Below are 57082 nucleotides of genomic sequence, written 5' to 3'. Positions count from 1 at the left end.
GGGACCAAGCACCGTCGAGAGGACAGGGAACAGAAACTCCTGCATGAGAGGTCTCGTGAACACATTGTTGCTCAGCCGCTCAGGCTGCCGCTCGGCGATGGACGCCAGTTCTCGGGAACTGAGCGAGACGAGTCCCTTGCGATCCTCGAAACGGTCGCCTCTGCGGTGGAGAAGCACCCTCTCTTCGGCGCCGGCTTCCCCATCTTGGTGGAAGAGGAACAGGTTGGCGCCTCCTTCCGCAAGGTCGGCCTGCGGCTTGTATCCAAGCTCTTCCACACTGGCGGTGCCCGCAAGGAATGCCTGCTCGAGCTGGGCGTTGCGCGATACGAGCTCGGAGAACATCGGCCCCTCCAGGCTGCGCAGTCCCGGATCGTCGGCATCGACGAGGAGCAGTCCCTTCTCTCCGAACAAGGCGTTCAGCATCAAGGCGAACAGTTCCGTCAGCGTCCTGCAGCTCTCCGAGCCATGCCGCAGCTCGGCGCACAGCGCAAGCTTATGCGGGCTGTCGGGCAGAGCCGCTTCGAGCTGGGCGAGCGCCTCCCCAAGCATCCCGGGATCGAGCTGCGTCCGGCTGACGGAAGAGCGGCCGCTGCCCGGTCTTGGCGTGGACAGCTTGCGGGTACCCGTCCCTCCGGCATCGGGCACGAAAGTCTGGCTGGCCTCGTCCCAGTCGTGATCCTCGCCGGCGATCCAAAACACCGGCACGACGGTCTCGCCAAGCAGGCGTGATGCCCATTCGGCGGTCTGCAGGATCGTCACCGCCTTATGTATGATCATCAAGGGACCGGTCCACAGTACGGCCTGCTGGCCGCCGACGACGACGGGCGACCCTTGCTCCAGCAATTCCAGATTGGAGCGGACCTGTTCGGATAGTCCGAACGGCTCTTGGTACTTCTTCACTGCGGCAGCCACGCTTCGGCTGTCGGCACGCAAGCCTTCATGATTTCTGAGCCGGCGCAGCCGCGTCTTCCAATGTTCCTCATCTGCGGCATGATAGCCGAGCAGCGGCTCAAGCGCCTCGCGCTTGCGGCCGATGTAATCATCGGCAAGCGGCTGGCCAAAAGGCAGGCAAATCGTCTCCATATTCATCGGGTAACCTGCAACCCCCCAGCTGTAAATGCGAAGCTTTCGCTACGATTGTACACCTTGAGCGGGTACCCGTCAAAACCGTAACCGAAATTAGTACAGATTCTGCTACACCCGGAACATATGCTGGGCGATGCCGGCCGCCATGAGAACGATGTACATGATTCCCATGGCGAAAAAACCGAGCCGCCAAATCGCGCGGAATATTTTGCGGACATCGACCTGCCCGCGCTTGCGGAATTGAAGGTTGCCGAGCAGGCCGCCGCCGATGAGCATGACGAGCAGAATGCCGTACAGGCCGAACGAATTGGAGAAAATCCGGTTGAACAGCACCGCGACGCATCCGATCAGCAGAGCGGTCGTAATATCCATCGCCAGCCGCAGCGATCGCTTGCGGTCCCCGGTAACAGCCCGGGCAGTGAAAAAAATGAGCGCAAAGGGTATAAAAGGTATCATCGCGAGCAGTGCGTAAGCTGTTTTCAAGCTTTCCCAAACGAACACGGACATCGCCCTTTCCTACGGTTCCAGCGCCTTTACCATCGCTGCGGCGGCTTGGTTGAGCGGAGCGTCCACACCGAGCGTTCCGGCCAGAGAAGCAACCGCCCCGTTGATGCTGTCGACCTCGCTTCTGCGGCCTGCCCTTATATCCGCCAGCATGGAAGAGACGTTGCCGGCGGTCAGCCGGCATACTTCCAGCAGGCGTGCCCGCTCGCTGCCGTCGAGCGCCAATCCGGCACGGGCGAGAATGGCCGCCGTCTCCTCATGCAGCGCTTCCATCAGCTTGCCGGCCTGCGGATGGGACGGAAGCTCTCCGTTGCGGATTCCGTACAGCGCGGTAAGCGGATTGATCACGGCATTGAGCAGCAGCTTGCGGTAAATGCGGTTTTCCATATCGTTCGACAAAAAAGCGGCGATTCCTGCCTTGTCCGCGGCCTTCTGCCACATCCCTCGCAGCTTCGCCGCGCGGCTGGCGGACGCCGCTTCGTTCGCCGCGCCGTAATGAAGCTCCCCGAGACCGGTATGGATCACCGTCCGGGCGTCTTCCCTCATCGCTCCTTCGCTCGTCACGCCCGCATAGAGAGCGACATCGGGAAGAGACTGATTCAGGCGCTCCATATGTCCGATTCCGTTCTGAAGGCACAGCATGGCGTCCTGCGGGCCGGCCAGCAGGGCCAGCCGGCCAAGCAGCGGCGCGTCAAGCGCCGTCTGCTTGACGCTGAGGATGAACCAGCGGGGCTCCATAGCATTTCCGCGGCCGCTGCCGTTGCCGGCATCCTCCAGCGCTGCCGCTTCGATGGGGACGGCGAATTCCCCTTCATGCGTCTTGAGCATGATTCCGTCCTCCCGCAGCGCCTCGGCATGCCGCCTCGTGCGGACGAGCGCGCCCACATCCTCTCCCGCCAGCGACAAGCGCGCCGCGTAGAGAAGTCCGATCGAGCCTGCTCCTATGACCGTTATTTTCATGGCTTCATTCCTCCTTCGGCGATTGTACCAGACCCGGATGGCGCAAGCATCCGCGGCAGCAAAAAAACGGCCCTTCCGGTTGATCGGAAGAACCGTTCGCATGGCATCACTCAATGCGCTCCAGGTTGCCGTTGGCATCCATCTTGAATCGCGGCTTCAGCTCGTCGTCCTCGTTCAGCACCGTGAGGCGCCTCGCGCGGTCCATGATCTGAAGCAAAGTCTTGTAGTCGTCGTTGACGGACTGATAGTCCAGCTGGACATGGTTCGCTTCCCGGGACAGACGGTCGTTGATCTCCCTGAGGCTGCTCAGCTCCTCGTTGCGGCTGGACAGCTCTCTCTCCAGGCGCTTGACATGCCGCTGCAGGTCGGAGAAGGTTGTTTTCCATTGCTTCAAATACCGGATGACGGCTTCGACCGCGATCGCATCGTCGCCGTATGCCGAATCGAGCAAGGCTGCAGGCTCGGCAGCCGGTTCCGCCAAGGCGGAAACATGGGAGGCAGCCGGCGCCTGTTTCTTCAAATAATTCCGTTTCTGCCGCTGCTGCTTGGCGAGCTGAATCGCTTCCTCATACCGCTTGCGTACGCAGCTGTTCCATCTGAACCCGCAGGCCGCGGGCGTTCTGGCAATCTTCTCCCCCACCTCTTCGAATGCTCCGAGCTGGGTACCGCCATCGCGGATATGTCTTAGTGTCACCTCGGCGAGAATCAGATCGTCGTCCGGGCTCCATGCATCTTGCCTGACTGCTGTCATGCTCGCTACAACCTCCTAACGTAAACGCACTTTCTTTATCCCTATGCCCTTGGTAGAGTTCATAGAATCTATCGTTACTAAATTGTATTTCCAATTTTGCAGAGGCTCATACATATTCGTCCTTTATGGGGGCAATCCTAGAAGCGGCAGGCGGCGGACAAGCAAAAAAGGCTTCGAGGAACCTGCGAAAGCGGTTTACAGTGATTGCCTGAAACGCTATAATGTTCTTTAGCATGCAACACGAGATGGAGAGGGGGATTACCTCATGGCGCGCATGTTTCGCGTACTTGGCTTTTGGTGTCTTGTGATCGCCCTCATGGCCTTCGCTGGAGATATGACGGAGTTTTCGCTTCTGTTCTTCTTCCAAGCCATCGCCTTCTTCTTCTTGGGCTACCTGAACTTTACGGAGCGCACCTACATACTGATGTTCTGGGCCTATATGATTCTCACCTTCCTGGGCTTCAGCTATTGGACCGTCTTCAAGATGGGATTGCCGTTCTGATTCAGCCCCAAGGCCTTCACGCACAAGAACCGCCCGGACTTCTGTCCGGGCGGTTCTTTGCATCTGAGGGCTCAAGACGGCATAAGGTAAGAAGGAACCCGATGGACAAGAAGGCCGATGAAAAACAAGCGAAAGTCGCGGAATCGTTCTGGAGAAACGTTTGTCACCGGATTTCGACCGCAAAAACGGCAGGAATCAGAGAAATACGGGGACAACAGCGATCGGAAGAATGATCCGCGAACGCAGCGACAACTTTTTCAATGGCCTCGGACAAGAAGGAGGGGATCTTCCGAAGACGCCATGAAAACAAGACTCCCTGGCCGGATCCTTCTCTCCCTGCTGGCAGTCCTCCTTCTCAGCCCGCTGCCTGGGGCGTTCCCCTTCTCCGGACCGATCGGCGCGGACCAGGCCTATGCGCAAGCCGTACCCGTCCCTTCCTCGGACGATGACCGCCAGCTGATGGAGAAAAGCCTCGCCGTCCTGGAGCTGGACCGGGATTTGGAGCGGATCGCCAGCCGCAAGGACGCGCTGCAAAAGCGGCTCGACGCTTCCACCCTCCAGCTGAAGCAGCAGGAGGAGCAGCTTCGCGAACGCAAGCAAAGAGCGGGAGAAGCGCTGAGCCGCTATTACACCGGCCGCAAGGACATGCTATGGAACGCTTTGTTTCAAGTCCGCAATCTCGGGGATTTGTTCCGTATCGTGGACATGATGGATTTGCTGATGGACGGGGACAGGAAGGCGATCGCGGAATACCGGGCCGAATCCGAGGAGCTGAGGTCAAGCCAAGCGGAGCTTCAGCGGCAAAAAGCAGAGCTTGACGCAGCCGAGCAGAATCTGCTGCAGCAAAAAGCCCGCGCCGAGGAGCTGGATCGCCAGCTCCAGGAAGGCATCGGAGGCAGCAGCGATCCGGAAGCCGCGAAACGGCAGATCGCCCAGCTGGGCGAAATATGGCAGAACAGCGGACGGGCCGAAGTCCAGGCCTACTTCCGCTTGATGTCCAAGGCGATGAACAAGCTGCCCGCCTGGCTCGAGAACCATCCCGATTATGTCAAGCTGGAAAGCGGCGGCTACACGCTCCGGCTGCCGGATGATGCGCTGAATTCCTTCCTCGCCGAGCAGGATGACAGCCTCAAGGGCTTCCAGTTCCGGTTCGGGGACGGCAAGGTCCAGGCGGGAGGAAGCGACGGGTCCATGAGCGTGGAGGCTTCCGGCATTTATGAAGTCGTGGATACACCCAAAAACGGCATCAAGTTCCGGATGGATGAGCTCGTCTTCAACGGCTACAAGCTGCCCCGGGAGACGATGGATGAGTTATTGCGGACTTTCGACGTCGGCTTTTATCCCGGCAAGTTCATTTCCTTCCTCAAAGTGACCTCCGTCCAGGTCGAGGAGCATGAGCTTGTCATCCGGTTCGGCTTCTCATTGTGAATATAAAGCATCGCCGAATGGCGGCCCTCATTTTACGGAGGGCCGCTTTTCGATGGCTTGAAGCCAGGAAGACGCCAGCTGCTCCGGCGACATTCCGCCCCCGGCGTTCCAATAAGATTTCCAGAGCGGTGCCAGCAAGTCGGCCCCGTGTAGCCGAAGCCGCCCCTCCTTGCCCTGGAACAGCTGCGGCTGCCAGTCTGCCGGAAAGCCGCCATCTCCGGATGAGTCTCCGGCGTACAGGCTCTGCTTCGGCAGTAGCCTGTACGCCTCATCTGCAGACTCCTTCCCGGCAGCCGTCTCCGTCACTCCCGCGATCCAGGCCGCAGCGGCGTCGGGATTTGCGCTCGTGGCCATGATTCCATAACTCCGCATTCGCAGCGAGGCGGTATCGAGTGCCAGGCGGTAATCGGGCGTAAAACCTTCTCCAGGATTCCATCGCCTGTATTCGGACCACGGAAGGATGGCGGAAAATGCTTTTCCCGCTGCCAGAGCCGCCTCCGCTTCCTCATAGGAGGAGTAAGCCTGCATCCTGCCGCCATCCCCTCTGCCCGACAGCGCCTGCTTGAGGCGCTCCGGCAGCTGCTCGGCCCCGGCTTCCGGCTTCCATCCGGCAACCCATGCTGCGGCTGCTCCCGCATCGTCTCTTCCGATCAGGACGGTGGCGACGCCGGGATGGCCGCCGGCAGCCAGCTGCAACTCTTCCCATGCCGACGGAGGCCGCGTCAGAGCTGCCTCCATCAGCTTGCTGTCCTTCCATACCAGCACATCCGGGTCCGCATCCCGGGGCACTCCCCATAAGTAGCCGTTCCAGTAAAGCGGCTCCCAGAATGCCCCGCTTCCTCCGAAGCCGGCGCTGCCCCCCATCAGCTTGTCCAGCGGCAGAAGGACGCCGGCTGCAGCTAGAGGGATGATCTCCGAGCTCGGCAGGAGCACGATGTCTCCCGCCTCTCCAAGCAGCGCCCGGCGCCTCCACTCGCCTGTTCCCGTCTCTGCCGGGGGAGAATTCACCAGCTGGATATCCCAGCCGGGATGCTTCTGCGACCACAGGCGGCTTCGTTCCGACAGAGCGGCGTATTCCTGTTCATCCAGGGAAACGCTTACAGTCAGCCGTTCGCGCTGCTCGGCTTTTTCACCGCCGCCGGCAGGAGGCTCGTCCCAGACGGCGGAAGGCTGAGCGCCGCCCGGAGGATCCTCGGCGGGATGCTCCTGCTGAACGAGCAGCAGAGCGGCGGCGAGAGCGGCTCCCGGCAGCAGCAGGTATTTTTTTCGCGCCATCGACGCCGCCCTCCTTTCGGACCTGTCTTCCTTCATCCTATCAAAGTTTCCGGTATCTGTCTGCCCGGCCGGGCAAAAAAATAGGCCGGATGCTCCTTGCAGCAATTCCCTTCCGCATAGGTTGGGGCCGAGAGACTAGGACTTCAAAAGCCTCTTGAAAGGAGGACCAGCGTGCAGGCGGGAACAGCATGCAGGCAGCCGAGCACCGCGCAAGAAAGCGGAGGCCGACGACAGACAGCGGCATGGCCGCTCCCTCATTTCCCGCTTTGGCCGAATGCCCGGCATCGGTCAGACGACAAAAAAAGGCCTCCCGCAATGCAGGAGGCGTATTCCCTCATCTCTAAAGCAGGTCGGCCGCAAGCTGAGCCAGCTTGGAGCGCTCTCCCTTTTCCAGGTTGATATGCCCGCTCAGCCCTTCCTGCTTGAAGCTTTCGACGATATGGGTCAGACCGTTGCTCATGGAATCCAGATACGGATGGTCGATCTGCTCGGGATCGCCCATCAGCACGATCTTGCTCCCCTCGCCGACGCGGGAGACAATGGTCTTCACCTCATGCCGGCTGAGATTCTGCGCCTCGTCGATGATGATGAACTGGCCCGGGATGGAGCGACCGCGGATATAGGTCAGCGCCTCGACCTGAATGCTGCCGAGTCCCATCAGAATCTTGTCGATATCGCCGGACTTCTTGGTATCGAAGAGGAATTCCAGGTTGTCGTAGATCGGCTGCATCCATGGGCGCAGCTTCTCGTCCTTCTCTCCCGGGAGGTAGCCGATATCCTTGCCCATCGGGACGACGGGACGCGCGATCAGCAGCTTCTTGTATTTATGCTCATCCTCGATCTTGAGCAGACCGGCCGCGAGAGCAAGCAGCGTCTTGCCTGTGCCCGCCTTGCCGGTCAGCGTCACGAGCGGTATATCGTCGTTCAGGAGCAGCTCCAGCGCCATCCGCTGCTGGGCGTTGCGGGCGGTGATGCCCCAGACGGGATCATTGCTCAGGTACAGCGGCTCCAGCCTCGCCCCATCCTGGCTTACCTTCAGCAGGGCGCTCTTGGAAGTGCCGAGCTCATCCCTCAGAATGATGAATTCGTTGGGATGGAGCCTGGAGGACAGCTGCAGGCTCTTGATGCTCAGGAACCGGTAGGAATAAAATTCATCGATGATGGACGGATGGACGAACAAGGTCGCCGTCCCCGTGTACACATCCGACGGCTCCACAGCCCGATCGGACAAATAATCTTCGGCTTGCAGGCCGAGCACATCGGCCTTGATCCGCACCAGCACATCCTTGCTGACGAGCACGACGTCGCGGCCCGCTCCATCCTCTTCTTCCTCCATATGGTAATTCAGGGCGACAGCCAGAATGCGGTTGTCATTGGACATCTCCCCGAACATTTCCTGCACCCGTACATAGCTGCGGTGGTTCAGCTCCACCTTGAGCAGTCCGCCCCTCGGGAGCGGAATGCCTTCATGCAGCCTGCCCTCTTCCCTCATTCCGTCAAGCAGCCGCGACACATGGCGCGCATTGCGCCCCAGCTCGTCGGCCAGCCGTTTTTTGGAATCGATCTCCTCCAGCACGACAGCCGGAATGATGACTTCGTTGTCGTCGAAAGCGTAGAGAGCCTGCGGATCATGAAGCAGCACATTTGTATCCAGTACGAAGATTTTGGTCACGAAGCAACCCCTCCTGGCGCCTTATAATTCCGGTCCACATGCGATGGTTACATAGCCCTACCGGAACAGGGACAAACTAGGTTCGGTTCTACGATCAAGCATCGACGGAAAGGTCAGGTGTCCCTAACATGAAAAAATGGCTGTCGGCAGCTTTGATTCTATGCCTGACGGCGACCGGCTGCGGCACGGTCGCCCATAAGGGCGATTCTCCTTCCCCTGCTGAAGACCAGCGTATTCGTACGAAGCAAACCGATCCAGAGCCGGAAAAAACGGTCGGCTCGGCCCAGGCGGCCAAGCACCTGGAGGAACTCGCCTCCCGGGTGGAGGGCGTGCGCAAAGCCCATGCGGTCGTGGCCGGCAACACAGCCGTCGTCGGCATCGATGTCGACGGCAGCGTCGACCGCTCCCGTGTCGGAACGATCAAGTATGCCGTCGCCCAAGCGCTTCGCAATGACCCGGTCGGCGTCCGAGCCATCGTGACGGCGGACATGGACGTCAACCAGCGGCTGTCGGAGCTGGGCGCCGACATCCGCCGCGGACGCCCGATTCAAGGCTTCGCGGAGGAAATGGCCGACATCGTCGGCCGCATCGTGCCGCAGCTGCCTCGCAATACGGCTCCGGAAAACCGGAATGCCGCATCGCCAGCTCCAATGGACGGCATGCACAAAGCCGCCGCGCCGGCTGCACATCGCTGAGCGGCGCCAAAGCGCAAAAAGCCTAGTGACAGGTCACTAGGCTTTTTTGGTTTTGGAGGAACGGCGAGTTCCCATGGCCAAGCCGCAGAGGACGGGCCTCTGCCATGAAGGCGCGTGCCGGATGCCGATGCACGGCCTACGGAAATCATGATGCCGCCATGCGCAAGGAGCTCCGCCATTCGCCCTGCCTCCCGGAATTAGAATCGGATCCTGATGTCGGCTTCGTAGTTGTAGTATAACATACGTATGCGCCGTCCACGACGGTCATTCATCCAGTTTGGACTGGAGCGCCTTGCTCGCCTTCGCAACGACGGCCTCGTCCAGATACACATAGGGGCTTCTCCACTCTCCGGTCAAAGGAATGAACGTAATATCCTCCTTGGAGATGCCGAAGTATACCCTCATCATTTCCCGAATATCCGATGCGGGCATATCCGTCTTCACATTGCCTCCGACGGCTCCAAATACATTGCCCAGGCGCAGCAGGCCCGGCACCGACATCATCCGGTCCGTAATCGCCCCGACGACCTGCTCCTGGCGCTCGTTGCGCTCGAAGTCGCTCGACATGTTCTTGCCGTCGTTGGATTTGCGGTAGCGCACAAATCCAAGCGCATCCTCGCCGCCGAGCTTCTGCTCGCCCTTGCGCAGATGGATGCTTGTGCCGCCGGGCTGGCCGGCATGGTCGTCGTAGTCCATATCCATGTCCACGTTGACGTTCACGCCTCCGAGCGCATCCACCACGTCGGCGAAGCCCTGGAAGTTGACGTTCGCCGAATAGGCGATCGGAATGCCGAGAAAACGGCCAATGGCCTCCTTCATCCCCTTGGCTGCGGCATGCTCCGCGCTCTCTTGGGAGATGCCCTTCCCTTCACTCTTGGCATTGCGCAGAAAAGCGGAATAATAGCTGTTGACCTTGCGGGTTTTGTAGCCTTTGACCTCTATTCGGGAATCGCGCGGAATGGAGACGACGACCGCGCTTTTGGTCTTGGGATTGAACGCAGCCGCCATAAGGACATCGGTATTCAGCAAGCCCCCTTCTCCCCGCGTATCGACTCCCATGACCAGCATGCCGAACGGGCTGCTGCCGATCGAGCCGACTTCGGAGCTCGTGCCGTAGCTCATCTCCTTGATGGCCTTGTTCGCGTCCATGAACAGATAGACGCCGTAACCGACCGCAATGAAAACAAGCAGAGCGGCGAACAGCATGAACCTTCGCATCCAAAACCGGGGCTTGCGTTTCTTGACGGCGCCATTGCGGGCGCCTCGTCCTGCCGGCGGGCTGCTGCCCGGCCGGCGCGGGGGAGATCCGTTGCCAGTAGTCATAAATTCTCCTTCATCTGTCCGAAAGGAACCGTCATCCTGCCTCGGATTTCCTTTCTTCACAGCGCTATGTCCCCCGCCGTCAAGGGCGGAGGCCACTTGCTTCCATCGTATTTCGGGCCTGCCTAGCTTTCTCCGGCTCCAGGCGCATTTTGGCGTTTGGCTTGCCGGCGGTCGTTGAACTGCCGGATCCTCAGCATGAACATCAGCAGGACGGCAACCGCCATGCATTGAATGATCGGAAGCTTGTCGATCTGGAAGACGACCAGAATGGCCGAACCGATAGCCATGATGACGTAGACCAGAATTTCCTTGAGAATCGGCAAGCGCTGCTGCGGACGGAATACCTTGTTGAAGATATAGATAACCCCTGCCAGAATCAGGATATACGATACGAGCGCATGCTCGCTGAGCCAATGCTGCATCCCAGTTCTCCTCCTTGAGTGGATATCAATGCCGGCAGGCCCGATATCATAAAGACGAACAAGCGGCGAATTTGGATGCCGGCCGGCTGGCCGGCCCCAATCGCCGCTGTTACGTTCATGATTCAGGCAAGCCGCTTGAACCGATTATACGTTTGCCGAAGTTTTGCGCTGCTTCTCGGCACGCTCGCGTTCGCTCTTGTTCAGGAGCTTCTTGCGCATCCGGATGGATTTAGGCGTGATTTCGCAGTATTCGTCGTCGTTGAGGTACTCCAGCGCAGCTTCGAGGCTGTACGTGCGCGGCGTTTTGAGCCGGACCGTATCGTCCTTCGTCGCGGAGCGGATGTTCGTCAGCTGCTTTTCCTTGCAGATGTTGACGACGATGTCCTGGTCGCGGTTATGCTCGCCGACGATCATGCCTTCGTAAATCTCCGTGCCCGGCTCCAGGAACAGAATGCCGCGGTCTTCTACGCCCATCATGCCGTAGAAGGTCGATACGCCGTTCTCGGTTGCGACCAGAACGCCTTGGTGGCGTCCGCCGACTCCGGAGCCGGCGATCGGACCGTAGCTGTCGAAGGCATGGTTCATGATGCCGTAGCCGCGCGTCAGCGTCAGGAAATGGGTCCGGTAGCCGATCAGGCCGCGTGCCGGAATGATGAATTCCAGGCGGACCTGGCCGTTGCCGTTGTTGACCATGTTGACCATTTCCGCTTTGCGCGTTCCAAGGCTCTCCATGACGGCTCCCATGCTTTCTTCCGGAACGTCGATGAGCAGGCGCTCGTACGGCTCGGATTTCACGCCGTCGATTTCCTTGACGATGACCTCAGGCTTGGAAACCTGCAGCTCGTATCCTTCGCGGCGCATGTTCTCGATCAGGATGCCGAGGTGAAGCTCGCCCCGGCCCGATACGATGAAGACGTCCGGGCTGTCCGTATCTTCGACGCGCAGCGCGACGTCGGTCTCGAGCTCTTTGTAGAGGCGCTCGCGAAGCTTGCGGGAAGTGACCCACTTGCCTTCGCGTCCGGCGAACGGGCTGTTGTTGACGAGGAACGTCATCTGCAGCGTCGGCTCGTCGATCTCCAGCACCGGCAGGGCTTCAGGCTTCGCGGGATCCGCGATCGTCTCGCCGATGTTGATGTCCTTGATGCCGGCGATGGCGACGATGTCGCCGCCGGCCGCTTCCTCGACCTCGACGCGCTTCAGTCCCTGGAAGCCGAACAGCTTCTCGATCCGGGCTTGCTTGATTCCGCCTTCGCGGGTCATGACGGCGACCGTCTGGCCTTGGCGGATGACGCCGCGGTTGACGCGGCCGATCGCGATGCGGCCCATGTATTCGTTATAGTCAAGCAGCGTGACGAGGAATTGCAGCGGATCCGTGACGCTCTCGGTCGGATGCGGGATATGCTGGACGATCGTTTCGTACATGGCTTCCATGTTCTCGTCCTGCTTATCCAGGGTCATGCTGGATGTGCCCATGAGAGCGGAAGCGTACACGACCGGAAATTCAAGCTGCTGGTCATTGGCGCCAAGCTCGATGAAGAGGTCGAGAACCTCGTCCACGACAGCCTCGGGAGTCGCGTTCGGACGGTCGATCTTGTTCAGGACGACGATCGGGGTCAGGTTGTGCTCGAGAGCTTTGCGCAGAACGAACTTCGTCTGCGGCATGCAGCCTTCGAAAGCGTCCACGACGAGCAGAACGCCGTCGACCATCTTCATGATGCGCTCCACTTCGCCGCCGAAGTCGGCGTGCCCGGGAGTATCGACGATGTTGATGAGGTAGTTCTTATAGTTGATCGCGGTGTTTTTCGCCAGAATCGTAATGCCGCGCTCCCGCTCCAGATCGTTGGAGTCCATCGCCCTTTCATGGACGACTTCGTGGTCGCGGAACGTTCCGGACTGTTGCAGCAGCTTGTCGACAAGCGTCGTTTTGCCGTGGTCGACGTGCGCGATAATGGCGATATTGCGAATGTTCTCTCTTGCTTGCATAACTTCTAATCCACTCCATCTCTTTGTGTTCAAAAATAGACCGACATCCAGCTTACCAGCGGACACGCTTGCTCATCATCATCCAGCCGCCGACAGCGACAAGCACGATGGCGATGAGGTAAATACCCCAGCTCCAAAGCAGTACGAAAGCCATGCAGGCCGCCCATACGATGCCCAGGATCAAGGCGATCGAATAGGCGCTTTTTGGGTGGGAAGAGTCGAACATGTAGTATTCATACAGCCCGACGGCCAGTCCAAGAATGAAGAAAGGCCACAGAAATTTCATGTACCCCCATCCGAACCAGTTGCTAAACAGGAACACCAGTGCATATACGGACAACATACCGCCCGGAACCAGCGCTGCCGCAGGAATCAGCCGGCCAAAGTAGAGCACATGCAGCAGAACGCCCGGAATCAGCACGAAGAGCGGCCAAAAAACCGAACCGATAAAGCTGAAAACTCCCAATCTGCCCAGAAGAATGAAAATCCCTGCCAGCAGGATAACAATTCCGGCGGAATATTGATTGCGAATCAATTTCTATCCCCCCGTTTCCCATAACGCCTGCCGAAGCAACGGCAGAAGACGACAGCTCATATCTTTCTTATTCTATAGGAAGTGCAATAAAAATACCAGCAGGAACAAGCAGGGAAATGAAATAAACCCGAAGCGGGCTTCGGGTCGCCGCAAGCGGCGGAAAGTCATGGCCGGTTTTTCTTCATCGTCGCGATGCCGAGCACGATGACGAGCGGAATGAACAGCACCGGGATAGCGGCATGGGCGAGCGGAATCCGTGCGAAGACGGCATGCAGGCCGGGATCGGAGACGAGCATTTCGCCGGCTGCGTATCCGAGCAGGCCGGAGCCTGCGTAGACGAGCGACGGGTAGCGGGCCAGAAGCTTGCCCAGCACATGGCTGCCCCAGATGATCATCGGTATGCTGAGGACGATTCCGAGCATCATAAGTACGGGTTCGCCGTCCGCCACGGCGGCAACGGCAAGCACATTGTCGAGGCTCATGATGAAATCCGCCGTGACGATCGTCCATACGGCGCCGGCCAAGGTTGCGGCGACAGCCGGCCTCGCTCCGGAAGTGCCGGGACGCCTTCCCGCTTCGGCGTCATGCAGCAGCTTGACGGCGATCCATACCAGCAGCACGGAGCCTGCGGCCTGCAGGTAAGGGAGCTGCAGCAGAGAGATGGCGGCGAGCGTCAGCAGGCATCTCAGCCCGACAGCGGCGAAGGATCCCCACCATACGGCGCGCTCGCGCTGCTGCGAGGGCAGCTGGCGGCTGGCCATCGCAATGACGACGGCATTGTCCCCGCTGAGCAGAATGTTGATCATGATGATTTGCAAAAAAATCCAGAGATTGTCCACCCGTACATCCCCTTTCTATTTCAGAGGTATGTCCAAGCTTGCGGAAATATGCAGGCGGCCTTCCTTCTTCCCGCTGCGCGCGCCCGCCGCTCCGATTCCTGCTTCTTTGGCTCCTAACGGCGGTGCCGGAATTCCGGGGTGCAAGCGAAGATGCGGAATTCCATCGGCACGAAATAAATTCTGACTGCTAAAAAAAATGAATCCATTGTCCGAACGCCCCCGTATAAGGGTAGGTACTTATGAGGTTTAACGAAGAGAACTTGAAGGAGGAGCTTGTATGGACTGGTTAGGGCCTCTGCTGACCATCATTTTCATCGATCTTATGCTTGCCGGAGACAACGCGATCGTCATCGCCCTCGCGGCCCGCAACCTGCCCAAGGAACAGCAGAAAAAAGCGGTCATCTGGGGAACGTTCGGCGCGATCGCCATCCGCATGGTCGCGACGGTGCTCGTCGTTTATCTCCTTGATGTTCCGTGGCTCCATCTTGCCGGCGGTCTCCTGCTGATCTGGATTGCTTATAAGCTGCTGGTGCAAGAGGACAGCAGCCATGACAATATCAAGGCGGGGGGCACGCTCGGCGCCGCGATCGGAACAATCGTCGTCGCGGACGCAGCCATGGGCATCGACAACGTGCTCGCCGTTGCAGGCGCTTCGCATGGCAACATCTGGCTCGTCATCGTCGGCCTTCTTATCAGCATCCCGATCGTCGTATGGGGCAGCACGGTGTTCATCAAGCTGATCGAGAAGCTCCCTTGGATTCTGTACGTCGGCGCAGCCGTTCTTGGCTATACGGCCGGACATATGATTGCCGGAGAGCCGAAGGTCGCCCACCTGTTCGACGGCCGTCCGATGCCGGAATGGGTGTTCATCCTCATCGTCATCGCCCTCATCCTTGGAGCAGGCTTGCTGACCAACTGGATGCGGAAGAACAAAATGAATTCGCAGCAAAAAGAAAGGGAGACCCATTAGAGTCTCCCGGAGCCTGCCGGAAATATGCCGGCGGGCTTTTTTTAGTTGAGGCCGGTCCTAGAACCAATCCCGGTCCTCGGATTCCTGCAAGACCGCAGATTTGCGCTTGATGATTTCGCCTCGGCTCAGGACGATCGTCTCCGTATTCTCCGCAGCGAGCCTCACCATGTCCCCCAGCCCCTCGATCGACTGCTCGGTGCGCTCCACCACGCGCAGATTGGGATTCGTGCTCGGGGATTTCGGCACGAACAGCGTGCAGCAGTCCTCGAACGGAAGAATGGAAGTCTCGTACGTGCCGATCTGTACGGCCTTGTCGATGATTTCCTGCTTGTCCATCATGACGAGCGGCCTCAGCAGCGGCAGCGACAGCGTGCGGCCGATGACGTTCATGCTTCCGAGCGTCTGGCTCGCCACTTGTCCGAGGCTGTCGCCTGTCACGACGGCTCCCGCTCCATGCTTCTCCGCCAGCAGCTCCGCGATGGCGAGCATCGAGCGTCTCATGAGCGTAATGGTCAAGTGCTCCTGGCCCGTCTGCGTAAAGCGGGTCTGGATATCCGTGAACGAAACGAGATGGAGCTTCAGCGGCTTGCCGGCATACACCGACAGCCAGCGCGCAAGCTCGATGACCTTGTCCGTCGACTGCTCGCTCGTGAACGGATAGCTGTGGAAGTGCACCGCCTCCAGCTCCAGCCCTTTGCGCATGGCGGACCAAGCGGCGACGGGACTGTCGATTCCGCCCGACAGCAGCAGCATCGCTTTCCCGTTCGTTCCGTACGGAAATCCTCCTGCGCCAGGCTCGCTCGCGCAATAAAGGTACGTTCCTTCCGGCTGAATGTCGACCCGCAGCTCCGTCTCGGGACGATGCACGTCCACGGCGAGGCCGGGGTAAGCCCGCAGTATGGCTGAGCCGACGATATGGTTCATGTCATAGGACGGATGCGGAAAGCCTTTCCATCCTCTTTTGGTGGACACCTTGAAGGTCGCAGGCTCCTTCGGCAGCGATTTCCATACTTCCAGCGCCGTCTCCCGGATCGAGTCGGCATCCGACTCGGTCCTCTTCACCGGGCTGAAGGAATGGATGCCGAACACCTTGCCCAGTCCGGCGGCAGCTTCTTTGTACGAAGCCCCGTTCAGCTTGATATAGATTCGTCCGTACGTTTTGTTGAACTCAAGTTCGGGCATATGCCCGAGCGCATCTTGAACATGCCGCAGCAGCTGCTGCTCGAACCTTCCCCGATTGCGGCCCTTCAGCGTAATCTCGCCGAACCGGACGGTTATGAAGTCATAAATCATTTATCTCCCATTCCTTTCAAGGGGCTTCAGCCGGCGGACCGCTTCGGCCAGGGCGTCCGCCAGCCGGTCGATATCCTCCGGCCCGTGCTCGTCCCCGAAGCTCACACGGATTCCCGCTGCCGCCCTGTGCCTTGGATAGCCCATCGCCAGCAGCACGCCGCTCGGCTTGTCGTCCTTGGAGGAGCAGGCAGATTTGGTCGAGACGAGCATGCCCGCCTCCTCCAGTGCATGGACGAGCACTTCAGGCTTCATGCCGGCATAGGAGAAGTTGAGCACATGCGGCGCCTGATAAGGCGAATCCGGTGCGGAATCCCCGTTCACTTCAAGCTCCGGCAGCAGGGCAATGCGGTCCAATAGGCGGCTTCTCAGTCCGCCCAGCTTGCGCGCGCGCTCTTCCCTGGATTCCATGGACAGGCGGACCGCCTTGGCGGAAGCAACGATGCCCGGCACGTTCTGCGTACCGGGCCGGAAGCCGCTCTCCTGCTCGCCCCCTCCAAGCAGCGGCTCCAGCCTTACGCCTCCACGGACGTACAGGAATCCGCTGCCCTTCGGACCGCGAAGCTTATGGGCCGAACCGCTGAACAGATCGATCCCCCACTCCCTCAGCCGTACGGGCAGCTTGCCGATGCTCTGGACGCCGTCGACATGGAAGAGGGTGTCGGGACAGCCCCGCAGCAGGCTCCCCGCTTCCGCAATCGGCTGCACGGCTCCCGTCTCGTTGTTGACCTGCATCAGGCTGACCAGAATCGTGCCCGGCTTCATGGCATCGCGGAGCTGCTCCACGCTGATCCGGCCTATGGAATCCACGGGCAGATAGGTGACCTCGAAGCCTTCCCTCTCCAGCTGGAGGAACGCCTCCAGCACCGAGGCGTGCTCCGTGACGGAGGTGATCAAATGGCTGCCTTTGGAACGATTCGCTCTCGCCGCGCCCTTGATGGCCAGCTGGTTGCTCTCCGTGCCTCCGGAAGTGAAGATCCACTCGTCCGCTTCCACCTCGAACAGCTTGCCGAGCAGCTCTCTCGCCTGGCGGATGAGACGGTCCGCATCCAAGCCTGCGCGATGCAGAGAGGACGGATTGCCGTAATGCCGCTGCATGACCTCTGCCAGCGTCCGCACGACATCCGGATGAGGAGGCGTCGAAGCGCAATGGTCAAAGTAAAGCCAAGCCTTTTCCGGGTTCATTTAGTCCAAGACTCCTTTTGGCAAAAAAATAAAAAAACCGCCTGGCCGGCTGTCCCCGATCGGATCGGGACAGCTTCGGAGCAGCGGTCATGGTACATGTCCGAATGTTGAACAGGCACCCACTATCGTATCGCAAAACAGGTAGCGTTACAAGCGGAGCGAGCTTTCCTTCTCCAGCACTTTGGCCACATAACGCTGGGTTTCGGCCGGCAAGGTGGAGAAAAGGGCGCTCAAGGACGATTCATCGGAAATGCCGAGGCGGTCAAGCTTTCCGGGTCCTGCATTGTAGGCTGCGAGCGCGGTTGCCGCGCTGCCGTCGTACTTGCGCAGCAGATACGACAAGTATTTCGAGCCGCCGTCGATATTTTGAGCCGGATCGAACGGATCGGTCACGCCAAGCCCGCTTGCCGTCCCGTCCATCAGCTGCATGAGCCCTTTGGCCCCGGCGGACGATTCGGCGCTCGGGTTGAAGGAGGATTCCGCTCCGATCACCGCCTTGATCAACGACTCGGATACTCCGTAGCGGGCTGCGGCAGATTGGATCATGCTTTCGTAAGGCGCTGCGGAGCCGTCCGCCGCTGATCCCGAGACAGCCGGGCTCATCGAGTCCAAGCCTCCGGGCAAGCCCGTCTGCAGCAGCTGCAGCGAGGCCGGAATGCCATAGCCGTAGGAATCGTCGTTTTCCTCGCCAGCCCATGCGCTCTGGTCCGATGCCGAAAGCTGGGACAGCAGCTGGTCGAACGAGGTTTGTCCGACAGCCGAAGTGCCGGAGGCGGAAGAGCCGGTGAGCTGGCTCAGGCTCGGCGACAGCTGCAGTTTAAGCAAAGTCGTGAGGATGCGGGGGTCGATGGACATCATGTCATTCCTCTCTAGCCATTGTCATGAAATGTATATCGGTTTATCGCCAGTCAAAATGAATGCCTGGTCAAAGATTAAGCTGCTAGCCGCAACCGGTCGCGTCTCGGTCGCTGCCGGATCGAAAAAACCCGTCCTCGGAAAAAGGACGGGCTGCAATCAGCCGAGCATCAAATATAAGGGCAGTAAGATCAAATAAACGGCGGCGGCCAGCCCGCCCATCGCCATCGCGATGCCGCCGAGCATCCGGCTGCCTTGGAAAAAGGCGAAATAACCGAATACGGCCGCCGTAATTCCCATAAATGCCGGCCAGATCAGCCAGGATAGCACGGCGAATACGAGTGCGGTCCAGCCGAGCGAGCGGCCGGCCGAGACGACTTCGCGCTTCAGCGATTCGATGCGCCTTTGGCTGCCGCTGGATTCGGAATGCGGGGCCGGCGCGATTTCGGCAGCCGTTTCCACATCGCCGAATTGCTCGCGCGAGCGGGCGATCCAATCCTCATGCCGCTTCTTCCGAATTCCGTGACGGCGCCTCGATGGATCGGACATAAGCCCTCAGCCTTCCTTCGGCTTGAACGTATGGCAGCAGGTGGCGGAGGATTCCTTGGCTGAATCCTGGTGGTTGACGCCAAGATCCTCATCGGCGAATTCGGCCGTCAAATCCGCATGGGCATGCTGGTCGATCTCGATGTTGATGGCATCGGCGCCACATTGGTTGCCTTGTCCCCAAAACGCACAGTTCGATACGCTGCAAGCTACGCCTTTTGGCATAGTCGATCACCTCCGCTACAAAGAATTCCCGCGGCGGGCCCGACGTATGCTTTCCTATTTCTGACCTTGCATCCTGCGCTGGGTCATGTAGTCATTTTCATAATAGGCAAGGTCGTCGCGCAGCTCTTCGTAAATCTTGGATACGCCGAGCACGATGTCGCGCGCCGCGCGCACGGGCTTGTGGCGGAAGCGGATCGCATCCTGGCCCGTATAGGCATATCTTCCATCCTCGGAATACCCCTCGTTCTTCGGATAGAAGAACGCGTTCACGCTATGATGGTAAACCTCATACAGCAATCTCTCCGCATAGTCATTGTCAAAGGTCGGGCGGCGCAGCGTGACGCCAAGCTTCTCGTAAGCCACTTCGGAATAGACCAGAAGATGGCGCAGATCCGACAGCAGCCCTTTGTAGAAGGTCTGCTCCTCGCCGCCTGCATCCGGCGCCTCCAGCTGCGGGAGTGCATGCTGGTTCAGGAATGGCTCCAGCAAGGATACGGCTTCTTTGAGCTTGCCGCGCGTGGATTCGCTTAACGCTTTGACGTTGGCAGATGGCATTGTGATGTTCCCCTTTCATCGATCCAGCAAGACTTTGATGGTCACGTTTATCCTATCACAGAACAGCGGCGATTTGTAGGTATTTGGGACATGTTCCTGCATCGTCCTGCACCCGCAGCCGAAGCCGAAGCGCATAATTCCGGGCTTCCTTCCCAACTCTAAAGGAGCACGCTCGTCCAGTTACTTATGCTTTCGGGAGGTTTTCTGAAGCTATGCGAAAAAAATGGATCGGCGCCTTCGCGGCGCTCGCTTTCCTTGCCATTCTGATTCCGATCAGCCCGTTGTTCGTATCTCCCGGCGCCAAGCATCATGAGCAGCAGCAGGCCAAAACACGAGTCCTTTCGGCCCGGGAAGAACATCTTCTCAAGGAAGCAGACGTCAAGCACGATATGGACGCCACCTCGCAGTTGTGCGCCTCCCAATGCTCCAAGGACATCGGCAAGCTGTTCTCGCTTGCGGATCGTCCGTCCGCCGACAAGGAGCGCGGCATGAAAAAGCTGATCGCCATGCATCCGCAGATGCTGCGGCTCGAGTGGATGCAGAAAGACAAGGCGTCCATCTCCGCGGGCAGCATGCCCAAGTCCGCCGAAGCCAGGCTGAAGGCTTCGATTCAGGCGGCGAAAAAAGGAGTCGAAGCCGGCAGCCGGTACCAGTCCCCTATCGTCGAAGCGGATGGCCAGCGCTACATGGTGCTTGGCATTCCGGCTTACGGCGGCCGAGAAGGGGTGCTCGGAATCATCCGGCAGGATATCGTCGGCCAGGTGCAGAGGCATCAAATGCGCAATCTGCGGCTCGTGCCGTATCCAGCCGAAGGCCATTACAGAGTCGAATCGGTCCATGCGGGAACCGGCCGTGAAATGACCGTCCGCACGGGCGAGGACAATGGCGCGTCCAGCCATTATCATGTGCAGGAAGTTGTTGTCCGGTTCCGCAGCCATCCCGGACCGGGAGAGCTGGCGCGCATCCGGCGGGACATCGGCGCCGTGTCCGAAAACAAGATGAACAGCACGTTCATCTTCCGATCCCGCAGCATGGACGCCATGAAGATGATGGGCTATTTCCGCAAGAAATGGAATCCCGTCTATGTCGAGCCCCATTACCTGTATATAACCAACGACCGTCCCCTCGAAAATAAAGCCGGCAGCGGCGCGAGGGGCTTGGTGGACGAGACGGCGGCCCAGCCGATCATTCCGAACGACAGGCTGTATTCCGACTATCAATGGAATCTGCCGTCCATCGAAGCCGAGCTCGGCTGGAACCTGTCCAAGGGCAGCGATGCCGTGAAGGTCGCCGTGCTGGATACCGGCGTCCAGGCCGACCATCCCGACTTGACCGGCAAGCTGGAGCCGGGAACCAACATCGTGACGAGCGGATCGAAGCCCGACGACGATGTCGGTCATGGCACCCATGTCACCGGCATCATCGCCGCCACCGTCAACAACGGGGAAGGCGTAGCCGGGCTGACGTGGTACAACAAGATCATGCCGGTCAAGGTGCTGGACAGCAGCGGAGCCGGCTCCACGTATTCCGTTGCCCAAGGGCTCATCTGGGCGACGGACCATGGCGCCAAGGTCATCAATATGAGCCTGGGCAACTATGCATCCGCCGAGTTCCTGCATGACGCGATCAAATATGCCTACGACAGGGACGTCGTCCTCATTGCGGCCAGCGGCAACGACAATACGGACCGGCCGGGCTATCCCGCCGCCTACCCGGAAGTATTCGCGGTCGCCTCGACCGACTCCAAGGGCCAGAAATCGTCGTTCTCCAACTTTGGAGATTACATCGACGTCGCCGCTCCAGGCGACAGCATCGCAAGCACTTACCCCGGCAGCCAGTACGCGGCATTGTCGGGAACATCGATGGCGAGCCCCCATGTGGCCGCTCTGGCGGCCCTGATCCGCTCGCGCAATCCCGACCTGACCAACGTCCAGGTGATGGATATCATGCGCCGTACGGCGATCGATCTCGGCGCCAAAGGTAAGGATTCTTATTTCGGCTACGGGCAGATCGACATCGACAAGGCGCTGCGGGAAGCGGGCAAGACGGCTCAGCCGCTCCAGGCATTTCCCGAACAGGTGAAAGGGCGGCTGCAGCGAATTACGGACAAATTCAAAAACAGCGCCAGATAGAAACGCAAGAAGGAGCCCCCGGCAGGGAGCTCCTTCTTTGTGCTTGCCTTCATGCGCCGGCCGTATGCCGGCAAGAGGCCGTTTATGCTGGTTTAGTCGTGATTGGGATGGGAATTCGTTGCGGAAAGCCTGCCGTAAGCCGGGTTCTGTGCTCTTCGTGGTCCAGACGGGAACGACCCTCCCACTGCAAGCGACAATCATCTATCTAGGCCTGCCATTGCTGGCAGGCTCAAGCGACCAACCCGAACGCTCCCCGGGCAAGGGTTGCAGCGCGAAGCTGCCGCGTTCTCTTAGGTCTTGCTCCGGATGGGGTTTACCAGCCGCGTTGTCGCCAACGCCGCTCGTGGTCTCTTACACCACGGTTCCACCCTTGCCTGATCCGCGCCGCAAGCGGCGGGCCATCGGCGGTCCATTTCTGTGGCACTATCCTTCGGCTCGCGCCGACTGGACGTTATCCAGCATCCTGCCCTGCGGAGCCCGGACTTTCCTCTCGCGGCACTAGCCGCCAGCGATTGTCTGTCAGACTTTCCAAACCCTTAGCTAGTATACCTGCTGCAGCCTCATCAAGCAAGCCGGAAAGGCTCGGTATTTATGGTTGAGGCGGCCACTTCCGTGCTGTACTTGGATCCGGCCAGACGCTCGCGCAGCCAGTCGGCTGTTTTGGCCTTCATGATCTTCTCCGCATTATGGCCGGGATCGATCAGCGTCATGCCCGCCGCCAGCGCATCATGGGCCGAGTGGTAGTCGATGTCTCCGGTAATGAGCACCTGCGCCCCGGCGAACTGCGCGGCCCGCCAGTATTTGGCCCCGGAGCCGCCCAGCACGGCTGCCTTGCGGATCGTCGCGGAGAAATCGCCGGTGACCCGCACGAACGGAACGTCGAAGGCGGCTTTGACCCTTTCGGCCATGCCTGCGAGCGTGATGGGCTCTTCCAGCTTGCCGGAACGGCCAAGCCCGCGGACAACGCCCTCCTGCTGGAGCAGCGTGATGTCGAAGGCGACTTCTTCGTATGGATGGGCGCTCTGCATCGCTTGGACAGAACGCTTCAGCAGGCTTTCCGGCACGATGGTCTCCAGCCTGATCTCGTCGACCGTCTCAAGGCGTCCTGTAGAGCCGATATAGGGATCCGTACCCGGCCCGGGACGGAACGTCCCCCTTCCCTCCACGCTGAAGCTGCACTGGTCGTAAGCGCCGATCGAGCCTGCGCCCGCTGCCCACAACGCTTCGCGGACAGCCTCGTGATGGGAACCCGGGACGTACACCGACAGCTTGAACAGCTTGTCCTCATGCACCTTCTCCAGGCTGACCCTTCCTTCCGGCTTGATGCCGACCGCATCCGCCATCCAGTCGTTCATGCCGCCGTCAGCCGTGTCGAGGTTCGTATGGGAAATGAATACGGCGATATCATGCTTGATCAGACGCTCATAGAGCGAGCCTGCCGGCGACGACGTATCGATCTTGGCCAGCGGCCTGAAAATGATCGCATGATGGGCGATGATCAGATCGGCCCCCATGGCGATCGCTTCCTCCACCACGGCTTCCGTGACGTCCAGCGCGACAAGCACTTTTCTGATCTCCTTCTGCAGCGTGCCGAGCTGCAGACCGATCCGGTCGTTTTCCACCGCGTATTTTTTGGGAGCCAGCTGCTCCATCAATCCTGTGACGAATTGTCCGCTTGCGAACATGACAGCACCTCCTCGATCAGCCGGCACTCGCGCCTGAAACCTTCGGCACGGGCTGCCGCTTCTTCCGTTCCGGATTTTTGCAGTTCTCCGACGATCCGCTCCAATTTCTTCAGCTCGGAGCGCCATTTGAGGGCGAAGGCTTCGGTTTCGTTTCGGCCGCGAAGAAGCCAAGGGCCCATTTTCAGCCGCAAATCCGACTCCTCTTGAATCGACAGCCCCTCAATCGTCGTGCCCGAGCCATAGAGCCGGTCATTCAGCGTCGCATGCTCGGGGTTCCGAACCGCATGGAGAACTTCATAGAACTTGCCGTCTTCCTCCAAAATCGTCTCGTCCTGCAAGTACCAGCCCTGCTCCCGCAGCCATTGCCGAACAAGCTCCTCGCCTATATTCGGCTGCAGCACGAGCTCGGTGACGCCCTCCAGCTTGCCGGCCGCAGCCCCCTCGTCCAGAATCGTCCGGATCAAGCCTCCGCCCATGCCGGCTATAGTGACGGCATCGGCTTCTCCTGTCTGGAGCACCTCCAGGCCGTTGCCCCGGCGGGCCTGAATCAATGACGTCAAGCCGGCGGCTGCGATGCCTCGGCGAGCCGCTTCCAGCGGTCCTTCGTTAAGCTCTCCGGCAATGCCGGACGGACTGATGCCGCTCTGCACGAGATAGACGGGCAGCAGCGCATGATCCGATCCGATATCCGCGATTCGCGATCCTTTGGACACAAACCCCGCTATGGCGGAAAGTCGTTTGGAAATCAACATATCAGGCAACCCACGCTATCCAATTTTTTCGCAGAAGGAAAAGAGCCCCTCCGCCTATGACCAGTTTACCAACAAACAGCGCCTGGAGCCAAACTCCCGAGCCCGAATTTGCAAAGAGAGCGATTTCCGGCATCAGGACAAGCAGCGCCGAGAAGCCGAGCAGCACCGCGCAATCGCGCTTGCTCCACCGCTGTGCGAACCATCCCGACCAGGAGAACAGGCCGGCAAGCGGCAGCCAGTACAGCTGGGCTTGAAACAGCGAATAAGGGTACGAATGGTTTCGGAGCAGTAAGGAGTAGACGATGGCAAGGCAAGCCCAGCCGCTGAAATGAAGCAGCGGGATGCGCGCGGCAATGCCGTACGCAATCCAGAATGCAGCGCAAAGTCCGAGAACGAGAGCTTTCCAGCCCCACGCATCCAAGCCGTGCAGGTGAAGAAGATAGAGCGACAAGCCGGCCAATGACAGCATAGCGAGTCCGATCCAGCTCAGCCCGACCGTTTCGTTGCGAGGCCTCAGGATCGTCCCCGCCGTAAGCATGCCCCCCGTTGCCAACAGGCAGAGAGCTATTTGCAATGCCGGATGAAAAGAGCTAAAATGAAGAACAATCAAACAGAAAAAGGAAAAGATAACAAAAATAGATATCCATTTCCAGGCCGAAAATCTTCCGGAACCGCCCGCGGCCGGTTCCTTCGAAACATCGGGTTGCGCTTCCTTCTCGGTGACATACAGGTTGAGCAGGAAGTCGCAGTAATGATCGGGAAGCAGCTTCCCTTTTCTCCACTGCTGGATTTCCTGCACGATGATGCGGCGACGGTCAGCTTCCATATTCGGCTCCTTTTCACGCAAAGGTTCAGGCCGGCAAGGCAGATATGCCTCAGCCGGAACGGTATACCGTAGTCATCGACAACAAGGCTCGGATGTTGAAGGGACTTCGGTCCCCGATGACCATGGTCCCACAGCAATTTGCCCGCCTGTCCATGACTAAAAAAAGACCCTCTGCCGGCGGCAGAAGGTCATTCCTTGAAGGTCTATTCCAGAAAATCCTTGAGCCGCTTGCTGCGGCTCGGATGGCGAAGCTTGCGAAGCGCCTTGGCTTCAATCTGGCGGATCCTCTCGCGCGTGACGCCGAATACCTTGCCTACTTCCTCGAGCGTCCTTGTCCGGCCGTCATCGAGGCCGAAGCGCAGGCGGAGAACGTTCTCCTCCCGCTCCGTCAGCGTATCCAGCACATCCTCAAGCTGCTCCTTCAGCAGTTCGTAAGCGGCGGCATCGGCCGGCGCGAGAGCTTCCTGATCCTCGATGAAATCCCCCAGATGCGAGTCATCCTCTTCCCCAATCGGCGTTTCCAGCGATACAGGCTCCTGGGCAATCTTCATGATCTCGCGGACCTTGTCCGTGCTGAGATCCATCTCGGCGGCAATTTCCTCCGGCGTAGGTTCGCGTCCGAGCTCCTGCAGCAGCTGGCGCGAGACGCGGATCAGCTTGTTGATCGTCTCCACCATGTGGACAGGAATACGGATGGTCCGGGCTTGGTCGGCGATGGCGCGGGTAATCGCCTGACGAATCCACCAGGTCGCGTACGTGCTGAACTTGAAGCCTTTTTGGTGATCGAATTTCTCGACAGCCTTGATGAGACCCATGTTGCCCTCCTGGATCAGATCCAGGAACAGCATGCCGCGTCCGACATAACGCTTCGCGATGCTGACGACGAGACGAAGGTTGGCTTCCGCAAGACGGCGCTTCGCTTCTTCATCGCCTTTCTCGATACGCTTGGCCAGCTCGATCTCGTCATCGGCCAGCAGAAGCGGGACGCGTCCGATCTCCTTGAGATACATGCGGACAGGATCGTTGATCTTGATGCCCGGCGGCAGCGAAAGATCGTCGTCGAAGTTGAAATCGTCGCTTTCGCGTTCCTGGTCTTCGCTGCCCATAGGGGTCGGGCCGTCCTCGGTCTCGTTGGTCACTTCGATGCCGAGATCGTCCAGCTGCTCAAAAAATTCGTCGATCTGCTCCGGCTCCTGGTCGAACGGAGCAAGCTTGTCGATGATTTCTTTATAGGACAGGGAAGAACGCTTTTTGCCCTGTTCAATGAGCTGGTCTTTCACCAGCTCCATTTTTTGTTCGTTGTCCAGCTCAGTATGTTGGTCATTCGCCATATTCCCGACTCCCTCCTCCCTAGAAATGTTCGTCCTGCCGTTTCATTAGCTGTCTTTCTAGGGCGATAATCTCACTTTGGATCTTGGCCGCCTTCAGCACGTCGCCGCTCCGCTCCGCCCGCAGGGCTTCTTCTCTCCTGAGCTCGATTTCCCTCAGCTGCGGCACCTTCAGAATCTCATGAATGTAGGCCGAAAGCAGATGCTCGTCAAAAGGAGACGAATCCTCATGCATCAGAATGGAAGCCGCCGCCCTCTCCAGGCGGTCATCCTGCAGCGAAGCGATGAACCGGCTAGCATCCGGCTCATGCCCTTGCGCGTAATAGGCGTATAAATAAGCAGCAAGCGCCGCGTGATCCTCCACGTTGAATGCATCTCCGAGCCGGTCGTAAATGCTCCGTGCGACTTCGGCATCCCGTATCATCACGCCGAGCAGCCTGCGTTCCGCGCGCTGGTAAGCGGGCAGCAGTGCAGGCGCGGCAGGCGCACGCCTCGTTTCATTCCTACCATTATTCCACGAATTGTCGTTCTTATCCCTGTCCGGCCTGGATTTCTGGCGTTCGCTGTACAGCCTGTGGCAATCCTGCTTCAGCGATTCCAGGGAAATTTCGAATTCTCGCGACAATTCCTTCAGATACACTTCCTGTTCCGTTCGGGAATCCAGTTCCGCTACAATGCCAACGGCTTCCATGACATAATTTTTGCGGCCCTCTTCTCCTATGAGTGTATGACTCCTGCGTGAATATAGTAGTTTAAATTTCGTGACCGACACGGGATTGTCCATCGTCTCCCGCATGAAGGTCTCCGCGCCGAAACGGGTAATGCATTCGTCCGGATCCATGCCCTTGGGCAGCATGGCGACGAGCACGCGAAGCCCGGCCTTCTCCAGGATCGGGATGTTCTTCATGACGGCGGCTTGGCCGGCGTCGTCTCCGTCGTAACAGAGGATGATTTCCTCCAAATCCCTTGAAAGCCGCTTCGCCTGCTCTTCGGTCAAAGCGGTTCCCATCGTGGCCACGCCGTTTTTGACTCCGGCGCTCCATGCCTTGATGACATCCATATACCCCTCGAACAGCACCCCGGAACGCTTTTTGCGCATGACCGGCCGCGCAGCGTGCAGATTGTACAGCAGCTTGCTTTTGCCGAACAGCCTCGTCTCCGGGGAGTTCAAGTATTTGGGCTGGGAGTTGTCCATGATGCGTCCGCCGAAGCCGCATACTTTGCCGTCCCGATCGCGGATCGGAAACATGACCCGTCCTCGGAAACGGTCGACGTGGCCGCTGCCGTCGGATTTGGCCGAAAGCAGTCCCGCTCGTTCCAGCAGCTCGGGCTCGTAGCCCCTGGAGGTCAGAAATCTGGAGAGCGTGTCCCAACTTTCAGGCGCAAAACCGATGGAGAACTCGTCGATCAGCTTGCTGTTCAGCCCCCTGGAGAGCAGATAAGCGCGAGCTTCCTGGCCCTGGGCGGAATTGTTGAGCAGATAATGGTAGAACTTGGCGGCAAGCTCATGCGCCTCATAATGGCGCTCGAGCTCGGGGTCACGAGGCGAAGAGCTATCGTCGGACGCGTCCCATGTAATGGGCATCCCCGCCTCTTTCGCCAAATGGCGGACGGCTTCAGGGAAAGTGTAGCCCTCGATCTCTTCAATGAACCGGATGACGTTGCCGCCTTTGCCGCAGCCGTAGCAATGAAAAATCTGCAGCTCCGGCGTGACCGTGAAGGAGGGAGTCCGTTCGGAATGGAACGGGCACAGCCCCTTCATGTATTTGCCGTTCTTGGTTAGATGAACGTACTTCCCTACCGTGTCCACAATTTCATGATGCCGGCGCACTTCATCGATGACGCTGTCCGGTATCTTGCCATATGCCACTCGTTCATCACCTTCGTCTTAATAACACGTAATACTATTCGCTAGACCCTATCGTTTTCCTGCCTGTGCTTCAAAACTTTTGTCAGCTTTTGTTGAAAGCAGACCCGGTCTTCCGACGTCATGGCCTTAGGTCCTTTGGTCCTTCCGCCGCTGCGTCGGATGACGCTTTGCTCATGCCGGCGGGCCATCAGGAAGTCGATGTTCCCGTCCGTGTAGCTCTGGCCGCGAAACCCGATCACTTCGGCTCCCTTGGCCAGCGCGATGGCGGCAAGTCCAAAGTCTCCGGTAATGACGATATCTCCGCGGCGGATGCGGTTCAGGATATAAAGATCGGCCGACTGGCTGCTTCGGTCCACATGGACCACTTCCGTGCCGGGCTCTCTCTCCAAGCGATGGTCATAGGACGAGACCAGCACCACCGGCACGGATGCGGCGGCTGCAGTATCGATGATTTCCCGCTTGACCGGACAAGCGTCGGCGTCAACAACGATCACAAACGGCTCTCTCAATAGGATCCTCCCGTCAACCCGTCCTGCCTCGGGCGCAGCCGCCGCTCCGGTCATGCTTCATCACGAGGCTGCAAATGCTCCGGATGTGTTCCATGACGGAGCTTCAGCTGCCCCGGACATGCTCCATGATAAGGCTTGCCGTTTCTTCGACCGCCCTGTGGGACACGTCGATGACAAAACAGCCGATCCGGTCCATGATCTCCTTGGCGTAGAGGAGCTCCCTCTCGATGCGCTGCGCCGTCGCATAGGAGGCGCTGTCAGGCAGGCCGAGCGCCTTGAGCCGCTCCTTGCGGATGACGTTGAGATAATGGACGTCGATCGTAAGGCCGACAATCCGCTCCCTTGGAACCGAGAACAGCTCGTCCGGCGGCTTCAGTTCCGGCACGAGCGGGACGTTGGCGACTTTGTATTTCTTGTGGGCGAGATACATGGACAACGGGGTTTTCGACGTCCGTGATACGCCTACAAGAACAATATCGGCTTTTTTGACGCCGGTTGTATCCCTAGCGTCATCATATTTGACTGCGAATTCTACCGCTTCGACCTTGCGGAAGTAATCCTCGTCAAGCACATGGTTGAGGCCGGGCTCCTGCCTGGACGGCATTCCAGTCTTCTTCTCGAGGCTGGCGACCAGCGGGCCGAGCAGATCGATCGTCTCGACTCCGCTTGCAGCTCCCAGAGTGGTCATCGCTTCCCGCAAATGGGGAAGGACGAGCGTATACAGAATGATCGCTCCGTTGCCCCTGGCAAGCTCGACCACCTTGGCCAGCGACTGCTCGTCCGCCACGAACGGAGCCCGCCGGATCTGGGGCACGATGGGATGGAACTGGGCCGCTGCGGCACGGACGACGAGCTCGCCCGTATCCCCGGCGGAATCGGATACGACATATACGATCACATCGCGAATCTGAGCCGGCTGATTCATGCCGGTCATACCCCCTATCCAAATATAATCCGCCTTAAGGGGTGCGCCTTAAGGCGGGCCGAGAGAATATCAGGACCAGACCAGCTTGGAGAAATCTGCGTAGGCCGCCGCATCGCGGGCGATCTGCGACAGGAGCGCCAGGCGGTTGCGGCGTACCGCTGCATCATCGGCCATGACCATGACGCTGTCGAAGAACGCCGTAATCGGGCCGCGCAGTTCCGACAGACGGGCCAGCGCGCCATGGGCGTCGCCGGCTTCCATGGAAGCCGCGAACCGGACGTGAACGCCATTGGCATGCTCGAACAGGCTGCGCTCGGCTTCCGCCTCCAGCAAGGAAGCGTCGACGGCTGCGCCCTCCTCCGCTTTGGCGGCAAGATTGGCGGTGCGCGTCAAGGCGTCCACGACGCTCTTGAAGTCGTCCTTGTCCGGTCCGGTCGCCAGCGCGATGAGCGCTCCGGCGCGGCTGACGGCCATATTGAGATCGTCGAATCCGGCCGCCAGCGCCGCATCGATCACATCGTAGCGGTTGCCTTGTTCCGTAAGCACGTTCTTGAGGCGCAAGGCAAAGAAATCGTAAAGCTCCTTACGGATTTCATCCCCGCTTCGTTTCAAGCCCCGCTCGGCATGAATATCAAGGGCGAAGCCGAACAGCTCTCCAAGGCCGACCGCCATCCGATGGCTTAGGACGATCTGGACGATGCCGGCTGCCTGACGGCGCAGGGCGTAAGGATCCTGCGAGCCTGTCGGAATGATTCCGATCGAGAAGCAGCCGACGATCGTGTCGATCTTGTCCGCCAGGCTGACGATGGCTCCCGCCAGGGAAGCCGGAGCCAGGTCGCCGGAGAAGCGGGGCTGGTAATGCTCATTGACAGCCCGGGCCACTTCTTCGCGCTCGCCGGCTTTGCGGGCATAGTCTTCGCCCATGATGCCTTGCAGCTCGGGGAACTCGTACACCATCTGAGTCACGAGGTCGAATTTGCAGATTTCAGCCGCGCGGACGGCATCGCCAGCGGCCTGCGGATCCGCCTTCAGAGCTTCTGCGATGCTTCGGGACAGCTTGACGATCCGGCGGACCTTGTCCGCTACCGTGCCGAGCTCTTCGTGATAGACGACATTTTCCAGCTTGCCGAGAGCTTGGGCGATCGGAAGCTTCTGGTCTTCGTCATAGAAGAACTTCGCGTCGGACAAGCGGGCTCGGAGCACCTTCTCGTTGCCTTTGGCGACGTTCACGAGCGAGACGGAATTCCCGTTGCGCACCGTCACGAAGTAGGGCAGCAGCTTGCCGCTGCCGTCCAGCACCGGGAAGTAGCGCTGATGCTCCCGCATCGAGGTGATCAGCACCTCCTGCGGAATTTCCAGGAAGGCGGAGTCGAACGTCCCGAACAGCACGGTCGGCGTTTCGACGAGGAACAGCACTTCCTCCAGCAGATCGTCCTTGATGGAGATCGTCCAGCCTTTTTCTGCAGCAAGCGCTTCGATCTGTTCCACGATCAGCTTCTCGCGCTCCGCGATATCGGCGATGACATGCTGGGAGCGGAGAGCTTCGATATAACGGGCGGGCTCTTCCACTGCCGTCTCGCCTCCAAGGAAGCGATGTCCGCGCGTCACGTTGCCGCTGCGGACGCCGGCGATTTCCAGAGGAACGACTTCGCTTCCCAGCAGCGCGATCAGCCATTTGATCGGACGAACGAATTTGAGATCGTAGCTGCCCCAGCGCATGTTTTTGGGGAAGGTCATCGCGGCCAGAATGCCGGCGAGGCCTTCCGGCAGCACCGTTGCCGTGTCGGTGCCGATGCTGCTTTTGCTGGCATAGACGTATTCCACTCCCGCAAGCTCCTTGAAGAACAGAGCCTCGGGCTCCACGCCCTGGCTGCGGGCGAAGCCGACCGCCGCCTTGCTCCAGTTCCCCTCGGCATCCTGGGCGATTTTACGGGATGGCCCTTTCACGTCCTCATGCACGTCGGCCTGCTTTTCCTCCACGCCTTCCACAAGCACGGCGAGACGCCGCGGAGTCGCGTAAGCGTGGATGTCTCCATGGCCGATTCGGGAATCGTCCAGCCATTTGGCCGTCCGGTCCTTCAGCTGGTTCACGGCTGCGCGCACGAAGCGGGCAGGCACTTCCTCAAGACCGATCTCGAACAGCAGATCCTTAGCCATTCTGCTCAGCTCCTTTCTTCAGCAAAGGGAAGCCGAGGCGTTCCCGCTCCTCCAGGTAAGTGGCCGCGCAGGTGCGGGCGAGGTTGCGGACACGCGTAATATAGCCCGTCCGTTCCGTAACGCTGATCGCGCCTCTCGCATCCAGCAGATTGAACGCATGGGAGCATTTCAGCACATAATCGTAAGCCGGGAATACGAGGTTCTGCTCCATGGCTCGGCGGGCTTCGCCTTCGTACATGGAGAACAGCTGGAACAGCATCGCCGAGTCGCTGACTTCGAACGTATATTTGGAATGCTCGTACTCAGGCTGCAGGAAGACATCGCCATAAGAGACTCCTTCTACCCATTCGAGGTCGAAAACATTTTCCTTCTCCTGAATATAGGAAGCCAGACGCTCCAGCCCGTACGTGATCTCGCCGGATACCGGGCTTGTCTCGATGCCGCCGACCTGCTGGAAATAGGTGAACTGCGTAATCTCCATGCCGTTCAGCCATACTTCCCAGCCAAGGCCCGCGCAGCCGAGTGACGGGTTCTCCCAGTTGTCCTCGACAAAGCGGATATCGTGATGCAGCGGATCGATGCCCAGACGCTTGAGGCTTTCCAGGTAAAGCTCCTGAATATTGTCCGGGGAAGGCTTGAGAATGACCTGGAACTGGTGATGCTGATACAGCCGGTTCGGATTTTCGCCGTAACGGCCGTCAGCAGGACGCCGGGATGGCTCCACATAGGCTACGTTCCACGGCTCTGGGCCGATGGAGCGCAGGAATGTCATCGGATTCATCGTTCCGGCGCCCTTTTCCACGTCGTATGGCTGGACCAGAATGCAGTTCTGTTCCGCCCAGAATTGCTGCAGCGTCAGAATCATGCCTTGAAAATTCATCATATGCACTCTCCTTCAAGTGGGATGGAATCCCGGATCCATGAATCCGGGGATGCCGTCAGATGGAAGGGAGAGGGGCTGTATGCACGCAAAAAACCCTCGCCGCCTACGTCTGACGCACAGACGTAGGGACGAGAGTCTGCTCCCGCGGTTCCACCCTACTTGGCTTCTTCCGGCAGGCCGCCGTCCGAATGCCCTCTTTCCTGAACAACACGCACTCCGGAGCGCCTGTCATCTGCGTCGTCCGGCCGGGCTTGCACTGCCCCCGGCTCGCTGATCGGATCTGCCGCAGATACCTTCTCCATCATAGTCCGTTATACATATTGATTTATTTTATTCTTCAGGAACGGGTTTGTCAACTCCCGGGTTCAGCCTCATGAAGGAATTCATGTTCTAGACACGTTCAGGACTCAGGACTGCTTGTCAGCCGAAACAGGCTTGCTGCTGCCTTCCGCTTGAGGATCTATGTTCTGCCCCTGCTCGATTTTGCGGGTCTGCTCCGGAGAATTGTTCTCCGGGTTTTGCTTGTCCCGTTCATCGGGATTTCCTGCATTGATTTGGTTCGCCATGCCGGCCACTCTCCTTTTGAACGTTGATTGTCCCGTATCCGGCCATCAACGGCCTCGGGTAAAGATGCTTACCCTATCAAGAAAAGGTTCAAGCAAGCCGTGCACCATTATGCCATTAAGCGTCCTCCGGATCCACCGCTTCCTCGCCGCCGGACGGCGAAGCTTCAGACGGACTGTCCTCGGCAGACTCGGGCGCTGGCATCCGCCGGCGCGGAACGGCCGGCGCCGCCGGATCCGGAGCGAACCGCTCCAGCGAATCCAGGAAGGAACGCGATTTCAGCCGAAGATCGAGATGCGTGTCCATCAGAACGCGCAGCGCCGTCTTCAGCTGCTTGCTCGTTTCGGGACGAACCTGGATATTGCCGAGCCTGCGCATGTCGATAGCCGACAAGAGCCGAAGCAGCCGCAGCGTCCCCTCCTCGAGCGGAATCGCCCGCGGGTCCCTGCCATGGCAGCGGCGGCAGAGAATTCCGCCCCCATCCGCACTGAGCCGGAACGGTCCCTGGTCCGATCCGCAATTGATGCACTGAAACAGCTGCGGGCCGTATCCGGCTGCTTCGAGAATTTTCATTTCAAACAGATGAATGACGACCGCCGGATCCTTCCCTTCCCGAAGCCCGTCGTAGCAGGCCTTGAGCTGATGGAACAGATAGGCTCCGGCCTCTTCGTCCTGGAAGGCTCTGTCGCACAGCTCGGCCGCATACGCGGCATAAGCCGACAAATCCAGATCCTCCCGCAGCCGATGGTTTGATTCCATGATCTCCCCGGCATTCAACGTTCCCAATCCCGCATTGCGAAAAAAAACGAATTCCCCATATGTAAACGGCTGGACGAGCGATGTATGCCGGCTTCTGACCTTCTTCGCTCCCCGCGCCATGACCCCGACCTTGCCGACCGTATCCGTCAGCAGCGTCACGATCTTGTTGCCTTCCCCGTAATCCGTGCTGCGGATCACAATCCCTTCGACTCGGTACAGCATGGACACCATCCCCTTTCGCCCATCGGAGGGAATCCTCGGACTCTCCGCATGCAAAAGGTCCGGAGCGCTCGCTCCGGACCTGCTCATGCTGCCGGAAGTCAGAAGATGGCAGCCTGCTCCGCCTCTCCCGTTTCTTCGGCAGCTTCCGCCGCGGCGGCCATTCCGGCTGTGCCGGATGCCTCGCGAAGCTGATCCACTTCCTTGTAAAGCAGAAATGACTCTACATCACCGGTCCGCGCAAAATAGGTCCACGAAAAATCCCGCATGAAGCAACACCCTTTCGCCTCTCGAAGTGGAAAACGCCCCCGCAGGCGTCGTCCTCTTTAGAATGCGATAAAGGAGCGTCGGCTATGCTGACAATTCCATGCAGGAATTCATTCGCTGCGATAGCCGAGGTCCTTGAGCACGCGGTCCTGGTTGCGCCAGTCCTTCTTGACCTTGACCCACAGCTCCAGGAATACCTTGGAGCCCAGCAGCGCTTCGATATCCCGGCGCGCGCGCTTGCCGACTTCCTTGAGCATCGCGCCTTGCTTGCCGATAATGATGCCTTTCTGCGAATCCCGCTCGACGAAGATGACGGCTCCGATCTGAACGACGCCGTTTTCCTGGACTTTCATGTCCTCGATCGTGACGGCGATGGAATGCGGCACTTCTTCGCGCGTCATCTGGAGAATCTTCTCGCGCACCATTTCGGCGCAGACGAACTGTTCCGGGTGGTCGGTGACCTGATCGGCGGGATAATATTGCGGTCCCTCCGGCAAGTAGCGCTCCAGCTGCTCCAGAAGCCGGTCGACGTTGCTGCCTTGAAGCGCGGAGATCGGAACGATCTCGGCAAAATCGTACAGGTCCTTGTACTGGACGATCGTCTCGAGCAGCTTCTCCGGCTCGACCTTGTCGATTTTGTTCAAGATCAGAAATACCGGCGTTTTGACCGATTTCAGCCGTTCGATGATGAAACGGTCGCCGCCGCCGATTCCTTCGGAGACGTCGATCAGGAACAGGACCGCCTCGACCTCGGACAGCGCTCCTTCGGCTGCCTTGATCATATAGTCGCCCAGCTTGGATTGAGGCTTATGGATGCCTGGAGTGTCCAGGAATACGATCTGCGAGCCTTCGCGAGTCAGCACGCCATGGATCTTGTTGCGCGTCGTCTGAGGCTTGTCGGACATGATCGCGATTTTTTGTCCGATCATATGGTTCATGAGAGTCGATTTGCCGACATTCGGACGGCCTACGATCGCGACGAATCCCGAGCGGAATCCTTTATTTCCCTTGCCGGTGCTATCGGGACCTTTGCCTGCTGCTCCACCTGCCATCTTAGTTGTCCTCCTTCTTGTTCCGGCTCTCTTCCAGAGAGAAAGCGCCGGGCAGAAGCTCGGCAACCGTCATGACGCTTCTGGAGCCGGACAGATTGGTCATGATGACCGGCATGTCCGGAGCGCACAGCTCCGACAGCACTTGGCGGCATACGCCGCATGGCGAGATCGGCCCCGGCGTATCGCCGATGACAAGAATCGCCTTGAAGCTTTTCGGCGCGCAGCCGTCGGCGACGGCGCGGAACAACGCGGTGCGCTCCGCGCAGTTGCCGGGGCTGTAGGCGCCATTTTCAATGTTGCAGCCAAGATGAATATGGCCATGCTCATCGAGCAACGCGGCTCCGACCTGAAAATGGGAATAAGGTACGTATGCCCTGCTCATCGCTTCGCGCGCCGATTCATACAGCTGCTCACTCAGTTGCTCAATTACCGGATCTGCCTTCATCTAGCTTCCTAATCTCCTTATGGGGGAATATAACCCCGGTTCTTCTTATGTCACGAGCAGCCGCCACAGCGGCGGCCCCATGATGATGATGCCGACCGCCGCTGCCGCTGCCGCGCAGACCAGCACCGCGCCGGATGCCGTATCCTTCGCCAGCTTGGCCAGCGGATGAAGCTCGCCGCCGCAAGCCAGGTCGACCGCCCTCTCGATGGCGGTATTGATCAGCTCCGCTGCCAGCACGAGGGCGGATACCAGCAGCAGCAGCGCCCACTCCGTCCGCTTGAGTCCAAGGCAGGAAGCCAAGGCCATCGCCAGCACGAACATGAAGAGATGCGCTCTCATGTGACGTTCGGTGCGAACCGCATGGCCGATGCCCGATCCCGCGAGCCCCAGGCTGGCAAGAAAGCGTCTCATGTCCTTCTACGTCCGGGGGAGGCCGGCCTTCTGCAGGACGGCTTCCTGCTTGGCCGTCATGACCGTCTCCGCTTCCTCGTCCTGATGGTCGTATCCGATCAGGTGAAGGAAGCCATGCACGAACAGAAAGCCGATCTCCCTCTCCAGGGAATGTCCGTATTCCTCCGCCTGGCTCCGAGCCGTCTCGACGGATATCACGATATCGCCAAGCGAGTCCGGGTAAGGCAGCGGCTCGCTCTCGTCCTCGACCTCGAATACGATTTCCGGCTCGTCCTCCCCATCCTCCTGCATGGCGAAGCTGAGAACGTCCGTCGGACGGTCGATGCCGCGGTATTCCTTGTTGAGCTCATGAATGCGGGCGTTGTCCACGAACGTGACGACAACCTCGCCCTCCGTCATTCCCTCGGCTTCTCCTGCAAGCTGCAGCAGCTGCTCCAGCCTCTGTCCCCACTCCGCGGGGATATCGAACGCTTCCTGCTCGCTGCTCCATTCCAATTTCAGACTCATGCCAGCTTCTCCTTTGGTTTCACGTCTTCCGGGTATTCTATCCGCGAGTGGAAGATGCCGATGACAGCTTCCTTGAGCGTCTGGGCGATCCGGTCCAGCTCCTTGAGCGTCAGGTCGCATTCATTGAATTGATTGTCGTCCAGCCGGCTCTTGATGATTTTGTGTATCATCGACTCGATGTTCTCCATCGTCGGGTTGCGCAGGCTCCGTACGGCGGCTTCCACGCAGTCGGCGATGCCGACGATCGCGGCCTCCTTGGACTGCGCCTTCGGCCCCGGATACCGGAAATCATCCTCCGTGAAGGCGATTTCCTTTCCTTCCGCCTCCGCTTCCTTGACCGCCTTGAAATAAAAGAACTTCAGCGACGTCGTGCCGTGATGCTGCTCCGCGATATCGCGGATCGGCTTCGGCATGTTGTGAGCCTTCAGCATTTCCACTCCGTCTCTGGCATGCGCCGTAATGATCGACTTGCTCAGCTTTGGATCGATGGAATCATGCGGATTGTCGATGTTCGTCTGATTTTCGATGAAGTAGTTGGGCCGCTTGGTCTTGCCGATGTCGTGATAGAACGACCCTACCCGGCATAACAGCCCGTCTGCCCCGATCGCCTCCGCCGCCGCCTCCGACAGGTTGCCGACCATTACGCTGTGATGGTACGTACCCGGAGTCTCCGTCAGCAGCTTGCGGAGCAGAGGATGGTTCGGATTCGAGAGCTCCACGAGCTTCAGCGCGGACAGGATGCCGAACGTAAGCTCGAAGAACGGCATCAGCCCGATGACGAGCACGGCGGTGACGAGTCCGCTGCCGAAGGCAAAGCCGAGCGAGTACAGGATGTCCTTGCGCTCCGGCAGATCGCCCAGCAGGAGGATCGCCAGTACCGACACCGTCCCGAACAGGCTCGCCATGATGCCCGCCTTCAGAATCGTCGAGCGCTGGCTCGCGCGGTGAACGCTGAAGATCGCGCTGAACGAGACGACGCTGATGACGAAGCCGTACCGGAAGTCGAACAGCGTGTTCTGGTCGGCGTTGAAGATGACGCTGCCCATGATGGCGAACAGGAATGAGCTGACGATCGCCAGCTGCTTGTCGAGCAGCAGCGTGATGAGCATCGTGCCGACGGCTGCCGGAGCGATGTAGGCCGCGTAAGGCATTGAAGCCGACTGCGTAAGCCCCGCTGCCTGCATCAAGGCTAGATTGAGCAGATTGATCAGCCACAGCATGAATAGATGCATGTTGTTGTAGCGGGGCTTCACGCCGCTGATGCTGCCGGACTGCTGCAAGTAGACCATGATCATGAGCACGAACAGGACGCTCGCCAGCAAAAGCCCAAGCTGCGGCCAGTAGGTGCGCTGCCCGCCGAGCATGCCCGCTCCCGCCAGCATGTCGTATTTCTCCTTGCCGACGACCTCGCCTTTCTTGACGATGATGCCGCCTTCCTTGATCATGACGGGGGTCGTGTTCTCTCTCGCGAGATTCCTGGCTTCCTCGGTCGCCGCGTTGTCCGGGAACTTGTTCGGCATGAGCGACATGCGGGCGAGCTCCTGCACGATCTCGCGGGTCGTGCGCTGCGTGAGCGAGCTGGCGTTCACGAGCTCGGCCACCTTGGCGCGCGCCGTCTCGGCTTCCCGGATCGGATCGGCCGACAGCTTGCGGACGACGGTCACTCCGACCTGCCTCATCTCCGCGATCTGGGCCGAGGTCAGGCTCGGAAGCTTGTAGAACACTTCTGCAGGGACGGCGTAGGCTTGCGCCTTGGCGGCTTTGGCCATCTCCTCCAGCAGCGTATCGCTGATTCCCGGCTTGCCTTGGTTCAGGCGGCTGAACTCGTCCAAGTATTCGCTGTAGTAGCTCGGGATTTCGCTCCGGTAGATGTCGATCTTGTTGCTTTCGGTGACGCCCTCATCCTGATTCAGCAGCTCGATCCGGTTGAACACCCGGTTGAGAATGGAATCCGGCTTGAGCGGCAGAGAGCTGGAGATCGGCTCCACCGACTCGGCGGCCTGCTCCTGCGCCCGCTTCGTGGCGATCTTGTCCTCCACGGTTTTGGAAGCGACGATGTCGCGGTCGCTTGCTTGATCCAGGGTGATGTTGTACGTCTCCGGAACAAGATGCGGGGACAAGTTGAAGTAGAACAGCAGCACGAACAAAATGCAGAGCCCCGTTCGAATTACTGGGCTCTGCTTCCATTTATAGATCCATGAAGGCTGCTCAGCCGGATTCCGGCTGTCTTCCCTTTTCCGGTCCATGCCGCCAACAGTCCTCTCTATGCTTGGATTTCAGCATCCTCATTGTAGGCCATGATGATTTTCTGCACAAGGGAATGCCGGACGACATCCTGCTCCACGAATTGGATGAAGCCGATCTCCGGAATGTCCGTAAGGATGCGCTGCGCTTCCTTGAGACCGGATTTCTTGCCTCTCGGAAGGTCGATCTGGGTGACGTCGCCCGTTACGATCATCTTGGATCCGAAGCCAAGCCGCGTCAGAAACATTTTCATCTGCTCGGGAGTCGTATTCTGGGCCTCGTCCAGAATGATGTAGGAGTCGTCCAAAGTCCGTCCGCGCATGTACGCGAGCGGCGCGATCTCGATGATTCCCCGCTCGAACGCCTTGGCGGTCGCCTCCGGCCCCATGACGTCATGCAGAGCGTCGTAGAGCGGGCGCAAATACGGGTCCACCTTCTCCTGCAGGTCGCCGGGAAGGAAGCCGAGATTCTCGCCCGCCTCGACGGCAGGACGGGTAAGCAGAATTCTTTTGACCGCGCCTTCCTTCAGCGCAGCGACAGCCATGACGACAGCCAGGTAGGTTTTGCCCGTGCCGGCCGGTCCGATGCCGAACACGACGTCCCTGGCCTTGATCATCTTGACGTAATGGCGCTGGCCCAAAGTCTTGACCCGAATCGGCTTGCCGCGGAAAGTCGTCGTCAGCTCCGTCTTGAACAAGTCAAGCAGCTGGTCGGCTTCAAGCGTGCGGGACAATTCGAAAGCGTACATGATATCTCTCTCGCTCGGGGTGTAGCCCCCTCGAAAGAGCTGAAGCAGGACGGAATAGAGCTGCTCCAGGGAATCGACCTCTTCGGCCGGCCCGCTGATGACGACTTCGGCATCGCGGGACCGGATCTGCGAGGACGTCAGAGCTTCAATCATTCTCAAATAGTGATCGCGGGGACCGAACAAAGCAAGCCCTTCCGCAGCGTTGTCTAACACGATCTTGGCGGTTTTCGTCTCAGTTGGCAAGCGTTCCTCATTCTCCTTGCATCTGAACTAGTGGCATTTCCTTCACGATCGATTGGTCCACTTCCAACAGAACTTTCATATAAACTTTACCATTGTCCGTCTTCTCATGCAAAATTTTTTGCTCCTTCACGACAGCATCCGCCCCCGCCTTCGACATCAGATCCGCTTTTGCTCTCTCTATGCCCGCCTGCACGGCCTCCTCCCGGGTAAGCGTCTTCTCTTCCACCCGGGTTTCCATGACCGTCTCCTTGAGCCGTCCTGCCGGCAGCCTCAGTCCCCGCCAGCCCAGATTCTCCAGCTTCTCCTGCGTCTGCGACTGGGCAAAGGGGTTGGCTCCGAACCCGCTCACCTGCAGCGCCCTGCCGAACAGGACGACCGACCATTTTGTCTTGCTCTCCCCGGTATAAACATGGGTCTGGATGCTTAGCGGAGAAACGATCGCATATTCATGCCAGACAAGGCCGCGCACCTCTCCATCGGCAACGACGGTAGCCGTATTGGGCGGTTCTCCGATCGTACCGGAAATCAAGGTCTGGCCCTTCTTCACCTTGGTATTGACTCGGACGACCGGCCTTCCCTTATCGGCGATGATGCGGGTCACGACCGCATCCGAGGATGCGATGATATGGCGCGGGCTGTTCAGCTTGGCGGCATCGGGACGCTTGGACTCCACCACCTGGAAAATGATTCTTGTCCCTTTTTTCTCCACGCCGATCCATGCCGCATCCGGCAAGCGCGCCGACAGCTTGGCCGCCAGCAGGCTGGGCTCGGGAAGCTTCCAGGACCATTGGAACGGATACACCCCTTCCGCCTTCGCCGCGGCAAGCAGATCCTCTTGCTTGATCCGCTCCGTCCCCCGCACCTCGATCGTCCATACCAGAGAAGAGAGCAGGAACATCGTCGCGAAAAAGAGGACGATGCCGGCCGCAAAAAACTTGCGCTTCGCCGCTTTGCGAAGCCAGAACGGCAGCCCCCGCCGCCGCGTCACATGAATCCGGCAGCCCGTCCGCTTCAAATACGGCTTCAGCCGGAAGAAGTCCGGCACCTGCACGGCAAACTCCATTTCCTCCGGGCTTGTCCGCCGGATCGACCACAGCGCCAGCCCGTCCTTCAAGCAGTCGTTGACGAGCTCTTCCTGGGCGCCACCGCGCAGCCGCACCGTGACGATTCCCCGCAGCCGCGGCAACCATCCCTCATTCATCGTTTTCCCTCCCCGTCCTTCAGGTTTACGGAAGTGATTCTGCCCTCGATGAACACCTCTTCCGTCCAGATCGTACGGATGATGAGGTCCATCCCGTTGACTTCGAGCTCTCCCTTGCTGAGCTTGAGCCTAAGCTGCTCCGACGAGAAATGAATCACGCCGCGGTGGTTTTCAATATAAAGCTGACGGTCCCCGATCATGATCATCCGGGGAAGATCATAGGCCACATCCTGGGGCAGATCGAGGATATCGGCCGTCCATTTGCGCATTCTTCGGCTCAGCTTGCCCATTGAGGTGTCCATTCTCCCTCCGTACAGCTTTTCTCTGCAAGGACATCGGCTTCGCCGCCGGCAATAAGGGCGGAAGGCCGCTGCTTTGCGAAGAGTAGAACAGAATGCCTGCATCCATCCGCTGTCTTTTCTTCTTAAAAAGTATGCAGGGAGCGGCCCGATTATGAACGGACGAGAGCGGCTTGGAGACATGTTGCCGGATCAGTTCGAAGGCCGGGGCGGCGCATCTCGCGAGCTTTGCTCCGCAACGGTGCGATGACGTTCATCCCTTGTCCATGGCAAAAAGGCCGCAGCATGGATGTTCTCCATGCTGCGGCCTTAGACAGGACATCAAGCTGAACGGCTTAGCGGCGGTAAGGCTTGCGGGAGCGCGGCGGTCCGATGATTTCGGCCCACAGCACCGCCTGTCTTATCTCTTCCCCTGTCAGGCCGGAAGCGCGCGCGGCCTCAGCTTCGGGAGGCGAAGCCTGCTGCTGGCGCAGCGGCTGACGCCTGGAGCTGTCCATGCTCCGGTCGTCGAGCTCGCCTCTGCGTACGGAAGGCAATGCTTCGGGAAAAGCGGGAGCATCTGTCCAGGGCTCCGCCCATTCGGACGATCTCCCTTCGCCGCCGCTCAGGCCTTCACCGCCGCTCAGGCCTTCCTCGGAAGGCTCCATGGAGCCCGTACGGCGATCTGCGGCACGTCCGAGCGGGCCGGCGGACGATGGACGAGCGGAAACTGAAGGCGGACGGGCCGGCCCCGGAACGGGGGGTTCCGGACGCTGTGCCGGGACCTCGGTGCGCTGCAGGGGACCCGATGTGCGCTGCGGCATGCCGCCCCCTCCGAAATCAGGCATTCCCGACGGCCTCCGCTGCGGTCCGGGACCAGGCCCGGCGCCTGGCTTCGCCATTTTGCTGAAAATCGACCAGATGACGCCGCCGACAATAAAGACGAGATAAATGTGCTCTACGATAAAGCGGATCAAAGCTTCGATTGGATTGTTGTCCACGGGCAGGTACCCACCTCCTCTGGAAGAAAAGCAGGCATGGGATCAGCGGTCCTGCTTGCCGTCGCCCGCTCCGCCTTCCGGTTTTGCGATGCTGCCTCTCATTTGGGTATCCGCTTCGATATTTTTGAGGTTCATGTAATCCATCACGCCGATTTTGCCTGACTTGAGGGCATCGGCCATGGCGAGCGGAACCTGCGATTCGGATTCCACGACGCGGGCTCTCATCTCGACGACCTTCGCCCTCATTTCCTGCTCCTGGGCAACCGCCATCGCGCGTCGTTCCTCCGCCTTCGCCTGGGCGATGCGCTTGTCGGCTTCCGCTTGCTCGGTCTGCAGGTTCGCCCCGATGTTCTTGCCTACGTCGACGTCCGCGATATCGATCGACAGAATTTCGAAAGCCGTTCCGGCGTCAAGGCCTTTGCCGAGCACGGTGCGGGAAATTAGATCCGGATTCTCCAGAACGTCCTTATGGGAATTCGAGGAGCCTACGGTCGTAACGATGCCCTCGCCGACACGGGCGATGATCGTCTCTTCGCCAGCGCCGCCGACGAGGCGCTCGATGTTGGCGCGCACCGTTACGCGGGCTTTGACTTTCACTTCGATGCCGTCCTTGGCGACAGCAGCGACGGTAGGCGTTTCAATGACTTTCGGGTTGACGCTCATCTGCACGGCGAGAAGCACATCGCGGCCGGCCAGATCGATGGCGGCGGCGCGGGCGAATTCGAGCTCGATATTGGCGCGCTGCGCGGCAATGAGGGCATTGACGACACGGTCGACGTTGCCCCCGGCCAAGTAATGGCTCTCGAGCTGATTGATCGACAGGCCGAGACCGGCCTTCGTCGCCTTGATCATCGGATTGACGATCCGGCTCGGCGTTACGCGGCGCAAGCGCATCGCGAACAGCGTGAGGATCGAGATCCGCACGCCCGAAGCGAGCGCCGAGATCCACAGCATGACGGGAAAGAAACTCAGAAACAATGCGATGACGACGATAACCACAATTGCGGCAATTACATACCCTACGGAACTATAGTCCATTCCATCGACTCCTTTATTGGTCGTTATTCGTTGATTCCTTGACGATGACGCGGGTGCCTTCGACGCGCGATACCCGAACCGCGGCGTGCTGGGCGATGAACTCGCCGGAAGTCACGACGTCGATTCTTTCCCCGCCAATCTCTACGATTCCTGCAGGACGAAGCGGAGTAATGGTAATGCCGCGCTGTCCCAGCAGCTGCTCCTTGGAGGCGGCGGGCAGAAACCCTTCCTCGGATGTAAGTCTGTCCCGCAGAACAAACCGGTTCCATATGCCCCGGTCCCTGAAACGCCGCGCTACAGCGGTTACAACAATGACCGCGAGGGCAAGCGCGGTAAGCATGCAGACGACCGCGGTGAAGCTGTCCTCGAAGCTCATCAGAACCGCTCGGAACAAAGCCAATGCTCCCAGTATGCCCAAAATGCCGAAGCTCGGCACGAACAGCTCGAGCGCCAGCAGCAAAACGCCTAGAATAAAGAAGAAGACGTCATAACCGTCGCTGTATCCCGCCTGATGGGCACCAAGGAAAAAGAGTCCGAATGCCGCGATGCCGATCAGGCCCGGAGCAGCGAAGCCCGACAGCAGCAGCGCCAGCATCGTCCCGGCAAATCCGATGAAGAGCAGGATCGCCGCCACCGCTGGACTCGACAGCCAGCTGCCTGCCGGCTCCGCCTGGGCACCAAGGAGCATGCCGGATTCCGACGCAAAGCCTTGGGACGGCAGCAAGAGCAGCCCTGCCGCAGTTAGAGCCATCATTTTCTTGAACCCGGAGAAATGAGAATGGCCGGACTCCTTTGCCTTTTCGTCTCGAAATCTTGATTCGATCGCCTGCCCTGCTTTTTTTCCTATTCCCACTGAAACACCCCCTTGTTTCAATTGGTAACCTTTTATTCGTATACCTTTTACATACGTTGGCCGAATGCGGTTGGTTTCGCTTAAATTCGGCGCAAATACCGCTATAAGTAGCTGTATGGCGTGCATGAGTCCCGCATGACAAGCATTTCCCCGTTGAAACCAAAAAACACTCCCCGGAGGGGAGTGTCTGAGTGGTCCGAGTTAGGGCAGAAATTGCAGTACCGTTTGGTTTACTAGCTTACCGTCAGCGCGTCCCTTGACCTTAGGCATAAGGGCGCTCATGACTTTACCCATCTCGGCCTTGGAAGAAGCACCGGTTTCCTGGATGGTCTGCTCTACTATTGCTTTGATTTCTTCTTCGGTCAGCTGCGTGGGAAGGTAAACACTAATAATATCAATTTCTGCTGCGACATCTTTTGCAAGATCTTCGCGGCCCGCTTTTTGAAATTCTTGGAGGGAATCTTTACGCTGTTTGATCTCACGACTCACAATGTCAAGAACCTCTTCGTCTTCAAGCGGACGCTTGAGGTCGATCTCCAGGTTCTTCACTGCGGCGCGCACCATTCGAATCGTAGTGAGTCTGAACTTGTCCTGATTCTTCATGGCTTGCTTCATATCGTCGTTCAATCGTTCGCTCAGGTTCATATCGGAAGGATCCTCCTAAAACTTTCTCTTACGCGCAGCCTCGGATTTTTTCTTGCGCTTAACGCTCGGCTTCTCGTAATGCTTGCGCTTCTTGACCTCTGCAAGGACACCGTCCTTAGCAATGGAACGCTTGAAGCGGCGGAGTGCAGCATCGATGGTCTCATTTTTGCGAACTTTCGTTTCAGACACTTGTTATCCCTCCCTCCGAAACAGACGGTCCAGAGCATGAACACGGCTTATCAATCTTCATTATAATTCAAAGAGAAAGCCGGTGTCAACTCGAGTGTCCTTCCACCAAAGCGCCTAATTTGCGGCCGCCAAGCAGATGGAAATGCAGATGGTAAGCCGTCTGCCCTCCGTCGGCGTTGCAGTTGTTGATCAGACGGTAGCCCGACTCGTCGATGCCCTCTTCCTTGGCAAGCGACGCGGCCGTCTGGACCAATTCGGCGATGAGCCCTCCGTCCTCGGGGAGCACGTCGTTCATCGTCGGTATATGGCGTTTGGGGATGACCAGAATATGTACGGGCGCCGCAGGCATGATATCGCGGAAAGCAAGAACATTGGCGCTTTCATAGACTTTGGTGGAGGGAATGGTTCCTTCAACGATCTTGCAAAATATACAATCGCTCACAGCTCCCGACAGCTCCTTCGTCTCCAGACCTTGATCCCCCTATTGTAGCGCAAAAGAGGCTTGCCGTCTAATGAAGTTGAGAAGCTTTTTCGGGAACGGCATGCGGCCTTTCTCCTCCGCAATCCATGCCGGCCCCATCGGGCCTCCCAAGGCTCGTCCTTCCATGCCGGAGAAGAAGCGCGAAGCCGGCTTGGGGCGGCTTCGCGGCCGTTGCGAACGGAATGCCGGAGACTACAGGAAGGGCAGCAGCGTAATGCCGGCAAGGGCAGCCAGCGGGAATACGGCGCGCGCGAAGCGGCGGCGCGGGTAGTATGGATATGGATACAGCGGCGGATAAGGTCCGAAGCCCGGCCCGAAGCCCGGTCCGAATGCGCGCGGATGGACTTCGCCCATGTCGCATGGGATGGCAAGGCAGACATACTCGTCGTCATAATGCTCGATGAAGCCGTCGCAGCACCAGCCGTCTTTCGTGTGGGCAAGAACGTACCGGTATTTGTGGTTGTCGCAGAAATGCTTCATCTCCGGCTTTTCCATGACCAGCACGTTGATCGTCGTATTCATGACCGGCGGAGCCGCCGGCATCGGCGCTGGAATCGACGGCTCCGGCATGACGGGCATCGTAGACGGCTTTGCGGCCGGCGCCGTGGAAGGCTTGGCGACCGGTGCCGTGGAAGTTTTATGATGCGCGGCGGGCAGCGTCGTCGCAACAGGATTGACAGGTTCCAAAGAAGACCAACTCCTCATAGGTTCTGCCTTATCCTATGCAGCCCATGGGCGGATGGTTGTTTGTCCCGATAAATTAGATAAATGAAGAGAAGCGCCGGAAAAAAAGTGCGGCAGCTGCGGCCGTCGACATGCAGTCCGCCTGGCGCGAGAGGCAAAAAAAAGAAAAGCAGCCTGAGGGCCGCCTTTCCGCGAAGAAGCCGAGCATGGCGATCAGCTTTTCAAGTATGCTTCCATGACGTTCAGCATTTGCAGGCAGATGTCGGGCCAGCCTTTCTCGGCTTGAATCGTCAGAGCGCGTTCCTTGCTGTCGATCGAAAAGTCGACGCCCCCGAGCAGCCGGGCCAGCTCCTTAGCCGTCTGCGCAAGACGGGCTTTGTCCTCCTTGGTGCCGGAGACGATAACCTTGCCGGCCTTTTCCACGAACGCAGCGGCCGACTGCTTGTAATCCGCCGGCCACTTGGAGGCGTCCGCGCTGTATTCCTCGCCTCTGTCCATCAAAGTCAGGAGCGAACCGGACTGTCCCAGGAAAAAGGCGCCCGCATCATAGATGGCCCGGTCTTTGTCCGCTCCGCTTTTCTCTTCCATCGAAGGGAGCAGAGCCGCGAGATTCGACAAAGCCTGGCTCGTCCCGCCCATGCTTTGCAGGATCGTCTTTCCTTTGTCCACGCGGTCCCGCTGCTTGTCTTGAAGATGCAGGGAGAATAAGAACACGTTGCCGATGAGGCTGGCCGTGAGCAGCACGAGCGTCACGGCGAGCGCATAGGAGCGCTTGGTCGTTTCCGGTGGCGATGATGCTTCCAACAAAATCATTCCTTTTCGTCAGGAGTCAGCTGAACGGCCTCGCGGCTGTCCAGGAAATAGATGTGAAGCTCATCGACGGGCCTGCCGAGCGCCGCTTCGATTGCGGAGGCGTACAGCTCCAGCTGGAAACGGTGCTTCTCGGCCGCTTCCGATGCGCCGCCGACCAGACGGTCGGTTTTGTAATCGACGAGGATGAGCCTCTCCCCTTCCTCGAACAGACAGTCGACGACGCCTTGGATCAGCACGGGCTCGCCGGCCTCCGATGCGCTCGTGCCGGGATATACGCGCGCTGCGGGAAGCGTGCTGCTGAACGGCACTTCGCGCCGGACTTTGGACGAGCGCAGCAGCCTCTGGCCGAGGCTTCCCTCGAAGAAAGCGACGACCGAAGCCGTATCGGCGGCAGAAGCCTGTTCCTCGGTCAGGATCCGCTTCCGGACAAGCTCGGCTACGGTATCCTCCACCGCCGCTTGATTGATGCTGCCGGCCAGCGGCAAGTGCTGCATGACCGTATGGAGGACGGTCCCCTTTTCGGCTGCCGTCAGTTTTTTGCGTTCCATGAACTGAGGCCTGCGGAGTCGGAAGGAGGAGCCCTCTGTCCGCGGCTGCGCGCTGCGGCTGACGCCATGGGAGCCGAGAGCCTCCGGCACAGCCGGAAGTCCGTTCTTGTCGACGAAAGGACCTTCCTCGTAAGCAGCGGAGTCTTCCGTCCGGTAGGCTTCTCCCCTCATGCGCTTCATTTCCGTCACGGAGGTTTTGGCCGCTATGCGCGATGCCTCTCCATACGGGTATTCCCATGAAAGCCGCCGCTCCACTTCGGCCTCCCAGCCGCCGGCCGCGATCGGAATCATGCCGAGCACCGCCTGCAGCTCGTCCGGGTCCGGTCCGGCCGAGCCGGAGTCGGCGGCTGCGGCCGCCTCGGAGCCTAGCGTGTAATACGGCACGACACCAGCTTCCCATTCCTCGAAGCCGTTCCGGCCTTGAAGCGGCTTGCCGGCAGGAGCGGCGGCCTCGGCGGCTCCATCGGAGCTGGCGGCCGGTTGGTCTGCAGCCGCAGATTCCGCAGCCGGCTCCAAGCCGCCGGCATGCGGCTCGCGGGCGGTCGATCCGCACGCCGCTCCTTCAGAAGCTGGCGGGGATTCGCCGTCCGGGCGGTCTCGAAGCTCCCGCTCCGTTTCCTCCGGCGCTGTCCTCTCCGCCTCGGCAAGCGGCATGGCGGCGATATCCATCATGCCCGCTCCGGCCAGAGGTCCGAGCCAGTCCAGAAAACGGCGCGCGGAGGCGATCCGATAATCCGACAGCCGGCCGGATTCGTCCAGCGCCGATGCCCACCGTTCGGTTGTCTTCGCGGCATCGTCCGTCGTGCCGACGAGAATCATCTTCTCCTTGGGGCGGGTGAGCGCCACGTACAGGACCCGCAGCTCCTCCGCCTGCATCTCCATTCTCATCCGGCGGCGGATCGCCAGGCACGGTAGAGTCGGGTAGGAGAGCCTCAGGTCCGGATCGATGAACTTCGGACCAAAGCCGAGCTCCTTATGCATGAGGAACGGCGCGCTCATATCCTGCTGGTTGAATTTCTTGCCCAGTCCAGCGACGAAGACGACCGGAAACTCCAGTCCCTTGCTTTTATGGATGGACATGATCCGCACGACGTCCTCGCCCTCACCGAGAGCGCCGGCCGTGCCGAGATCCCCGCCGTTCTCCCGCATCCGGTCCATGAAGCGGAGGAAGCGGAACAGTCCCCTCGCGGTGCCCGCCTCGAACTGGCGCGCCCGGTCGTGCAGCGACCTCAAATTCGCTTGACGCTGCATGCCCCCGGCAAGACCGCCCGCCCAATCATAATAACCGGTCTCGCCGTAGATGCGCCAGATGAGGTCGGCCAGGCTGCCCTGGCGGGCAGCGTCCCGCCACTCGTCCAGCTTGCCAAGGAACAGCGACAGCTTGCGGCGCAGTCCTCCTTCCGTAAGCAGGTCGTCGGCTGCCTTGACAACCGCTTCGTAGAAGTAGCCTTTGCCTCCCCCGATCCGGATTCCGGCAAGCTCCTCGGCGTTCAGCCCGAACATCGGCGAGCGGAGAAGCCCGGCGAGCGGAATATCCTGATAAGGATTGTCCACGACCCGCAGCGCCGAAAGCATGACCTCCACCTCGACGGCGTCGAAGTATCCGCTGCCAAGCTCGGCGTAAGCGGGAATACCGGCAGCCTGCAGCTCCTCCATCAAGATGGGAGCCCAGGCTTTCGTCGCCCTCAGCAAAATGACGATGTCCCTCCAGGCAAGTCCCCGCTTGCCCTTGCGGTCATGAACGGCGAAGCCTTCTTCCCGCAGCTGCCGGATGCGTCCGGCGATATAGCGGGCTTCCAGCTGGGCGGTCTGCAGGTCGGCCGCTTCTTCCCGCTGCTCCGCTTCCGGCGATCCTTCCGCCTGCTCGGCCGGAGCTTCGCGGACGCTGCGCCCGCCGGTGCCTTCCCGGTCGATCAGCGCGAATTCGATCCGGTTGGCGCGCGGAGGATCCGGGTCGGGATACGTTGCCCCCAGCACCAGCTCGGCGGCTTCATCGTATTCCATCTCCGCCACGGATTCCCTCATCAATGCCTTGAAAACCGCATTCACTCCGTCCACGACCTGCAGCCGGCTGCGGAAATTCCGGGCCAGATCGATCCGGCGCCCGGGAGCCCCCGCATCCGTGCCTGCCGCCTCTGCCTCGCCGAGTGCCTCCGTTCGCCGGGCAGGCCGGAACAGACGGTATTTCTCCAGGAACAGATCCGGCTCGGCCAGGCGGAACCGGTAAATGCTCTGCTTGACGTCCCCGACCATGAAGCGGGTGCCGCCTTCTCCTTCTCCGGCGACTCCGGTCAGCAGCTCGACGATGGATTCCTGGACCCGGTTCGTATCCTGGTATTCGTCCAGCAGCACCTCGCGGAATTGCTTGCGGTAATCGAGCGCTGCGGCGGAAGGCAGATTGCTGCCCGGCCTGGAGTCGTCCGCCCGCAGAATCTGCAGGCAGTAATGCTCAAGATCCCCGAAGTCGAGAAGCCCCTTCTTCCGCTTGGCCAGCTGATAGCGCCCGTCGAACTCGATGACGAGCTCCGCCAGGGCGCGCATGAGCGGCGCCAGCTGCTCCAGCTCGGCCGCATACTGCTTGGCCGAGCGGCTGAACAGCTCCTTGCCGAGCTCATCCACGAGCGAGCGCGCTTCGTCCCGAAGATCCTTGACCCGCTCCTGAAGGCTTTTGTCGGCGTCGCCGCCTCGAACGGACTTGAGCCTGCCGAAGCCCCCCGCCAGCTGCCAGGCGTCCCGCCACTCGTCCCAAGGACGGGTTGCGACCGCTTCCGTCAGTCCGGCGACCAGACTCAGATCCTCCCGCAGCGTGTCGGCATAAACGGAAGGCCCTTCCGGCAAGAGCGCCATCCGAAGCGCTTCCTGAAGCGCAAGCCTGGCGCCGCCCAGCGCGAGCGCGATATCCGCCTCCAGCGCCGCGACCCAAGGGCTGCCCTGCAGCTCTTCCGGTCCGCCGGCGGAAAAAGCGGCCGCCATCGCACGGAGCCAATCATCCGGCCAAGGCTGCGACCGCGAGAAGTCGTAGAGCTGCTGGACAAGCCGGTACAAGGGCTCGTCGCCCTTCTCGCCGCCGTAGCGGTCCGCCAGGCGGAGGAAATCCCCGTCGCCGCCGGCATCTCCGGCATAACGCTCCTCGAACAGCTCGTCCAGCACTTCCAGCCGCAGCAGCTCGGCCTCCGTCTCGTTGGCGACCCGGAATCCGGGATCAAGGCCGATCAGCGGATAGTAACGGCGGATCACATCCAGGCAGAAGGAATGCAGAGTCGTGATGGATGCCCTGCCGAGCAGCGCCAGCTGACGCCGCAGATGCTCCGAGGACGGATCGCGTTCCAGAGCGGCCTCCAGAGCCGTACGGATCCGCTCCTTCATCTCCGCCGCGGCCGCCTTGGTGAAGGTGGCGACGAGCAGCCGGTCCACGTCGGTATCCTCCGATATGATGCGGATGATCCGCTCGACGAGAACGGCCGTCTTGCCGGAGCCGGCCGCGGCCGCGACGAGCACATCCTCGCCGCGAGCCGTAATGGCCCGCCACTGATCGTCGGTCCAGGTCGATCCTTCCGGTTTGGGAATGCAGCCTTCCATCGCCATCTTCAACTCCTCCTTCCATCTCCATTTTCATCCCGATCCGCCGTTCCTTTCAACGGGCTCATATCCCCGGATACCCTGTCCCGAGATGCGGGATCCATATCCCGGGGTGCGGATTGCATATCCCCGGGTGCAGGATCCATATGCAGGGGTTCGGAATTCATATCCGCGGCGCAAGCCGGCTCCGCCTGGGCTTCCGCCAGCTCCTCGAGCGACCGCCACACCTCTTCCTTGCCCGGAGTCCCGAGCTTCAGGTACTCGTTGGCCTCGTTGAGCGGGTCGAACTGGCATACCGGACGGTACGAGCAGAACTGGCAGGGCGTCTTGGAACCGAGGCGATAAGGACGGATGGCGATCTCTCCGTCCTTGACCGACTGTCCGATCGTCGCGATCGTGCGCCGCACCGAAGAGCGCAGCAGCTCCCACTGTCTTCCCGACGCCAGAGCCGAATCGCTGAGGAAGGTCCCGTCTTTCTTGAAGCCCGCCGGAAGCAGGTCGGAACGTCCTTCCATCGCGCCGTCCATCATGCGCACCGTGTCCGCGTCGTCGAGCAGCAGTCCGCGCATCTTGAAGCGCTTGAGCAGCATCGCCGCCGCTTCGTCCGGCTCAAGCCCCGACGGAACGCTGAGCACGGGATTATGAACGTGGAAATACAGGACGCCTGCCGGCTGCGCAGCGGAGCCCAGCCATTTCTCGGCATGCGTGAGCAGGACGTCCAGGTAGGTGAGCATCTGCAGCGAAAGGCCGTGCGAGACTTCCTCGAGGCGAAGCTGGGTCGCGCTGGACTTGTAGTCCAGCACCCGCAGCAGCAGGCCCTTGTCCGATCTGGCCGCGTCGACGCGGTCGATCCTTCCGATGATGCGGATGCTGCCTCCGTCGGGCAGCTCGATATCCAGCGGCGGCAGCGTGCCGTCCGGCCCGAAGTCCACTTCCAGCCCGACCGGCTGGAACTCCGCCCTGCGCGCATGCTCTCCCAGCACGACGGCGGCGCGGCTGACGATGTCCTTCAGCTTGCCGGCGATATACCGGTAGCGCCCGCTGCTGAGCAGAATTTCCGATTGCAGGCGGGGCGACAGCTCCTCGACGACCCGCCCGGATATCGCCTTGATCTCCTCGCTGCCCGCCCTGCCCCAGCCTTCGCCCAGCTCCGTGGCGACTCGGCTGAGCGCCGCATGGAACAGCTGGCCCATATCGGGCGCCTGAAGCTTGTACAGCTTGCGCTCCTTGAGCCCGAGGCCGTGAATCGCAAAATGCTGGAACGGGCAGGAGACGAACCTCTCCATCCGGGTGACGCTCGCCGTCAGCCGGCTTCCGTACAGCCGGTCCGCAGTCCGCCTGGTCAGCGCCGCCTCCTGGTTGGCGTAGCTCAAGGAATCCAGCATCGCCTGCAGCCTGGATTGCCACTGCGGCCGGACAGCGAACCAATTGTACGCATCCCGCCACAAGCCGGAAAGCTCTCCCCCTTCCATCCAGGAACGGATTCTCGGCATCAGGTAGGAGAGCGCGCGCTGCGGCAGCTCCATGTACTCGAGCAGCTCCCGCTCTCCCTCGTCCTTCTCCGGAAAGGCCGCCGCAGGACGGGATTCCAGCCAAGGATACAGCTTTCTCAAATGCCGGACATATTCGGAAGGATAGAGGCCCTTGCCTTCCTCGTCGGCTAGCGGCCAGCTGACCCAGAGCCCTTCCGAAGGAGACAGGAACGCCCTGTAGATCAAATAACGTTCATCGAGCAGCTTCCTTCTCATGCCGGGAGCCATCTCAAGCCCCAGGTCGCCGAGCGATTCCCGCTCCCTCTCGGTCAGCACGCCGTCTTCCTGCATGCGCATCGGCAGGACGCCGTCGCTCGCGCCGAGCACAAAGCTGAACCGGACATCTCCCGTCCGCGTCCGATCCATCGTTCCCACGACGACCTGATCCAGGGAAGGCGGCACGGCGGACAGCTTGAGGCTCTCCAGTCCCGTCTCGACCATGCCGGCGAACAAGTCCGCCGGCACCTCCTCTTCTCCCGCCATCTCCACCAGCTGATCCAGCAAGCTCATGACGCCGTCCCACAGCTGCCGGTGGATGCGGGCGGAGCCCGGCCTTCCTTCGGCCAGATCGCTCTCGCTGCGCCGCTCCAGCCTGGATGCGGCTCCAGACCGGTCCAGGAAATCGAACAGAGCCTCGCACATGCCCCGTATCGTCCCCGCCTTGGCAATCGCCCGCTCGAGCCTCGCCAGAGGCGAGACAAGCTCCTTGCGCGCCTTCAGCAGATCCTCGAATTCCGCCAGCCTGCGGGCATCAGCCTCCGCCGGCTCGTCCTCCACTCCGCCGCGCAGGAGAGGCTTCCAGCCCTTGGGGCTTTTCCACTGCCGTCCCTCGATGCCGGCGGCAAGAACGTAGTTTTCCAGCCGGTCGTAGCGCTCGCGGTCCATCCTGCCGTCCTCGGGAAACAGCATCTCCGTCTTGACGCAGCGGAAAACCGCTTCATGCTTCCAGCCGTACAGGACCGTCTCCAGAGCGGAGCGAATGAATTCGGACAATGGATGATGGAGGACGTCCTTGCTCTGATCCATGAAGAAGGGAATGCCGTAGTCCGTAAATACGTTATGGATGGCATCGTTGTATTCCGCGCTTTGCCGCACGATGACCGCCATTTCCCGCCAGCGCGCGCCCTTCTCCCGCGTCAGCCGGAGCATCTGCCTCGCGGCCGCCTCGACTTCCGCCCTGCGGTTCGCGGCTGCCGTCAGGACGACGGCATCGGCAGCCCCGGCCGATTCGAGATTCGGCATCGGGCTCCACCAGCCGAAGTTCTTCTCCAGATGGGCCAGCATGCCGGCCCGCTCATATCGCGGCGGCGCATCGGCAGGCAATGCGGCTGACGGATCGATCGGAACCGACAGCTCCTCGCTCAAAGCGCGAAGCCGGATATACGTATCCGCCGCCGGATGAAAGAGATCGAGCTCATGCGGACGGACGCCGTCGTCATAAGGCCTGTCCAGGCAAAGGGTTACCGTCACCTGCTCCGCATGCCGCAGCATGGATCCGAGGGCAGACAGCTCGTTCGGCGTGAAGCCGTTGAAGCCGTCCACCCAGATCCGCGCTCCGCGCAGGGAGCCGCAGTCTCCGAAGCCTTCCGCGAGATGGAGCAGATGATCCTCGTCGTCCATATACAGCCCGGCAAGCTCTCCGTCCAAGGCGCCGTAAATCAGGGACAAATCATGCAGCTTGCGCGAGAGCAGCGAGGCAGGGCCGCTCTTCGGCCCGTCTCCCAGCCTCGCCTCGATGTCGGCGGGACGGATTCCGTACCGCTTCCACTCCGTCAGCAGCTCGCCGAGCTTGCCGATGAAGCCTTGCTGGTCCGTGCCTCCCCGGAACAGCAACAGGTCGGAGGACAGCCGATGGACAATTTTGTGGAGAAGCATGTTCTTGCCGTTCTCGCCGACCGGGATGATCGCCGCCCCGCCCGTCTCCTGCATGACGCGCAGCGCCAGCCTGCGGAAGCTGAGCACCTGGGCGCGCAGGCTCGAGCGGATCGAGCCGCTGCCGAGCAGAGCGTATTCCGTCTGGAACGTCGCTTGCTCCGGAGTCAGCAGGATCAGCGGCGGTCCTCCGGGATCAGCGGCCAGCAGCGCCCGGATTTCGTCCAGGCAGGCCGAAGTCTTGCCGGTACCCGCTCTTCCTGTTATGATGCGAAGCCCCATGGGCCGAACCTCCTTGTACGGCTGTATTCGCGCCTGCAGCCATAGCTGCCGCGGCCGAGCGATATGTGAGCAGCCATAGCTGCCGCTGCCGAGCTACTTGAGCACCAGCCTCGTCCGGCTGTGCCCTTCCTTCGTCTTGCTCACTTCCAGCACGGCCGGGAACGCGTCCTTGAGCTCCTGGACGTGGGAGATGACGCCGATCATCCTGCCCGCCCGCTGCAGGTCCGCCAGAGCTGCGATCGCCCTTCCGAGCGATTCCTCGTCCAGCGAGCCGAAGCCTTCGTCGATGAACATCATCTCGATGGAGACCCCTCCCCGATGGGCCTGGATGACATCCGTCATGCCGAGAGCGAGCGCCAGGGAGGCGTTGAACTTCTCGCCGCCCGAGAGGGATTTCACGTCCCGGTTCTGGCCTGTGTAGCTGTCGTAGACGTCGAGGCCGAGGCCGCTTTGACGCCCTCTCGCCTCGAGCCGGCCGCTGCGCTCCAGCATGAACTGTCCGCTCGACAGCACCCGCAGCCGTTCGTTGGCGGCGTACAGGATCTGCTCCAGAAACTCGATGAGGATATACCGCTCGAAGGACATCTTCAGCACATTGTCGCCCTTGAGCATCTCGTGCAGATCGGCCACTTCCTCCAGCGCCCGCTCCGAATCCTCGAACCGGAGCGATGCCTCGCCGACCGCCGCCTTGAGAGAGGAGGCGGTCTCCGCGAGCTGCCTGCAGCGGCGCCAGCGGTTGTCCGCCTCCTCGCGGACCGCCTTGAGGCGATCCGCTTCGGCGGCCAGCTCCGCCGCATCGCCGCGCACGCATCCCTCCAGCTCCTTGCGCAGCTCGGCGACAAGCCGCCGCTGCGCGGCAAGCTCCGTCCGGTACGCTTCGAGGACGCGCGCCCCCTGCTTGCGCAGCTCCTCGTCCAGCCTTGCCTCCAGGTACTCGGCGCCGGAAGCGAAGCCCGCCGCCTCCAGCTCGAGGCGGAGACGCTCCGCGGCGTCTTTGCCGGCTGCGGCCGCTTCTTCGGCCTGCACGGCCAGCTGATCCAGGCGGGCGCGCGCCTCGGCAAGCCGGGACGAGCCTCCAGCCAGCCGCTCCCGCGCCGCCTTCAGCAAGCTGTCCATCCTGGCGCAGCGCGCCTCCAGCTCGGCCGCCATCTTCTCGAGCGCCGCCGCGTCGCGCAGCGGCTCCGGCACAGCTTCGAGCTCCGCATCCAGGCGGGAGCTCCGGGCGGCTATGTCCAGCGCCAGCGGCTGCAGCTTCTGCAGCAGCCTCTCCTTGGACGCCTGCAGCTCTTCCAGACGGCGGTCGCGGGCAGCGAGCGCCTCACGGAGCTCCTGCCGCTGCGTCTGCAGCGCTGCCAGCCTCTCGCATTCCGCCTTGAGGCCGAGCCCCTCGGCCAAAGCCTCCTGCAGCTGCAGGTCGAGCCGGTCATGGCCGATTCCGAGCGCATCCGCCTGTTGCCAAGCTTCCTGGCCGCGGCCTCGGGCCGCAGCCGCTTGCGCGGCTGCGGCGCTGAGCTCTCTTTCGACATGGAGCAGCCTCTCCTTGGCTTCCTGCAGCTGCTCGCGGCTTACGCCGCCGTCCGCGGCGGAAGCGGGAGCGGGATGCTCCGCGCTGCCGCATACCGGGCATGGCCGACCGTCATGCAGATGCGCCGCAAGCCTGCCCGCCTGCCCTTCGATCCAGCGCAGCTCCAGCTCTTCCGCATCGAGCCGCAGCCGCTTCGCGGCTGATTCATGATCCGCCTGCTCGCGTTCCAGCTCCGCCGCGAGCCGCTCGGTATCGGCCATCAGCTTCAGCAGCTTGTATTTCTCCTGCATGAAAGCGCGCCGCTCCTGCATCTGAGGCAGACGCTCCGCATCAAGCTCCAGCGCGCTCATCACGTCGGCCTGCGCGCGGCGCTGGATGCGCTCCTGCTCCAGCTCGGAGGCAAGCCGCTCCGCTTCGCGGCCAAGCCTCGCCTC

The 57082-nt window shown here is 60.3% G+C and carries 55 protein-coding genes and 1 other RNA gene (1 of these 56 cut by a window edge); 7 read left to right on the top strand and 49 right to left on the bottom strand.

Going from position 1 to position 57082, the window contains the following annotated elements; all coding sequences use genetic code 11:
* The 4 genes from bshC to PHU01S_RS14860 form a co-directional block, all read right to left on the bottom strand.
* A protein-coding gene (gene bshC / locus PHU01S_RS14875; RefSeq protein WP_048744433.1) for a bacillithiol biosynthesis cysteine-adding enzyme BshC crosses the window boundary here: on the bottom strand, positions 1–1089 show its 5' portion. It extends 564 nt beyond the left edge of the window; only the first 1089 of its 1653 coding nucleotides appear in the window; it begins with the start codon at positions 1087–1089; its stop codon lies off the left edge, out of view.
* 105 nt (positions 1090–1194) lie between these two features.
* Positions 1195–1542 carry a DUF3397 domain-containing protein gene (locus tag PHU01S_RS14870; RefSeq protein ID WP_246029244.1) on the bottom strand — a complete coding sequence of 116 codons (348 nt, stop codon included), beginning with the start codon at positions 1540–1542 and terminating at the stop codon, positions 1195–1197.
* 60 nt (positions 1543–1602) lie between these two features.
* A complete protein-coding gene (locus tag PHU01S_RS14865) occupies positions 1603–2550 on the bottom strand; it encodes a ketopantoate reductase family protein (RefSeq protein WP_164763076.1) in 948 nt (315 codons plus the stop codon).
* 106 nt (positions 2551–2656) lie between these two features.
* A complete protein-coding gene (locus PHU01S_RS14860; RefSeq protein ID WP_021877493.1) occupies positions 2657–3301 on the bottom strand; it encodes an RsfA family transcriptional regulator in 645 nt (214 codons plus the stop codon).
* Positions 3302–3566: 265 nt separating this feature from the next.
* Here PHU01S_RS14860 and PHU01S_RS14855 point away from each other — a divergent pair, with 265 nt between their 5' ends.
* Both PHU01S_RS14855 and PHU01S_RS14850 read left to right on the top strand, forming a co-directional pair.
* Complete coding sequence (locus tag PHU01S_RS14855) at positions 3567–3803, top strand: DUF2626 family protein (protein ID WP_048744429.1); 237 nt, start codon at positions 3567–3569, stop codon at positions 3801–3803.
* 300 nt (positions 3804–4103) lie between these two features.
* Entirely contained in the window at positions 4104–5231 is a 1128-nt protein-coding gene (locus tag PHU01S_RS14850) for a coiled-coil domain-containing protein (RefSeq protein WP_127508201.1), read from the top strand.
* 27 nt (positions 5232–5258) lie between these two features.
* Here the strand turns inward: PHU01S_RS14850 and PHU01S_RS14845 are convergent, their stop codons facing one another.
* Both PHU01S_RS14845 and PHU01S_RS14840 read right to left on the bottom strand, forming a co-directional pair.
* Positions 5259–6506 (bottom strand): extracellular solute-binding protein, encoded by a 1248-nt coding sequence (locus PHU01S_RS14845; RefSeq protein WP_021877496.1) that lies wholly within the window; start codon positions 6504–6506, stop codon positions 5259–5261.
* Between the two features lie 340 nt (positions 6507–6846).
* Complete coding sequence (locus PHU01S_RS14840; protein ID WP_021877497.1) at positions 6847–8178, bottom strand: PhoH family protein; 1332 nt, start codon at positions 8176–8178, stop codon at positions 6847–6849.
* 128 nt (positions 8179–8306) lie between these two features.
* Here PHU01S_RS14840 and PHU01S_RS14835 point away from each other — a divergent pair, with 128 nt between their 5' ends.
* Complete coding sequence (locus PHU01S_RS14835; RefSeq protein ID WP_021877498.1) at positions 8307–8873, top strand: YhcN/YlaJ family sporulation lipoprotein; 567 nt, start codon at positions 8307–8309, stop codon at positions 8871–8873.
* Positions 8874–9137: 264 nt separating this feature from the next.
* On the opposite strand, the gene PHU01S_RS14830 is transcribed toward PHU01S_RS14835, so the two are convergent.
* From PHU01S_RS14830 to PHU01S_RS14810, 5 genes are all read right to left on the bottom strand, one after another.
* Complete coding sequence (locus tag PHU01S_RS14830; RefSeq protein WP_069202438.1) at positions 9138–10196, bottom strand: LCP family protein; 1059 nt, start codon at positions 10194–10196, stop codon at positions 9138–9140.
* A 122-nt stretch (positions 10197–10318) separates the two neighbouring features.
* Entirely contained in the window at positions 10319–10618 is a 300-nt protein-coding gene (locus PHU01S_RS14825) for a YlaH-like family protein (RefSeq protein WP_048744427.1), read from the bottom strand.
* Positions 10619–10762: 144 nt separating this feature from the next.
* On the bottom strand, positions 10763–12601 hold the full coding sequence (gene typA / locus PHU01S_RS14820; RefSeq protein WP_048744425.1) for a translational GTPase TypA: 1839 nt from the start codon (positions 12599–12601) through the stop codon (positions 10763–10765).
* Between the two features lie 52 nt (positions 12602–12653).
* Positions 12654–13136 (bottom strand): hypothetical protein, encoded by a 483-nt coding sequence (locus PHU01S_RS14815; protein WP_021877501.1) that lies wholly within the window; start codon positions 13134–13136, stop codon positions 12654–12656.
* A 164-nt stretch (positions 13137–13300) separates the two neighbouring features.
* The gene (locus PHU01S_RS14810) at positions 13301–13975 is read right to left on the bottom strand and encodes a TerC family protein (protein WP_232312782.1); all 675 of its coding nucleotides are present in this window, start codon (positions 13973–13975) and stop codon (positions 13301–13303) included.
* Between the two features lie 277 nt (positions 13976–14252).
* On the opposite strand from PHU01S_RS14810, the gene PHU01S_RS14805 reads away from it, so the two are divergent.
* On the top strand, positions 14253–14945 hold the full coding sequence (locus PHU01S_RS14805) for a TerC family protein (RefSeq protein WP_021877503.1): 693 nt from the start codon (positions 14253–14255) through the stop codon (positions 14943–14945).
* A 57-nt stretch (positions 14946–15002) separates the two neighbouring features.
* Here the strand turns inward: PHU01S_RS14805 and thiI are convergent, their stop codons facing one another.
* The 6 genes from thiI to PHU01S_RS14775 all read right to left on the bottom strand — a co-directional run bounded on the left by thiI (position 15003) and on the right by PHU01S_RS14775 (position 19601).
* Positions 15003–16238, bottom strand: a complete 1236-nt coding sequence (gene thiI, locus PHU01S_RS14800; RefSeq protein WP_127508199.1) for a tRNA uracil 4-sulfurtransferase ThiI — start codon at positions 16236–16238, stop codon at positions 15003–15005.
* Positions 16239–17420, bottom strand: coding sequence for a cysteine desulfurase family protein (locus PHU01S_RS14795; RefSeq protein WP_127508197.1), 1182 nt, complete (start codon positions 17418–17420; stop codon positions 16239–16241).
* A gap of 147 nt (positions 17421–17567) precedes the next feature.
* Positions 17568–18278, bottom strand: a complete 711-nt coding sequence (locus PHU01S_RS14790; protein WP_307721808.1) for a lytic transglycosylase domain-containing protein — start codon at positions 18276–18278, stop codon at positions 17568–17570.
* Between the two features lie 156 nt (positions 18279–18434).
* Positions 18435–18824 carry a hypothetical protein gene (locus PHU01S_RS14785; protein WP_048744420.1) on the bottom strand — a complete coding sequence of 130 codons (390 nt, stop codon included), beginning with the start codon at positions 18822–18824 and terminating at the stop codon, positions 18435–18437.
* Positions 18825–18830: 6 nt separating this feature from the next.
* Positions 18831–19046 (bottom strand): DUF1540 domain-containing protein, encoded by a 216-nt coding sequence (locus tag PHU01S_RS14780; RefSeq protein WP_021877508.1) that lies wholly within the window; start codon positions 19044–19046, stop codon positions 18831–18833.
* Positions 19047–19100: 54 nt separating this feature from the next.
* Complete coding sequence (locus tag PHU01S_RS14775) at positions 19101–19601, bottom strand: YpuI family protein (RefSeq protein WP_021877509.1); 501 nt, start codon at positions 19599–19601, stop codon at positions 19101–19103.
* Positions 19602–19813: 212 nt separating this feature from the next.
* Between PHU01S_RS14775 and PHU01S_RS14770 the strand changes: the two genes are divergently transcribed.
* The gene (locus tag PHU01S_RS14770) at positions 19814–21733 is read left to right on the top strand and encodes a S8 family peptidase (protein ID WP_127508195.1); all 1920 of its coding nucleotides are present in this window, start codon (positions 19814–19816) and stop codon (positions 21731–21733) included.
* Positions 21734–21853: 120 nt separating this feature from the next.
* Here PHU01S_RS14770 and rnpB read toward each other — a convergent pair.
* From rnpB to PHU01S_RS14750, 4 genes are all read right to left on the bottom strand, one after another.
* An RNA gene (gene rnpB / locus PHU01S_RS14765) (RNase P RNA component class A) lies at positions 21854–22261 on the bottom strand.
* Between the two features lie 35 nt (positions 22262–22296).
* Positions 22297–23418 (bottom strand): Nif3-like dinuclear metal center hexameric protein, encoded by a 1122-nt coding sequence (locus PHU01S_RS14760; RefSeq protein ID WP_048744417.1) that lies wholly within the window; start codon positions 23416–23418, stop codon positions 22297–22299.
* Entirely contained in the window at positions 23385–24170 is a 786-nt protein-coding gene (locus PHU01S_RS14755; protein ID WP_127508193.1) for a tRNA (adenine(22)-N(1))-methyltransferase, read from the bottom strand. Before PHU01S_RS14755 ends, PHU01S_RS14760 begins: the two co-directional genes overlap by 34 nt.
* Position 24171: 1 nt before the next feature.
* Positions 24172–24708 (bottom strand): hypothetical protein, encoded by a 537-nt coding sequence (locus PHU01S_RS14750; RefSeq protein WP_127508191.1) that lies wholly within the window; start codon positions 24706–24708, stop codon positions 24172–24174.
* Positions 24709–24765: 57 nt separating this feature from the next.
* Between PHU01S_RS14750 and PHU01S_RS26355 the strand changes: the two genes are divergently transcribed.
* Entirely contained in the window at positions 24766–25068 is a 303-nt protein-coding gene (locus PHU01S_RS26355; RefSeq protein WP_127508189.1) for a hypothetical protein, read from the top strand.
* Between the two features lie 131 nt (positions 25069–25199).
* Here the strand turns inward: PHU01S_RS26355 and rpoD are convergent, their stop codons facing one another.
* The 24 genes from rpoD to PHU01S_RS14630 form a co-directional block, all read right to left on the bottom strand.
* Positions 25200–26327 carry an RNA polymerase sigma factor RpoD gene (rpoD, locus tag PHU01S_RS14740; RefSeq protein ID WP_048744411.1) on the bottom strand — a complete coding sequence of 376 codons (1128 nt, stop codon included), beginning with the start codon at positions 26325–26327 and terminating at the stop codon, positions 25200–25202.
* A gap of 19 nt (positions 26328–26346) precedes the next feature.
* Complete coding sequence (dnaG, locus tag PHU01S_RS14735; protein WP_021877515.1) at positions 26347–28194, bottom strand: DNA primase; 1848 nt, start codon at positions 28192–28194, stop codon at positions 26347–26349.
* A 41-nt stretch (positions 28195–28235) separates the two neighbouring features.
* Positions 28236–28709: a YaiI/YqxD family protein gene (locus PHU01S_RS14730; protein WP_246029243.1), complete on the bottom strand. Its 474-nt coding sequence runs from the start codon at positions 28707–28709 to the stop codon at positions 28236–28238.
* Between the two features lie 97 nt (positions 28710–28806).
* Positions 28807–29637 carry a pyruvate, water dikinase regulatory protein gene (locus PHU01S_RS14725; RefSeq protein WP_373864541.1) on the bottom strand — a complete coding sequence of 277 codons (831 nt, stop codon included), beginning with the start codon at positions 29635–29637 and terminating at the stop codon, positions 28807–28809.
* Positions 29638–29697: 60 nt separating this feature from the next.
* Positions 29698–31785 carry a glycine--tRNA ligase subunit beta gene (glyS, locus tag PHU01S_RS14720; protein WP_127508183.1) on the bottom strand — a complete coding sequence of 696 codons (2088 nt, stop codon included), beginning with the start codon at positions 31783–31785 and terminating at the stop codon, positions 29698–29700.
* Positions 31778–32665 carry a glycine--tRNA ligase subunit alpha gene (glyQ, locus tag PHU01S_RS14715; RefSeq protein ID WP_049869661.1) on the bottom strand — a complete coding sequence of 296 codons (888 nt, stop codon included), beginning with the start codon at positions 32663–32665 and terminating at the stop codon, positions 31778–31780. Before glyQ ends, glyS begins: the two co-directional genes overlap by 8 nt.
* A gap of 410 nt (positions 32666–33075) precedes the next feature.
* Positions 33076–33234, bottom strand: a complete 159-nt coding sequence (locus PHU01S_RS25815; protein WP_021877521.1) for a hypothetical protein — start codon at positions 33232–33234, stop codon at positions 33076–33078.
* A 115-nt stretch (positions 33235–33349) separates the two neighbouring features.
* Positions 33350–34213 carry a DNA repair protein RecO gene (gene recO, locus PHU01S_RS14710; RefSeq protein WP_069202439.1) on the bottom strand — a complete coding sequence of 288 codons (864 nt, stop codon included), beginning with the start codon at positions 34211–34213 and terminating at the stop codon, positions 33350–33352.
* A 98-nt stretch (positions 34214–34311) separates the two neighbouring features.
* Positions 34312–34479, bottom strand: coding sequence for a YqzL family protein (locus tag PHU01S_RS14705; protein ID WP_083436658.1), 168 nt, complete (start codon positions 34477–34479; stop codon positions 34312–34314).
* A gap of 108 nt (positions 34480–34587) precedes the next feature.
* A complete protein-coding gene (era, locus tag PHU01S_RS14700; protein ID WP_048749906.1) occupies positions 34588–35529 on the bottom strand; it encodes a GTPase Era in 942 nt (313 codons plus the stop codon).
* A gap of 1 nt (position 35530) precedes the next feature.
* A complete protein-coding gene (gene cdd, locus PHU01S_RS14695; RefSeq protein WP_048749905.1) occupies positions 35531–35974 on the bottom strand; it encodes a cytidine deaminase in 444 nt (147 codons plus the stop codon).
* A 45-nt stretch (positions 35975–36019) separates the two neighbouring features.
* On the bottom strand, positions 36020–36385 hold the full coding sequence (locus PHU01S_RS14690) for a diacylglycerol kinase (protein WP_021877524.1): 366 nt from the start codon (positions 36383–36385) through the stop codon (positions 36020–36022).
* 6 nt (positions 36386–36391) lie between these two features.
* Positions 36392–36892, bottom strand: coding sequence for an rRNA maturation RNase YbeY (gene ybeY / locus PHU01S_RS14685; RefSeq protein ID WP_127508181.1), 501 nt, complete (start codon positions 36890–36892; stop codon positions 36392–36394).
* Positions 36889–39138 (bottom strand): HD family phosphohydrolase, encoded by a 2250-nt coding sequence (locus PHU01S_RS14680; RefSeq protein WP_049867682.1) that lies wholly within the window; start codon positions 39136–39138, stop codon positions 36889–36891. The genes ybeY and PHU01S_RS14680 overlap by 4 nt, the downstream gene beginning before the upstream one ends.
* 17 nt (positions 39139–39155) lie before the next feature.
* Positions 39156–40127, bottom strand: a complete 972-nt coding sequence (locus tag PHU01S_RS14675) for a PhoH family protein (RefSeq protein WP_021877527.1) — start codon at positions 40125–40127, stop codon at positions 39156–39158.
* A gap of 7 nt (positions 40128–40134) precedes the next feature.
* Positions 40135–41328, bottom strand: a complete 1194-nt coding sequence (yqfD, locus tag PHU01S_RS14670; RefSeq protein WP_049867683.1) for a sporulation protein YqfD — start codon at positions 41326–41328, stop codon at positions 40135–40137.
* Entirely contained in the window at positions 41325–41618 is a 294-nt protein-coding gene (gene yqfC / locus PHU01S_RS14665; protein ID WP_048744633.1) for a sporulation protein YqfC, read from the bottom strand. Before yqfC ends, yqfD begins: the two co-directional genes overlap by 4 nt.
* A gap of 344 nt (positions 41619–41962) precedes the next feature.
* Positions 41963–42607 (bottom strand): hypothetical protein, encoded by a 645-nt coding sequence (locus PHU01S_RS14660; RefSeq protein ID WP_049867685.1) that lies wholly within the window; start codon positions 42605–42607, stop codon positions 41963–41965.
* A 42-nt stretch (positions 42608–42649) separates the two neighbouring features.
* Positions 42650–43645: a flotillin-like protein FloA gene (floA, locus tag PHU01S_RS14655; RefSeq protein ID WP_049867686.1), complete on the bottom strand. Its 996-nt coding sequence runs from the start codon at positions 43643–43645 to the stop codon at positions 42650–42652.
* Positions 43646–43658: 13 nt separating this feature from the next.
* Positions 43659–44399: an NfeD family protein gene (locus tag PHU01S_RS14650; protein WP_164763075.1), complete on the bottom strand. Its 741-nt coding sequence runs from the start codon at positions 44397–44399 to the stop codon at positions 43659–43661.
* A 300-nt stretch (positions 44400–44699) separates the two neighbouring features.
* Positions 44700–45143, bottom strand: a complete 444-nt coding sequence (locus tag PHU01S_RS14645; protein WP_021881737.1) for a GatB/YqeY domain-containing protein — start codon at positions 45141–45143, stop codon at positions 44700–44702.
* Positions 45144–45158: 15 nt separating this feature from the next.
* Positions 45159–45332 (bottom strand): 30S ribosomal protein S21, encoded by a 174-nt coding sequence (gene rpsU / locus PHU01S_RS14640; RefSeq protein WP_005547957.1) that lies wholly within the window; start codon positions 45330–45332, stop codon positions 45159–45161.
* Positions 45333–45417: 85 nt separating this feature from the next.
* Entirely contained in the window at positions 45418–45774 is a 357-nt protein-coding gene (locus PHU01S_RS14635; RefSeq protein ID WP_049867688.1) for a histidine triad nucleotide-binding protein, read from the bottom strand.
* Between the two features lie 231 nt (positions 45775–46005).
* Complete coding sequence (locus PHU01S_RS14630) at positions 46006–46335, bottom strand: hypothetical protein (RefSeq protein WP_246029241.1); 330 nt, start codon at positions 46333–46335, stop codon at positions 46006–46008.
* Between PHU01S_RS14630 and PHU01S_RS26350 the strand changes: the two genes are divergently transcribed.
* Complete coding sequence (locus PHU01S_RS26350; protein ID WP_218032455.1) at positions 46307–46456, top strand: hypothetical protein; 150 nt, start codon at positions 46307–46309, stop codon at positions 46454–46456. The genes PHU01S_RS14630 and PHU01S_RS26350 overlap by 29 nt on opposite strands.
* A gap of 254 nt (positions 46457–46710) precedes the next feature.
* Here PHU01S_RS26350 and PHU01S_RS14625 read toward each other — a convergent pair whose 3' ends face one another.
* The 4 genes from PHU01S_RS14625 to PHU01S_RS14610 all read right to left on the bottom strand — a co-directional run.
* Positions 46711–47301 (bottom strand): hypothetical protein, encoded by a 591-nt coding sequence (locus PHU01S_RS14625; RefSeq protein WP_164763074.1) that lies wholly within the window; start codon positions 47299–47301, stop codon positions 46711–46713.
* A gap of 5 nt (positions 47302–47306) precedes the next feature.
* Positions 47307–51443 (bottom strand): helicase-exonuclease AddAB subunit AddA, encoded by a 4137-nt coding sequence (addA, locus tag PHU01S_RS14620; RefSeq protein WP_127508174.1) that lies wholly within the window; start codon positions 51441–51443, stop codon positions 47307–47309.
* 2 nt (positions 51444–51445) lie between these two features.
* On the bottom strand, positions 51446–55123 hold the full coding sequence (addB, locus tag PHU01S_RS14615; protein ID WP_127508172.1) for a helicase-exonuclease AddAB subunit AddB: 3678 nt from the start codon (positions 55121–55123) through the stop codon (positions 51446–51448).
* A gap of 93 nt (positions 55124–55216) precedes the next feature.
* A partial coding sequence (locus tag PHU01S_RS14610) for an SbcC/MukB-like Walker B domain-containing protein (protein WP_281279795.1) occupies positions 55217–57082 on the bottom strand: 1866 nt, incomplete at its 5' end.

The sequence above is a fragment of the Paenibacillus humicus NBRC 102415 genome, from assembly GCF_004000905.1.
GTDB classification, from domain to species: Bacteria; Bacillota; Bacilli; order Paenibacillales; family Paenibacillaceae; genus Paenibacillus_O; species Paenibacillus_O humicus.
This window is presented reverse-complemented; position numbering and strand designations above follow the sequence as displayed.

Coding starts and splice junctions, on each gene's coding strand:
- PHU01S_RS14870 (WP_246029244.1), bottom strand. CDS start 1,542: ATGATACCTTTTATACCCTTTGCGCTCATTTTTTTCACTGCCCGGGCT.
- PHU01S_RS14865 (WP_164763076.1), bottom strand. CDS start 2,550: ATGAAAATAACGGTCATAGGAGCAGGCTCGATCGGACTTCTCTACGCG.
- PHU01S_RS14860 (WP_021877493.1), bottom strand. CDS start 3,301: ATGACAGCAGTCAGGCAAGATGCATGGAGCCCGGACGACGATCTGATT.
- PHU01S_RS14855 (WP_048744429.1), top strand. CDS start 3,567: ATGGCGCGCATGTTTCGCGTACTTGGCTTTTGGTGTCTTGTGATCGCC.
- PHU01S_RS14850 (WP_127508201.1), top strand. CDS start 4,104: ATGAAAACAAGACTCCCTGGCCGGATCCTTCTCTCCCTGCTGGCAGTC.
- PHU01S_RS14845 (WP_021877496.1), bottom strand. CDS start 6,506: ATGGCGCGAAAAAAATACCTGCTGCTGCCGGGAGCCGCTCTCGCCGCC.
- PHU01S_RS14835 (WP_021877498.1), top strand. CDS start 8,307: ATGAAAAAATGGCTGTCGGCAGCTTTGATTCTATGCCTGACGGCGACC.
- PHU01S_RS14830 (WP_069202438.1), bottom strand. CDS start 10,196: ATGACTACTGGCAACGGATCTCCCCCGCGCCGGCCGGGCAGCAGCCCG.
- PHU01S_RS14825 (WP_048744427.1), bottom strand. CDS start 10,618: ATGCAGCATTGGCTCAGCGAGCATGCGCTCGTATCGTATATCCTGATT.
- typA (WP_048744425.1), bottom strand. CDS start 12,601: ATGCAAGCAAGAGAGAACATTCGCAATATCGCCATTATCGCGCACGTC.
- PHU01S_RS14805 (WP_021877503.1), top strand. CDS start 14,253: ATGGACTGGTTAGGGCCTCTGCTGACCATCATTTTCATCGATCTTATG.
- thiI (WP_127508199.1), bottom strand. CDS start 16,238: ATGATTTATGACTTCATAACCGTCCGGTTCGGCGAGATTACGCTGAAG.
- PHU01S_RS14795 (WP_127508197.1), bottom strand. CDS start 17,420: ATGAACCCGGAAAAGGCTTGGCTTTACTTTGACCATTGCGCTTCGACG.
- PHU01S_RS14790 (WP_307721808.1), bottom strand. CDS start 18,278: ATGATGTCCATCGACCCCCGCATCCTCACGACTTTGCTTAAACTGCAG.
- PHU01S_RS14785 (WP_048744420.1), bottom strand. CDS start 18,824: ATGTCCGATCCATCGAGGCGCCGTCACGGAATTCGGAAGAAGCGGCAT.
- PHU01S_RS14780 (WP_021877508.1), bottom strand. CDS start 19,046: ATGCCAAAAGGCGTAGCTTGCAGCGTATCGAACTGTGCGTTTTGGGGA.
- PHU01S_RS14775 (WP_021877509.1), bottom strand. CDS start 19,601: ATGCCATCTGCCAACGTCAAAGCGTTAAGCGAATCCACGCGCGGCAAG.
- PHU01S_RS14770 (WP_127508195.1), top strand. CDS start 19,814: ATGCGAAAAAAATGGATCGGCGCCTTCGCGGCGCTCGCTTTCCTTGCC.
- PHU01S_RS14760 (WP_048744417.1), bottom strand. CDS start 23,418: ATGTTCGCAAGCGGACAATTCGTCACAGGATTGATGGAGCAGCTGGCT.
- PHU01S_RS14755 (WP_127508193.1), bottom strand. CDS start 24,170: ATGTTGATTTCCAAACGACTTTCCGCCATAGCGGGGTTTGTGTCCAAA.
- PHU01S_RS14750 (WP_127508191.1), bottom strand. CDS start 24,708: ATGCTTACGGCGGGGACGATCCTGAGGCCTCGCAACGAAACGGTCGGG.
- PHU01S_RS26355 (WP_127508189.1), top strand. CDS start 24,766: ATGAAGAACAATCAAACAGAAAAAGGAAAAGATAACAAAAATAGATAT.
- rpoD (WP_048744411.1), bottom strand. CDS start 26,327: ATGGCGAATGACCAACATACTGAGCTGGACAACGAACAAAAAATGGAG.
- PHU01S_RS14725 (WP_373864541.1), bottom strand. CDS start 29,637: ATGACCGGCATGAATCAGCCGGCTCAGATTCGCGATGTGATCGTATAT.
- glyS (WP_127508183.1), bottom strand. CDS start 31,785: ATGGCTAAGGATCTGCTGTTCGAGATCGGTCTTGAGGAAGTGCCTGCC.
- glyQ (WP_049869661.1), bottom strand. CDS start 32,665: ATGAATTTTCAAGGCATGATTCTGACGCTGCAGCAATTCTGGGCGGAA.
- PHU01S_RS25815 (WP_021877521.1), bottom strand. CDS start 33,234: ATGGCGAACCAAATCAATGCAGGAAATCCCGATGAACGGGACAAGCAA.
- recO (WP_069202439.1), bottom strand. CDS start 34,213: ATGCTGTACCGAGTCGAAGGGATTGTGATCCGCAGCACGGATTACGGG.
- PHU01S_RS14705 (WP_083436658.1), bottom strand. CDS start 34,479: ATGCGGGATTTTTCGTGGACCTATTTTGCGCGGACCGGTGATGTAGAG.
- era (WP_048749906.1), bottom strand. CDS start 35,529: ATGGCAGGTGGAGCAGCAGGCAAAGGTCCCGATAGCACCGGCAAGGGA.
- cdd (WP_048749905.1), bottom strand. CDS start 35,974: ATGAAGGCAGATCCGGTAATTGAGCAACTGAGTGAGCAGCTGTATGAA.
- PHU01S_RS14690 (WP_021877524.1), bottom strand. CDS start 36,385: ATGAGACGCTTTCTTGCCAGCCTGGGGCTCGCGGGATCGGGCATCGGC.
- ybeY (WP_127508181.1), bottom strand. CDS start 36,892: ATGAGTCTGAAATTGGAATGGAGCAGCGAGCAGGAAGCGTTCGATATC.
- PHU01S_RS14680 (WP_049867682.1), bottom strand. CDS start 39,138: ATGGACCGGAAAAGGGAAGACAGCCGGAATCCGGCTGAGCAGCCTTCA.
- yqfD (WP_049867683.1), bottom strand. CDS start 41,328: ATGAATGAGGGATGGTTGCCGCGGCTGCGGGGAATCGTCACGGTGCGG.
- yqfC (WP_048744633.1), bottom strand. CDS start 41,618: ATGGGCAAGCTGAGCCGAAGAATGCGCAAATGGACGGCCGATATCCTC.
- floA (WP_049867686.1), bottom strand. CDS start 43,645: ATGGACTATAGTTCCGTAGGGTATGTAATTGCCGCAATTGTGGTTATC.
- PHU01S_RS14650 (WP_164763075.1), bottom strand. CDS start 44,399: ATGATGGCTCTAACTGCGGCAGGGCTGCTCTTGCTGCCGTCCCAAGGC.
- PHU01S_RS14645 (WP_021881737.1), bottom strand. CDS start 45,143: ATGAACCTGAGCGAACGATTGAACGACGATATGAAGCAAGCCATGAAG.
- PHU01S_RS26350 (WP_218032455.1), top strand. CDS start 46,307: ATGACCAGCACGTTGATCGTCGTATTCATGACCGGCGGAGCCGCCGGC.
- PHU01S_RS14630 (WP_246029241.1), bottom strand. CDS start 46,335: ATGAATACGACGATCAACGTGCTGGTCATGGAAAAGCCGGAGATGAAG.
- addA (WP_127508174.1), bottom strand. CDS start 51,443: ATGGCGATGGAAGGCTGCATTCCCAAACCGGAAGGATCGACCTGGACC.
- addB (WP_127508172.1), bottom strand. CDS start 55,123: ATGGGGCTTCGCATCATAACAGGAAGAGCGGGTACCGGCAAGACTTCG.